The organism is Tepidicella baoligensis, from assembly GCF_013432195.1.
GTDB classification, from domain to species: Bacteria; Pseudomonadota; Gammaproteobacteria; order Burkholderiales; family Burkholderiaceae_C; genus Tepidicella; species Tepidicella baoligensis.
This window is the reverse complement of the sequence record NZ_JACCDB010000001.1, coordinates 449918-506882: the sequence shown is the minus strand read 5'-3', so window position 1 is coordinate 506882 and position 56965 is coordinate 449918. Positions and strand designations below refer to the sequence as shown.

Annotated in this window: 51 protein-coding genes and 1 pseudogene (2 of these 52 cut by a window edge); 32 read left to right on the top strand and 20 right to left on the bottom strand. The window is 66.0% G+C overall.

Features of this window, described 5'->3' with window-relative positions; all coding sequences use genetic code 11:
- From leuC to HZS63_RS02325, 8 genes are all read right to left on the bottom strand, one after another.
- A protein-coding gene (leuC, locus tag HZS63_RS02360) for a 3-isopropylmalate dehydratase large subunit (RefSeq protein ID WP_180682403.1) crosses the window boundary here: on the bottom strand, positions 1 to 315 show its 5' end (the start). The gene continues 1107 nt to the left of window position 1, outside the view; only the first 315 of its 1422 coding nucleotides appear in the window; its start codon is at positions 313 to 315; the stop codon falls past the left edge of the window.
- A gap of 131 nt (positions 316 to 446) precedes the next feature.
- Positions 447 to 1757, bottom strand: coding sequence for a citrate synthase (gltA, locus tag HZS63_RS02355; RefSeq protein ID WP_180682402.1), 1311 nt, complete (start codon positions 1755 to 1757; stop codon positions 447 to 449).
- A gap of 25 nt (positions 1758 to 1782) precedes the next feature.
- Entirely contained in the window at positions 1783 to 2061 is a 279-nt protein-coding gene (locus HZS63_RS02350) for an FAD assembly factor SdhE (RefSeq protein ID WP_180682401.1), read from the bottom strand.
- Between the two features lie 16 nt (positions 2062 to 2077).
- The gene (locus HZS63_RS02345) at positions 2078 to 2782 is read right to left on the bottom strand and encodes a succinate dehydrogenase iron-sulfur subunit (protein WP_180682400.1); all 705 of its coding nucleotides are present in this window, start codon (positions 2780 to 2782) and stop codon (positions 2078 to 2080) included.
- A gap of 24 nt (positions 2783 to 2806) precedes the next feature.
- Complete coding sequence (sdhA, locus tag HZS63_RS02340; protein ID WP_180682399.1) at positions 2807 to 4612, bottom strand: succinate dehydrogenase flavoprotein subunit; 1806 nt, start codon at positions 4610 to 4612, stop codon at positions 2807 to 2809.
- 3 nt (positions 4613 to 4615) lie between these two features.
- Complete coding sequence (sdhD, locus tag HZS63_RS02335; RefSeq protein WP_180682398.1) at positions 4616 to 4981, bottom strand: succinate dehydrogenase, hydrophobic membrane anchor protein; 366 nt, start codon at positions 4979 to 4981, stop codon at positions 4616 to 4618.
- 20 nt (positions 4982 to 5001) lie between these two features.
- Positions 5002 to 5433, bottom strand: coding sequence for a succinate dehydrogenase, cytochrome b556 subunit (sdhC, locus tag HZS63_RS02330; protein WP_180682397.1), 432 nt, complete (start codon positions 5431 to 5433; stop codon positions 5002 to 5004).
- Between the two features lie 146 nt (positions 5434 to 5579).
- Positions 5580 to 6380 carry a GntR family transcriptional regulator gene (locus HZS63_RS02325; RefSeq protein WP_180682396.1) on the bottom strand — a complete coding sequence of 267 codons (801 nt, stop codon included), beginning with the start codon at positions 6378 to 6380 and terminating at the stop codon, positions 5580 to 5582.
- A 116-nt stretch (positions 6381 to 6496) separates the two neighbouring features.
- Here HZS63_RS02325 and HZS63_RS02320 point away from each other — a divergent pair, with 116 nt between their 5' ends.
- The 6 genes from HZS63_RS02320 to trhP all read left to right on the top strand — a co-directional run bounded on the left by HZS63_RS02320 (position 6497) and on the right by trhP (position 13809).
- The gene (locus tag HZS63_RS02320; protein ID WP_180682395.1) at positions 6497 to 7483 is read left to right on the top strand and encodes a malate dehydrogenase; all 987 of its coding nucleotides are present in this window, start codon (positions 6497 to 6499) and stop codon (positions 7481 to 7483) included.
- Positions 7484 to 7501: 18 nt separating this feature from the next.
- Entirely contained in the window at positions 7502 to 8509 is a 1008-nt protein-coding gene (locus tag HZS63_RS02315) for an HpcH/HpaI aldolase/citrate lyase family protein (protein WP_180682394.1), read from the top strand.
- A gap of 23 nt (positions 8510 to 8532) precedes the next feature.
- Positions 8533 to 9021, top strand: coding sequence for a hypothetical protein (locus tag HZS63_RS02310; protein WP_246316084.1), 489 nt, complete (start codon positions 8533 to 8535; stop codon positions 9019 to 9021).
- A gap of 30 nt (positions 9022 to 9051) precedes the next feature.
- A complete protein-coding gene (gene acnB, locus HZS63_RS02305) occupies positions 9052 to 11655 on the top strand; it encodes a bifunctional aconitate hydratase 2/2-methylisocitrate dehydratase (RefSeq protein WP_180682392.1) in 2604 nt (867 codons plus the stop codon).
- Positions 11656 to 11873: 218 nt separating this feature from the next.
- Complete coding sequence (locus HZS63_RS02300) at positions 11874 to 12338, top strand: fasciclin domain-containing protein (protein WP_180682391.1); 465 nt, start codon at positions 11874 to 11876, stop codon at positions 12336 to 12338.
- 88 nt (positions 12339 to 12426) lie between these two features.
- Positions 12427 to 13809 (top strand): prephenate-dependent tRNA uridine(34) hydroxylase TrhP, encoded by a 1383-nt coding sequence (trhP, locus tag HZS63_RS02295; RefSeq protein ID WP_180682390.1) that lies wholly within the window; start codon positions 12427 to 12429, stop codon positions 13807 to 13809.
- 56 nt (positions 13810 to 13865) lie between these two features.
- On the opposite strand, the gene hemL is transcribed toward trhP, so the two are convergent.
- Together hemL and thiD are read right to left on the bottom strand one after the other, a co-directional pair.
- Entirely contained in the window at positions 13866 to 15161 is a 1296-nt protein-coding gene (gene hemL / locus HZS63_RS02290; RefSeq protein ID WP_180682389.1) for a glutamate-1-semialdehyde 2,1-aminomutase, read from the bottom strand.
- Positions 15162 to 15220: 59 nt separating this feature from the next.
- A complete protein-coding gene (thiD, locus tag HZS63_RS02285; protein WP_180682388.1) occupies positions 15221 to 16159 on the bottom strand; it encodes a bifunctional hydroxymethylpyrimidine kinase/phosphomethylpyrimidine kinase in 939 nt (312 codons plus the stop codon).
- Between the two features lie 63 nt (positions 16160 to 16222).
- Here thiD and HZS63_RS02280 point away from each other — a divergent pair, with 63 nt between their 5' ends.
- From HZS63_RS02280 to HZS63_RS02255, 6 genes and pseudogenes are all read left to right on the top strand, one after another.
- Positions 16223 to 16396: a rubredoxin gene (locus HZS63_RS02280; RefSeq protein ID WP_180682387.1), complete on the top strand. Its 174-nt coding sequence runs from the start codon at positions 16223 to 16225 to the stop codon at positions 16394 to 16396.
- Between the two features lie 53 nt (positions 16397 to 16449).
- On the top strand, positions 16450 to 16863 hold the full coding sequence (locus HZS63_RS02275) for a response regulator (protein ID WP_180682386.1): 414 nt from the start codon (positions 16450 to 16452) through the stop codon (positions 16861 to 16863).
- Between the two features lie 16 nt (positions 16864 to 16879).
- The gene (locus HZS63_RS02270) at positions 16880 to 17242 is read left to right on the top strand and encodes a response regulator (RefSeq protein ID WP_180682385.1); all 363 of its coding nucleotides are present in this window, start codon (positions 16880 to 16882) and stop codon (positions 17240 to 17242) included.
- A 10-nt stretch (positions 17243 to 17252) separates the two neighbouring features.
- A complete protein-coding gene (locus HZS63_RS02265) occupies positions 17253 to 17843 on the top strand; it encodes a chemotaxis protein CheW (RefSeq protein WP_180682384.1) in 591 nt (196 codons plus the stop codon).
- Positions 17844 to 18264: 421 nt separating this feature from the next.
- Positions 18265 to 19293 (top strand): annotated as a pseudogene (locus HZS63_RS02260) (methyl-accepting chemotaxis protein); the annotation flags it as partial.
- 10 nt (positions 19294 to 19303) lie between these two features.
- On the top strand, positions 19304 to 24472 hold the full coding sequence (locus HZS63_RS02255) for an Hpt domain-containing protein (RefSeq protein WP_343039937.1): 5169 nt from the start codon (positions 19304 to 19306) through the stop codon (positions 24470 to 24472).
- On the opposite strand, the gene HZS63_RS02250 is transcribed toward HZS63_RS02255, so the two are convergent.
- Positions 24448 to 25947, bottom strand: a complete 1500-nt coding sequence (locus HZS63_RS02250) for a cryptochrome/photolyase family protein (RefSeq protein WP_180682383.1) — start codon at positions 25945 to 25947, stop codon at positions 24448 to 24450. The genes HZS63_RS02255 and HZS63_RS02250 overlap by 25 nt on opposite strands.
- Positions 25948 to 26024: 77 nt before the next feature.
- Here HZS63_RS02250 and HZS63_RS02245 point away from each other — a divergent pair, with 77 nt between their 5' ends.
- The 7 genes from HZS63_RS02245 (at position 26025) to HZS63_RS02215 (ending at position 31457) form a co-directional block, all read left to right on the top strand.
- Positions 26025 to 26750: a YqgE/AlgH family protein gene (locus HZS63_RS02245; RefSeq protein WP_180682382.1), complete on the top strand. Its 726-nt coding sequence runs from the start codon at positions 26025 to 26027 to the stop codon at positions 26748 to 26750.
- Positions 26747 to 27160 (top strand): Holliday junction resolvase RuvX, encoded by a 414-nt coding sequence (gene ruvX, locus HZS63_RS02240; RefSeq protein WP_180682381.1) that lies wholly within the window; start codon positions 26747 to 26749, stop codon positions 27158 to 27160. Before HZS63_RS02245 ends, ruvX begins: the two co-directional genes overlap by 4 nt.
- Positions 27157 to 27669, top strand: coding sequence for a bifunctional pyr operon transcriptional regulator/uracil phosphoribosyltransferase PyrR (gene pyrR, locus HZS63_RS02235; RefSeq protein ID WP_180682380.1), 513 nt, complete (start codon positions 27157 to 27159; stop codon positions 27667 to 27669). Before ruvX ends, pyrR begins: the two co-directional genes overlap by 4 nt.
- A 4-nt stretch (positions 27670 to 27673) precedes the next feature.
- Positions 27674 to 28630 carry an aspartate carbamoyltransferase catalytic subunit gene (locus HZS63_RS02230; RefSeq protein ID WP_180682379.1) on the top strand — a complete coding sequence of 319 codons (957 nt, stop codon included), beginning with the start codon at positions 27674 to 27676 and terminating at the stop codon, positions 28628 to 28630.
- 24 nt (positions 28631 to 28654) lie between these two features.
- A complete protein-coding gene (locus tag HZS63_RS02225; protein ID WP_180682378.1) occupies positions 28655 to 29980 on the top strand; it encodes a dihydroorotase in 1326 nt (441 codons plus the stop codon).
- The gene (locus tag HZS63_RS02220) at positions 29977 to 30747 is read left to right on the top strand and encodes a lysophospholipid acyltransferase family protein (protein ID WP_180682377.1); all 771 of its coding nucleotides are present in this window, start codon (positions 29977 to 29979) and stop codon (positions 30745 to 30747) included. Before HZS63_RS02225 ends, HZS63_RS02220 begins: the two co-directional genes overlap by 4 nt.
- Before the next feature lie 119 nt (positions 30748 to 30866).
- Positions 30867 to 31457, top strand: coding sequence for a DUF2889 domain-containing protein (locus HZS63_RS02215; RefSeq protein WP_246316083.1), 591 nt, complete (start codon positions 30867 to 30869; stop codon positions 31455 to 31457).
- Positions 31458 to 31496: 39 nt separating this feature from the next.
- Here HZS63_RS02215 and HZS63_RS02210 read toward each other — a convergent pair whose 3' ends face one another.
- From HZS63_RS02210 to HZS63_RS02195, 4 genes are all read right to left on the bottom strand, one after another.
- Entirely contained in the window at positions 31497 to 32747 is a 1251-nt protein-coding gene (locus tag HZS63_RS02210; RefSeq protein WP_180682376.1) for a M20 family metallopeptidase, read from the bottom strand.
- Positions 32748 to 32822: 75 nt separating this feature from the next.
- The gene (uraD, locus tag HZS63_RS02205) at positions 32823 to 34601 is read right to left on the bottom strand and encodes a 2-oxo-4-hydroxy-4-carboxy-5-ureidoimidazoline decarboxylase (RefSeq protein WP_180682375.1); all 1779 of its coding nucleotides are present in this window, start codon (positions 34599 to 34601) and stop codon (positions 32823 to 32825) included.
- Positions 34602 to 34612: 11 nt separating this feature from the next.
- Positions 34613 to 35584 carry an allantoinase PuuE gene (puuE, locus tag HZS63_RS02200; RefSeq protein ID WP_180682374.1) on the bottom strand — a complete coding sequence of 324 codons (972 nt, stop codon included), beginning with the start codon at positions 35582 to 35584 and terminating at the stop codon, positions 34613 to 34615.
- A 2-nt stretch (positions 35585 to 35586) separates the two neighbouring features.
- Entirely contained in the window at positions 35587 to 36252 is a 666-nt protein-coding gene (locus HZS63_RS02195; protein WP_180682373.1) for a GntR family transcriptional regulator, read from the bottom strand.
- Positions 36253 to 36333: 81 nt separating this feature from the next.
- Here HZS63_RS02195 and uraH point away from each other — a divergent pair, with 81 nt between their 5' ends.
- The 8 genes from uraH to HZS63_RS02155 all read left to right on the top strand — a co-directional run bounded on the left by uraH (position 36334) and on the right by HZS63_RS02155 (position 44232).
- A complete protein-coding gene (gene uraH / locus HZS63_RS02190; protein ID WP_180682372.1) occupies positions 36334 to 36687 on the top strand; it encodes a hydroxyisourate hydrolase in 354 nt (117 codons plus the stop codon).
- Positions 36677 to 37516, top strand: a complete 840-nt coding sequence (gene xdhC, locus HZS63_RS02185) for a xanthine dehydrogenase accessory protein XdhC (protein WP_425505905.1) — start codon at positions 36677 to 36679, stop codon at positions 37514 to 37516. Before uraH ends, xdhC begins: the two co-directional genes overlap by 11 nt.
- 186 nt (positions 37517 to 37702) lie before the next feature.
- Positions 37703 to 38902 (top strand): urate hydroxylase PuuD, encoded by a 1200-nt coding sequence (locus HZS63_RS02180; RefSeq protein WP_180682371.1) that lies wholly within the window; start codon positions 37703 to 37705, stop codon positions 38900 to 38902.
- A gap of 203 nt (positions 38903 to 39105) precedes the next feature.
- Positions 39106 to 40290: an ABC transporter substrate-binding protein gene (locus tag HZS63_RS02175; RefSeq protein WP_180682370.1), complete on the top strand. Its 1185-nt coding sequence runs from the start codon at positions 39106 to 39108 to the stop codon at positions 40288 to 40290.
- Between the two features lie 99 nt (positions 40291 to 40389).
- The gene (locus HZS63_RS02170; protein WP_180682369.1) at positions 40390 to 41172 is read left to right on the top strand and encodes an ABC transporter ATP-binding protein; all 783 of its coding nucleotides are present in this window, start codon (positions 40390 to 40392) and stop codon (positions 41170 to 41172) included.
- A complete protein-coding gene (locus HZS63_RS02165) occupies positions 41169 to 41873 on the top strand; it encodes an ABC transporter ATP-binding protein (RefSeq protein WP_180682368.1) in 705 nt (234 codons plus the stop codon). Before HZS63_RS02170 ends, HZS63_RS02165 begins: the two co-directional genes overlap by 4 nt.
- A gap of 2 nt (positions 41874 to 41875) precedes the next feature.
- Entirely contained in the window at positions 41876 to 42889 is a 1014-nt protein-coding gene (locus HZS63_RS02160) for a branched-chain amino acid ABC transporter permease (RefSeq protein ID WP_180682367.1), read from the top strand.
- Entirely contained in the window at positions 42886 to 44232 is a 1347-nt protein-coding gene (locus HZS63_RS02155) for a branched-chain amino acid ABC transporter permease (protein WP_180682366.1), read from the top strand. Before HZS63_RS02160 ends, HZS63_RS02155 begins: the two co-directional genes overlap by 4 nt.
- 30 nt (positions 44233 to 44262) lie before the next feature.
- Here the strand turns inward: HZS63_RS02155 and HZS63_RS02150 are convergent, their stop codons facing one another.
- The gene (locus HZS63_RS02150) at positions 44263 to 45477 is read right to left on the bottom strand and encodes a type II secretion system F family protein (protein ID WP_180682365.1); all 1215 of its coding nucleotides are present in this window, start codon (positions 45475 to 45477) and stop codon (positions 44263 to 44265) included.
- Between the two features lie 43 nt (positions 45478 to 45520).
- A complete protein-coding gene (pilB, locus tag HZS63_RS02145; RefSeq protein WP_180682534.1) occupies positions 45521 to 47251 on the bottom strand; it encodes a type IV-A pilus assembly ATPase PilB in 1731 nt (576 codons plus the stop codon).
- A gap of 162 nt (positions 47252 to 47413) precedes the next feature.
- On the opposite strand from pilB, the gene accB reads away from it, so the two are divergent.
- The 5 genes from accB to HZS63_RS02120 are packed head-to-tail and all read left to right on the top strand — an operon-like array spanning position 47414 to position 52021.
- Positions 47414 to 47863 (top strand): acetyl-CoA carboxylase biotin carboxyl carrier protein, encoded by a 450-nt coding sequence (accB, locus tag HZS63_RS02140; RefSeq protein WP_180682364.1) that lies wholly within the window; start codon positions 47414 to 47416, stop codon positions 47861 to 47863.
- 13 nt (positions 47864 to 47876) lie between these two features.
- The gene (accC, locus tag HZS63_RS02135) at positions 47877 to 49226 is read left to right on the top strand and encodes an acetyl-CoA carboxylase biotin carboxylase subunit (RefSeq protein ID WP_180682363.1); all 1350 of its coding nucleotides are present in this window, start codon (positions 47877 to 47879) and stop codon (positions 49224 to 49226) included.
- 19 nt (positions 49227 to 49245) lie between these two features.
- Complete coding sequence (gene prmA / locus HZS63_RS02130; RefSeq protein ID WP_180682533.1) at positions 49246 to 50124, top strand: 50S ribosomal protein L11 methyltransferase; 879 nt, start codon at positions 49246 to 49248, stop codon at positions 50122 to 50124.
- A 7-nt stretch (positions 50125 to 50131) separates the two neighbouring features.
- On the top strand, positions 50132 to 51115 hold the full coding sequence (locus HZS63_RS13965) for a DUF3426 domain-containing protein (RefSeq protein WP_246316082.1): 984 nt from the start codon (positions 50132 to 50134) through the stop codon (positions 51113 to 51115).
- An 18-nt stretch (positions 51116 to 51133) separates the two neighbouring features.
- Positions 51134 to 52021, top strand: coding sequence for a carbohydrate kinase family protein (locus tag HZS63_RS02120; RefSeq protein ID WP_180682362.1), 888 nt, complete (start codon positions 51134 to 51136; stop codon positions 52019 to 52021).
- A gap of 61 nt (positions 52022 to 52082) precedes the next feature.
- Here the strand turns inward: HZS63_RS02120 and HZS63_RS02115 are convergent, their stop codons facing one another.
- From HZS63_RS02115 to HZS63_RS02105, 3 genes are all read right to left on the bottom strand, one after another.
- Positions 52083 to 52973: a hypothetical protein gene (locus tag HZS63_RS02115; protein ID WP_180682361.1), complete on the bottom strand. Its 891-nt coding sequence runs from the start codon at positions 52971 to 52973 to the stop codon at positions 52083 to 52085.
- 207 nt (positions 52974 to 53180) lie between these two features.
- Positions 53181 to 54356 carry a ribonucleotide-diphosphate reductase subunit beta gene (locus HZS63_RS02110; RefSeq protein WP_180682360.1) on the bottom strand — a complete coding sequence of 392 codons (1176 nt, stop codon included), beginning with the start codon at positions 54354 to 54356 and terminating at the stop codon, positions 53181 to 53183.
- 121 nt (positions 54357 to 54477) lie between these two features.
- On the bottom strand, positions 54478 to 56965 hold the 3' portion of the coding sequence (locus HZS63_RS02105) for a ribonucleoside-diphosphate reductase subunit alpha (protein WP_246316108.1). It continues 395 nt past the right edge of the window; only the last 2488 of its 2883 coding nucleotides appear in the window; the start codon falls outside the window, past its right edge — the gene reads right to left on this strand; the stop codon is at positions 54478 to 54480.

Genomic DNA, 56965 nt, shown 5'->3' with positions numbered 1-56965 from the left:
CAGGAAGGGGAAGTAGGCCGCAGCACCGAACTCGGCGATGTTGGCGTCCAGGGTGGCGATCTGTTCCTTGCTGATCGGATCGGCGATGCCGTCATAGCCCCGTTCCCAGCCGGTGGTCGGGGTGTTGTGGTCGGCGGTGGCCACCACGGAACTCACCCGCCAGACCGGACGGCCCGCCGCGCGCAGGCCCTCGAACGCCTGCGGGCTGGTGACTTCGTGCACCAGGTGCCGGTCGATGTAGAGCACGGCGGTGCCGTCTTCTTCGGTGTGGACGACGTGCTCGTCCCAGATCTTGTCGTAAAGGGTGCGTCCCATGGCAGGATGTTCCAGGTCGTGGGGCCGGCATGACCGGCCGATTCCTTGATTCTAGGTCAAGGCCAACAACAAGGCCCGCCTGGGGGCGGGCCTGGGGGCTGTCGCACGCCGCAAAGGCGTGCGGTCACGGATCAGCGCTTGTCGAGCGGCGGGACGTCGCGTCGCGGCGAGCCGGTGAACAGCTGGCGCGGACGGCCGATCTTGTACTCGGGGTCGCTGATCATCTCGTTGAGCTGGGCGATCCAGCCCACGGTGCGCGCCAGCGCGAAGATGCCAGTGAACAGGTTGACCGGGATGCCGATGGCGCGTTGCACGATGCCCGAGTAGAAGTCCACGTTCGGGTAGAGCTTGCGCTGCACGAAATAGTCGTCTTCCAGCGCGATCTGTTCGAGCTTCTTGGCCAAGGCGAACAGCGGGTCGTTCTCCAGGCCCAGCTCGGTCAGCACCTCGTTGCAGGTTTCCTGCATCAGCTTGGCGCGCGGGTCGTAGTTCTTGTAGACGCGGTGACCGAAGCCCATCAGCTTGACGCCGGAGGACTTGTCTTTGACTTTCTCCATGAACTCGCCCACCTTGGCCACGCCGCCGCTGGCCTGGATTTCTTCCAGCATGTTGAGGCAGGCTTCATTGGCGCCGCCGTGCGAGGGGCCCCACAGACAGGCGACGCCGGCCGCGATGGCCGCGAATGGGTTGGTCCCCGACGAGCCGCACAGGCGCACCGTGGAGGTGGAGGCGTTCTGTTCGTGGTCGGCGTGCAGGATGAAGATGCGGTCGAGCGCGCGCTCCAGCACCGGATTGACCTTGTACTCTTCGCAGGGCGTGCCGAACATCATGCGCAGGAAGTTGCCGGCGTACGACAGGTGGTTCTGCGGGTACATGTAGGGCTGGCCGATCTTGTACTTGTAGGCCATGGCCACGAGCGTCGGCATCTTGGCGATCAGGCGGATCGCGGCGATCTCGCGGTGCTCGGGGTTGTTGATGTCGGTGCTGTCATGGTAGAAGGCCGACATGCCCCCGACCAGGCCCGTCAGCACGGCCATGGGGTGGGCGTCGCGGCGGAAACCGCGCAGGAAGAACTGCATTTGCTCGTTGACCATGGTGTGGTTGATCACGAGCTTGTGGAAGTCGTTGCGCTGGCGCTCGTTGGGCAACTCGCCCTTGAGCAGCAGGTAGCACACGTCCAGATAATCGCAGCTGGTGGCCAGTTGCTCGATCGGGTAGCCACGGTAGAGCAGCTCGCCTTTGTCGCCGTCGATGTAGGTGATGGCCGACTGGCAGGAAGCGGTGGACAGGAAGCCGGGATCGTAGGTGAACATGCCGGTCTGCGCGTACAGCTTGCGGATGTCGATCACATCCGGGCCGATGCTGCCGGCATAAATCGGCAGCTCCACGCTGGGAGCGCCGTTGCTGAACGACAGGATGGCTTTGTTGTCAACGAGTTTCATTCGTCTTCCTTGTTGAGGGTGGTCTTCAGTGGGGCTGGGGCGTCCGCAGGAGCCCGAGCAGTTCCACGACTTCATCGCTGGCCAAAGGCCCTTGCGGTTCGGTTCGGCGCAACAACAGATCGAGCAGATCGTTGTCGGACAGGTCCATCAACGCCTGCAGGGCCCTCGCCTGACGCACGGTGATGCCGGCTTCGTGGCGGGCAAAGAAACGCTCGATGAACAGGTCGTTTTCGAGCAGGCCACGGCGACAGCGCCACTTGAGCTTGCTCAGGGTGCGTGCGTCGAGGAGGGTGTGGTCGTCCATGGCCGGGAGGGTGTGCTCAGACCGAGCGCAGCACCATCATTTCCTTGATCTTGCCAATGGCCTTGGTCGGGTTGAGTCCCTTGGGGCAGACATCGACACAGTTCATGATGGTGTGGCAGCGGAACAGGCGGTACGGGTCTTCCAGGTTGTCCAGTCGCTCGGCGGTGGCCTGGTCACGGCTGTCGGCGATGAAGCGGTAGGCTTGCAGCAGGCCGGCCGGGCCGACGAACTTGTCCGGGTTCCACCAGAAGCTGGGGCAGCTGGTGGAGCAGCTCGCGCACAGGATGCACTCGTACAGGCCGTTGAGCTCCTCGCGCTCCTCGGGGCTTTGCAGGCGCTCTTTCTCGGGCGGCAGGGTGTTGTTGATCAGGTAGGGCTTGATGCTGTGATACTGCTTGAAGAACAGCGTCATGTCCACGATCAGGTCGCGCACCACCGGCAGGCCGGGCAGCGGCTTGAGCACGATGTCGCCCTTGAGCGTGTTCATGTTGGTCAGGCAGGCCAGACCGTTCTTGCCGTTGATGTTCATCGCGTCCGAGCCGCACACGCCTTCGCGGCAGGAGCGGCGGAAGGAGATGGAGGGGTCCAGCTCCTTGAGCTTCATCAGCGCGTCGAGCAGCATGCGCTCGGTGCCCGACAGCTCGACCTCCAGGGTCTGCATGTAGGGCTTGGCGTCCTTCTCGGGGTCGTAGCGGTAGATCTTGAATGTGCGTTTGGCCATCGGGTGCTCCAACTCGGTACGCGGTCAGAAGGTACGAACCTTCGGGGGAACGGATTCGACCGTCAGCGGCTTGAGGTTGACGGGCTTGTAGGTCAGCGAGTTGTCGGCGCTGTGCCACAGGGTGTGCTTCATCCACTCCTTGTCGTTGCGACCCAGCGGGCATTCGGGGTCGTCGGCCGGCCGCTCGTAGTCGTTGACGGTGTGCGCACCACGGCACTCCTTGCGGGCGGCGGCCGAAGTCATGGTGGCCTGAGCCGCTTCGATCAGGTTCTCGACTTCCAGCGCCTCGATGCGGGCGGTGTTGAAGACTTTGGAGGTGTCTTTCAGACCGATGGCCGCGACACGCTCGCGCAGGGCGTTGATTTTCTTGACGCCCTCGTCCATGCTGGCCTGGGTGCGGAACACGCCGGCATGCTGCTGCATGGTGGCGCGCATGTCGTTGGCCACATGCTGGGCGTATTCGCCGTTGGGGTTCGACTCCAGCCGAGCCAGGCGGGCCAGGGTGCGGTCGGCGGCATCCTTGGGCAGATCCTTGTGTTCGGCCTTGGGGTTGACGTTGGCCACGATGTGGTTGCCCGCTGCGCGGCCGAAGACCAACAGGTCCAGCAGCGAATTGGTGCCGAGGCGGTTGGCGCCGTGCACCGACACGCAGGAGCATTCGCCGACGGCGTACAAGCCGTTGACGACCTTCTGGCCGCCGTTGCCGTCGGGCACCACGACCTGGCCGTTGATGTTGGTGGGGATGCCGCCCATCTGGTAGTGGATGGTGGGCACCACGGGAATGTCTTCCTTGGTGATGTCCACGTTGGCGAAGTTGACGCCGATCTCGTACACCGAGGGCAGACGCTTGTGAATGGTCTCGGCGCCCAGGTGGCTGAGCTTGAGCATCACGTAGTCCTTGTTGGGGCCGCAGCCGCGGCCTTCCTTGATTTCCTGGTCCATGCAGCGCGAGACGAAGTCGCGCGGGGCCAGGTCTTTCAGCGTGGGGGCGTAGCGCTCCATGAAGCGCTCGCCGTTGCTGTTGAGCAAAATGGCGCCTTCGCCGCGGCAGCCTTCGGTCAGCAACACGCCCGCGCCGGCCACGCCGGTCGGGTGGAACTGCCAGAACTCCATGTCCTGCAGCGGAATGCCGGCGCGCGCGGCCATGCCCAGACCGTCGCCGGTGTTGATGAAGGCGTTGGTGGAGGCGGCGAAGATGCGGCCCGCGCCGCCCGTGGCCAGCAGCGTGGTTTTGGCTTCGAGGATGTAGATGTCGCCGGTTTCCATTTCCAGCGCGGTCACGCCCACCACGTCGCCTTCGCTGTCGCGGATCAGGTCCAGCGCCATCCACTCCACGAAGAAGGTGGTGCGGGCGGCCACGTTCTGCTGGTACAGCGTGTGCAACATGGCGTGGCCGGTGCGGTCGGCCGCCGCGCAGGCGCGCTGCACGGGTTTCTCACCGTAGTTGGCGGTGTGGCCACCGAAGGGGCGCTGATAGATGGTGCCGTCCGGGTTGCGGTCGAACGGCATGCCGAAGTGCTCCAGTTCATACACCACCTTGGGCGCTTCGCGGCACATGAACTCGATGGCGTCCTGGTCGCCGAGCCAGTCCGAGCCCTTGACGGTGTCGTAAAAGTGGTAGTGCCAGTTGTCCTCGGACATGTTGCCCAGCGAAGCACCGATGCCACCCTGGGCCGCCACCGTGTGCGAACGGGTGGGGAAGACCTTGGACAGCACGGCCACGTTGAGGCCGGCGCGGGCCAGTTGCAGCGACGCACGCATGCCGGAGCCGCCGGCACCGACGATCACGACGTCAAAGCGGCGACGGGGCAGGGAAGAAGTGGTCGACATGAATCAGAGCCTCCAGAGCACTTGAAAGGCCCAGCCGGCGCAGCCAACCAGCCAGACGATGGTGAACACATGCAGAGCCAGGCGCAGGCCCACGGGTTTGACGTAATCCATCCAGATGTCGCGCACGCCCACGAAGGCGTGCCACATGAGGGCGATGATGACCGCGAAAGTGAGGAACTTCATCCACTGAGCGGCGAAGATGCCGGCCCAGGTTTCATAGCCGATGGGGCCGCTGGTGAAAATGAGCTGAGCCAACAGCACGATGGTGAACAGGGCCATGAGCGCGGCGGTGACGCGCTGCATCAGCCAGTCGCGGGTGCCGTAGTGGGCGCCAGTGACGACGCGCTTGGAACCGTAATTGACGGACATGGTGTGCTTCTCCGATGGAATCAGTACAGGCCGAACAGCTTGGCGCCCAGCACGACGGTCAGGCCCAGGCTCAGCACCAGGGTGGTGACGGCGGAGGACCTGCCGAATGCCTTGGTCACGTTATGGGTGGCGTCCATATACAGGTGGCGCACACCGGCGATGAAGTGGTGCAGGTAGGCCCAGATCAGCGCCAGTACGACGAGCTTGATGAACCAGCCCGGCACGAAGCCGATGCCAGCCGTGAAGGCCGAGGTGAAAACGCCGAAGGAAATCTCGGAGGACAACGAGGTGTCGAACATCCAGATGATGAAAGGCATCAGCAGGAACATCATGGCGCCACTGATCCGGTGCAGGATGGAGACCCAACCCGCCGCCGGCAGGCGGTAGGTGGTCAGATCCCGGAACGCATGGATGTTGCGGAACTCGGGCCGCTTTTTGCTCAGTTCTGTCATGGAAGGACCTTGGTTGGACGGGTAACGGGTTTGTTGGCCGGCGCGTGAATGTGCAGGAAAACCCTGACGAAAAACTGTCGCATTCTATTGCAACGCCATATTCATGACTGCGATGTTCAGGAATGTCTCTGCCTCGATCGGGTGCATCAGCTCAGTTCGTTGCGGTAGTGGTGGCGGTCGGTTCGGTAGAGGCCGCGCCGCAGTTCCATGGGGGCGTCGTTGTAGGTGAAGGCCACGCGCTCCACACTCAGCAGCGGGGTGCCTTCGGGCACATCGAGCAGCTGGGCCGCCTGGGCATTGGCGCTGACGGCCTTGATCTTTTCCTCGGCGCGCACCATGCGCACGCCGAATTGCGACTCGAACAGCGCGTACATGGGGCCCTGGTGTTGGGCCAGGGTGTCGAGCGTGAGCGCCTTGAATGGCCCGCCAGGCAGCCATAGGTCTTCCAGAATGGTGGGCACGCCGTGGAAGGACAGGACGCGGCTGACCTGGATCAGTGCGTCGCCCGCCCGCAGGCCGAGCGGGGCCGTGATGTCCGCCGGTGCGCGCAGCCGGCGGCAGGCCAGGATCTGGCGCGAGGCAGGCCCTTCGCTGTCGAGCGTGCCCGTGTCCGGGTGCAGGCGCAGGAAGCGGTACTGGATGTGCTGCTCGGCATGGGTGGCCACGAAGGTGCCCTTGCCTTGGCGCCGCACGAGCAGGTTGTCGGCGGCGAGTTCGTCGATCGCCTTGCGCACCGTGCCCTGGCTGACGCGGAAGCGCGCTGCCAGCTCCAGCTCACTGGGAATCAGGTCGCCCGGTTTCCACTCGCCGTTTTGCAGTCCTTGGAGAATGAGGGATTTGATCTGCTGATACAGTGGGCTGAAAGCGGGAGCAGACAGCGCAGGGCCTGCCCCCTCGGGGGAGGAGGGGGCGGAGAGGTGGGGGTCGGAAAGCGGGTGGGTGGTCATGGCTCAGGGGTCAATCATATCTTATATAAGACATAAGACAAATTGACGATTCAGGGTTTACCAGAGTACACTCGACAGGATTTCATTTTCTTCAACCGTTCCTTTTGGAGTGTTTCATGAGCAAGAAGCCCGTTCGCGTGGCCGTCACCGGTGCGGCTGGCCAGATCGGTTATGCCCTGCTGTTCCGCATCGCTTCCGGCGAGATGTTGGGCAAGGACCAGCCCGTCATTCTGCAACTGCTGGAAATTCCGGATGAAAAGGCTCAGAAGGCGCTCAAGGGCGTGATGATGGAACTGGAAGACTGCGCCTTCCCGCTGCTGGCCGGCATGGAGGCCCACAGCGACGCCAAGGCGGCGTTCAAGGACACCGACTATGCCTTGCTGGTGGGCGCGCGTCCGCGCGGCCCCGGCATGGAGCGCGCCGACCTGCTGGCCACCAACGCCCAGATCTTCACCGCTCAGGGCAAGGCGCTGAACGAATCGGCCTCGCGCAACGTCAAGGTGCTGGTGGTGGGCAATCCGGCCAACACCAATGCCTACATCGCGATGAAGTCGGCGCCTGATCTGCCGGCCAAGAACTTCACCGCCATGCTGCGCCTGGACCACAACCGCGCGTTGAGCCAGATCGCGGCCAAGACCGGCAAGCCGGTGGCCTCCATCAAGAAGCTGTGCGTGTGGGGCAACCACTCGCCCACCATGTACGCCGACTACCGTTTTGCCACCATCGACGGCGCTTCGGTCAAGGAGATGATCAACGACCACGCCTGGAACAAGGACGTCTTCCTGCCCACCGTGGGCAAGCGTGGTGCGGCCATCATCGAGGCGCGCGGCCTGTCGTCGGCCGCCTCGGCCGCCAATGCCGCTATCGACCACATGCGCGACTGGGCCCTGGGCACGAACGGCGAGTGGGTGACCATGGGCGTGCCGTCCAACGGCGAATATGGCATCCCCAAGGAAGTCATCTTCGGCTTCCCGGTCACCTGCGAAGGTGGCGAGTACAAGATCGTCGAGGGTTTGGAGATCGATGCCTTCTCGAAGGAGTGCATCGACAAGACCTTGGCGGAACTGCTGGCCGAGCGGGACGGCGTCAAGCACCTGCTGTAATCTCGTCAGAGTGCGCGCATGCATCCTCGCGACGTGTTGTTGGGCGCACAGGCCGGCAGGCAGACGCTGCCGGTGTGTGACCATTACAGCGGCGTCGAGGCCCGCATGCGCAAGAGCCTGGCCCTGCAGGCCGAGTTCATCGAACGCTGTGGCGCGTGTGTCTTCGACGTCACCTTGGACTGCGAGGACGGCGCCCCTGTGGGGGGCGAAGCGGAGCATGCCGCGCTGGTCGTGGAGCTGGTGCGCGGGCTGCCCCAGGCGGGTCCGGTGCGTCAGCGCGTCGGGGTTCGGGTCCACGACGTGCGCCACCCGGCGTTCGAAGACGACGTGGCGACCGTGGTGGGGCGAGCCGGGGATCGGCTGGCCTACCTGATGGTGCCCAAGGTCGAATCCCTCGAAGATGTCGAGCGGGCCGTGAGGGCGGTAGATGCCGCCGGGGCGGCCCAAGTGCCCATTCATGTGCTGATCGAATCGCCCCTGGCGGTGCACCGGGCCTTCGACATCGCGGCGCACCCGCGCGTGCAGTCCATGAGCTTTGGTTTGATGGATTTCGTCTCCGCGCATGCGGGGGCGATTCCCTCGGATGGCATGGGTGTGGCGGGACAGTTCAGCCATCCGCTGGTGCTGCGCGCCAAGATGGAGATTGCCAGCGCCTGCCACGCCCATGGGAAGGTGCCCTCGCACTGTGTGGTCACCGAATTCAAGGATGCGCAGGCGCTGCGCCGTGCAGCGGCACGGGCGAACAGGGAGCTGGGCTACACGCGCATGTGGAGCATACATCCCGATCAGATCGTGCCGATTCTAGAGGCTTTCGCGCCGCCACAGGACGAAGTCCAGCGGGCCGCCGAGATCATTCTGGCGGCGCATGCAGCCGATTGGGCACCGATATCGCATCGGGGGTACTTGCACGATCGGGCCAGTTACCGTTATTTTTGGCAGGTGTTGGAACGTGCGCACCAAACAGGTGTCCAGGTTCCACCAGACATACACGTTTTTTTCACACCGGGCGATGCCCAGAGGAGTTGAATATGCCGAACGGAAATCGCCCCTTGTCTGACGCCTGGTCCCTGGCCCTGTGTGGGGCCTTGCTGGCGGCCTCGTTGCCGCATGCGCATGCGCAATCGGCCAACCGGTCGGTGCCCACGGTGCAGGCCCCGGCGCCGGCCGATGCCCCCTTGACGGACAAGGAGCGGGCAGTCGCGGCCAAGGTGTATGTGGGGGCGGCGCCCTGCGAACTGGGCAAGTCGGTCCAGATCGAACCCGTGGCCGATGAACCCGGTTATTTTGACCTGACCATGGGGGGGCAGCGGTATCGCATGCGCCCCGTCGAAACCACCACGGGAGCCGTGCGCCTGGAAGACCGGACCCTGGGCGCTGTGTGGATTCAGCTTCCCAACAAATCGATGCTGATGAGTCAGCGCCTGGGCCGCCGACTGGCCGATGAGTGCGCCAACGCGGTGCAGCGTGCCGCTGCCGAGGCGATGAAGCTCAACCCACCCCCACATTTGCTGGACGTGGCGCAAGTCCCGTCCCGATGAATTGTTTCTGATTTTTTTCTGGAGCCTAAGATGTTGCAAGCCTATCGTGAACATGCAGCCGAGCGCGCCGCGCTGGGCATTCCCCCGCTGCCGCTGGACGCCAAGCAGGTGGCCGAGCTGATCGAGCTGATCAAGAACCCGCCGGCCGGGGAAGAGCAGTTCCTGATGGACCTCCTGACGCATCGCGTGCCGCCGGGCGTGGATGACGCTGCCAAGGTCAAGGCCAGTTTCCTGGCCGCCGTGGCGCACGGGGACATCACGGTCGGTCTGATCAGCAAGGCCAAGGCCACTGAACTGCTGGGGACCATGGTGGGTGGCTACAACGTCAAGCCCCTGATCGACCTGTTGGATGACCCCGATGTGGCCGATGTGGCCGCTGCCGGCCTGAAAAAGACCCTGCTGATGTTCGACGCCTTCCATGACGTCGCCGACAAGGCCTCTGCCGGCAATGCCAAGGCCAAGGAAGTGATGCAGTCCTGGGCCGACGCGGAGTGGTTCACGAGCCGCCCCGAGGTGCCCCGCAAAATCACCGTCACCGTCTTCAAGGTGCCCGGTGAAACGAACACCGACGACCTGTCGCCAGCGCCGGACGCCTGGAGCCGCCCGGACATCCCGCTGCATGCGTTGGCGATGCTGAAAAACCGCCGGCCCGATGCCGCGTTTGAACCCGAAGAAGATGGCAAGCGCGGTCCGATCCAATTCATCGAGAATCTGAAGAAAAAGGGCCACCTGGTGGCCTATGTCGGCGACGTGGTGGGCACGGGCTCGAGCCGCAAGTCGGCCACCAACAGCGTGATCTGGCACACCGGCGAGGACATTCCCTATGTGCCCAACAAGCGTTTCGGTGGCGTGACCCTGGGCGGCAAGATCGCCCCCATCTTCTTCAACACCCAGGAAGACTCCGGCTCCCTGCCCATCGAGGTGGACGTGAGCAAGCTGGAGATGGGCGATGTGATCGACATCTACCCTTACGACGGCAAGATCGAAAAAGACGGCCAGGTCGTGGCCACTTTCCAGCTCAAGAGTGAGGTGCTGCTCGACGAGGTACGCGCCGGCGGTCGCATCAACCTGATCATCGGCCGCTCGCTGACCGCCAAGGCGCGCGATTTCCTGGGGCTGCCCGCCTCCACGGTGTTCCGCCTGCCCAAAGCGCCGGTGGACACCGGCAAGGGCTACACCCTGGCGCAAAAGATGGTGGGCCGCGCCTGCGGCCTGCCGGTGGTCAAGGGGAACCAGCAAGGCATTCGCCCGGGCACCTACTGCGAGCCCAGGATGACCACGGTGGGCTCTCAGGACACCACCGGCCCCATGACCCGCGACGAGCTCAAGGACCTGGCCTGCCTGGGTTTCTCGGCCGACCTGGTGCTGCAGTCCTTCTGCCACACCGCCGCCTACCCCAAGGCGGTGGACGTGAAGATGCACCGCGAGCTGCCCACTTTCATCAGCAGCCGCGGCGGTGTGTCGCTGCGCCCGGGCGATGGCGTGATCCACTCCTGGCTCAACCGCCTGCTGCTGCCCGACACCGTGGGCACAGGGGGTGATTCGCACACGCGTTTCCCCATCGGCATTTCCTTCCCGGCCGGCTCCGGCCTGGTGGCCTTCGCCGCGGCCACCGGCGTGATGCCACTGGACATGCCCGAATCGGTGCTGGTGCGTTTCAAGGGCCAGATGCAGCCCGGCGTCACCCTGCGTGACCTGGTGCATGCGATCCCGCTGTACGCCATCAAGCAGGGGCTGCTGACGGTGGAGAAGAAGGGCAAGAAGAATGTCTTCTCCGGCCGCATCCTGGAGATCGAAGGTCTGCCCGACCTCAAGGTGGAACAGGCCTTCGAGCTGTCGGACGCCTCGGCCGAACGTTCGGCGGCCGGCTGCACGATCAAGCTCAACAAAGAGCCGATCATCGAGTATTTGCGGTCGAACATCGTGCTGATGAAAAACATGATCGCCGACGGCTACCAGGACCGCCGCACGCTGGAGCGCCGCATCAAGGCCGTCGAGGCCTGGCTGGCCAAGCCCGAACTGCTGGAGGCCGACCCCGATGCCGAATACGCGGCCGTGATCGAGATCGACCTGAACGAGATCAAGGAGCCCATCGTCTGCTGCCCGAACGACCCGGACGATGCCAAGTTCATGTCGGAAGTGGCCGGCACCAAGATCGACGAGGTCTTCATCGGCTCGTGCATGACCAACATCGGGCACTTCCGGGCCGCGGCCAGGCTGCTGGGCGGTGCGCGCGACATCCCCGTGAAACTCTGGGTGGCTCCACCGACCAAGATGGACCAGAACGAGCTCATCAAGGAGGGCCACTATGCCACCTTCGGCACGGCCGGTGCGCGTACCGAGATGCCCGGCTGCTCGCTGTGCATGGGCAACCAGGCGCAGGTGCGCGAGGGCGCCACGGTCATGTCCACCTCGACCCGCAACTTCCCCAATCGCCTGGGCAAGAACACCAACGTGTTCTTGGGCTCGGCGGAGCTGGCGGCCGTATGCTCCAAGCTCGGCCGTATCCCGACCGTGGCCGAGTACCATGAGGCCGTCGGCATCATCAACCAGGATGCGGCCAACATCTACCGCTACATGAACTTCGATCAGATCGAGGAATACGCGGAAACCGCCAAGAGCGTGACCGTCTGACGCCAGCAGGTCTGCAGATCTGCAGCATGCCGAAGCGGGCAGCAACGCCTGGGAGCGATCCCAGGCGTTTTTTTACGATTGGTTGCGAACCCGATGCGGTCGGGCGGGAACTCGTCTGAGACAAGACAAGTCATTCGGGCGTTGCCGATACCGGTAACAGCGTCGCGGCTGGCCAGCCTCTTTTGTGACGGTTTGCTGAAAACTTGAGGAGTTGTGTCATGAAAAAAGCGCTGATTGCGACCGCTTGTGCCGTTGCCCTGGGACTGGGCGCCCTACATGCGAAAGCGTCCACCATCGTCGAGAAGGCGGCGCAGGCCGGGCAGTTCTCCACCCTGGTCAAGGCCATCGAGGCCGCGGGGCTGGTGGATACGCTCAAAGGCGAGGGCCCGTTCACCGTGTTCGCCCCCACCGATGAAGCTTTCGCCAAGGTGCCCGAGGAGAAGTTGAATGCCTTGCTGGCTGACAAGGAGGCCTTGACCAAGGTGTTGACCTATCACATCGTGCCAGGCAAGGTCATGTCGAGCGAGGTGCAACCGGGTGAGGTGCAAACCAAAGCCGGTCAGGCCATCACGCTGCGCACTGAAGGCGGTGTGCAGGTCAACGACGCCCGTGTGGTGAGTGCCGACATCAGCGCCAGCAACGGCGTCATTCACGTGATCGACAGCGTGCTGATGCCGAATTGATCTGGGCGCGTGCCCGGGGTCGGGCATGAGCAGACCGCAGGCCCCGACATGCGGGGCACGTCTGCGAAAAAAGTCCGACAATCTGGGCATGCACAAGGCCCCTGAACTGCTGCTTCCCGCCGGCTCGCTGGACAAGATGCGAGCCGCCTACGACTTTGGCGCTGACGCCGTCTATGCCGGCCAGCCGCGCTATTCCCTGCGCGCGCGCAACAACGAATTTCGCCTGGAGCAACTCGCCCAAGGCATCGGAGAGGCGCACGCGCGTGGCAAGAAATTGTTCGTGACGAGCAACCTGATCGCTCACAACGACAAGGTACGCACCTACCTGCGCGACATCGAGCCCATCGTCGAGCTCGGGCCCGACGCGCTGATCATGGCCGACGCCGGTCTGATCATGCAGGTGCGCGAGAAATGGCCCGAAGTGCCGATCCACCTGTCGGTGCAGGCCAACACCACCAATTGGGCGGCGGTGAAGTTCTGGCAGAAGGTCGGTGTCGCGCGCATCATTCTCTCGCGTGAACTCAGCCTGGACGAGATCGAGGCGATTCGCCACGAATGCCCGGACATCGAATTGGAGGTGTTCGTGCACGGGGCTCTGTGCATCGCCTATTCGGGGCGCTGCCTGCTCAGCGGTTACTTCAACCGGCGCGACCCCAACCAGGGCACCTGCACCAACGCCTGTCGCTGGGAATATGGCACCCAGGCCGCTCAGTTGGACCCGGTGACGGGCGAGGCCATCCCGGTGGCGCAGATGGGGAAGGACTTCCATTTTGGTGAAGCCCTGGCCGAAGCCGAAACCGCCTTCTCCACCTGCGGCGGCGGCCAGCGCCACCCGGCGGCCGACCGGGTGTACCTGATCGAGGAAAAAGGCCGCCCTGGCGAGCTGATGCCGATCATGGAGGACGAGCACGGCACCTACATCCTGAACAGCAAGGACCTGCGTGCCGTGGAGCACGTGGAGCGGCTGTGCAAGATCGGTGTCGATTCGCTCAAGATCGAGGGTCGCACCAAGAGCTTGTACTACGTGGCCCGTACGGCGCAGGTGTATCGCCGTGCAATCGATGATGCCATGGCGGGCCGCCCCTTCAACCCGGAGCTGCTGCTGGAGCTCGAAGGTCTGGCCAACCGCGGTTATACCGGGGGCTTGCTGGAGCGCCGCCCGGCGCAGGATTACCAGAACTACATCAGCGGGCACTCCGAATTGCACCGCAGCCACTTCGTGGGGGAGGTGCGCGGCGTGCGCGCCGACGGCTGGGCCGAGGTGGAAACCAAGAACCGCTTCGCCGTGGGCGACCGCATCGAGGTGATCCACCCCAGCGGCAACCGCATCGTGCGGCTGGACGCCATGCAGAACCTGGACGGGGAGCCGGTGCAGGTGGCGCAGGGCAGTCCGGTGCGGGTGTATGTGCCTCTGGGTGGACCGGTGGAGGGTGCCTTGCTGGCGCGGCTGCTGGAGCCAGTAACTGCTTGAACAAAAAAACGGGCTGTGTATGACAGCCCGTTTTTTTGTTGGCGTTGTGTGCTCGGTCAGAGTGTGGCGAACACCTCGCGCGCGGCGGCCACGGTGGCCTCCACGTCGGCCTCCGTGTGGGCCGCACTCACAAAGCCCGCTTCATACAACGCGGGGGCGAAGTACACGCCACGCTCCAGCATGCCGTGGAAGAACCGATTGAAGCGTGCAGGGTCGGTGCTCATCACCGTGGCGTAGTTCTGTGGCAGCTTGTCCATCAGGAAAAAACCGAACATGCCGCCCTGACTGTCGGTGGCCAACGGCACGCCTGCCGCATCGGCAGCGGCTTGCAGGCCGCGGGTGAGTTGCTGGGTGCGGGCTGACAAGGCTTCGAAGAACCCCGGCTTCTGGATTTCCTTGAGCGTGGCCAGACCGCAGGCGGTGGCCACCGGGTTGCCACTCAGCGTGCCCGCCTGGTAGACGGCACCGAGCGGGGCCAGCTGTTCCATCACGGCGCGCTTGGCGCCGAAGGCCGCCAGCGGCATGCCGCCGCCGATCACCTTGCCCATCACCGTCATGTCCGGCTCAAAGCCTGGAATCAACTGGGCATAGAGGCTTTGGGCGCCGCCCAGGGCCACGCGAAAGCCCGTCATCACCTCGTCAAAGGCCAGCAGGGCGCCGTGCTGGCTGCACAGTTCGCGGCAACGTTTCATGAAGGGTACGCTGGCGCGCACGAAGTTCATGTTGCCGGCGATGGGCTCGATCATCAGGCAGGCGATGTCGTCGCCGTGCTGCTGGAACGCGGCTTCGAGTTGTTCGAGGTTGTTGTATTCCAGCACCAGGGTGTATTGCGCCACCTCGGGAGGGACGCCCGCGCTGGTGGGGTGACCGAAGGTGGCCAGGCCCGAGCCGGCCTTGACCAGCAAGGCGTCGGCATGGCCGTGGTAGCAGCCTTCGAATTTGATGATCTTCTTGCGGCCGGTGGCGCCCCGCGCCAGGCGGATGGTGCTCATGCCTGCTTCGGTGCCGGAGCTGACCAGGCGCACCATGTCGATGCTGGGCACCAGCCTGACGATTTCCTCGGCCAGTTCCACTTCGCGCTCGGTGGGGGCCCCGAAGCTGAAGCCTTCCATGACGGCTTTCTGCACGGCCTCCAGCACGGCGGGGTGCCCATGGCCCAGAATCATGGGCCCCCAGGAGCCGATGTAATCGATGTACTTCTGCCCATTGGCGTCCCAGAAGTAGGCGCCTTGCGCGCGCTGCACGAAGCGCGGAGTGCCGCCCACGGCCTTGAAGGCGCGCACCGGGGAGTTCACGCCGCCGGGAATGCGTTGCTTGGCACGGTCGAACAGGGTTTGATTGCGGTCGGTCATGTGGGGCGTGTGGGTGCAGGAGAACGTGGGGATGATCCGCGGCGCGGTGCCAGCGGGTGTCAGTGGGCGGTGTGGCCGTCCGGGAAGCCCTCGAGCTCGTGGGCCGGAGGGTCGGTTTCGGGGTCGGCGTCCCGGGTGTCGGGGTGTTCGTCGTGGGCCCAGAACAGCCGGTCGGGCACGGCATGGCCCATGCCGGGCTGGAAGCCCGCGTCCAGGCATTGGTCGAGATAGGTCAGGGCTTCGGCGCAGGCCGCCTGCAGGTCGGATTCGTTGGCCAGCAGGGCGCACAGGGCGGCCGAGAGGGTGTCGCCGGCGCCGGTGAAGGTGGCCTCGAAGCGCTCATAGCGGGCCGTGGCCAGCACCGTTTCGGGCGAAGCCAGGTGGCTTTCGAGGAACTGGTCGGGTGCGTTGAAGCCGGTGACCAGGGTGTAGGGGGTGCCGAACTCGGCGGCGGCCTTGGCCAGCTCGCGCGGACCGGGCGGGCGGTCTTCGGTCCAGTCGGGCAGGAGCCAGCGGCACAGGGTGTTGTGGTTGCCCACGAGCACGCTGGTCTGCGGCAGCAGCAGCTCCGCGAAGGCGTCGAGGTAGTTTTCACGCTCCACCTCGTCCCACCAGGCGAGCTCGGGCATGTAGCTGACCACGGGCACGTCGCTGTAGTCGCTGAGCATCTCGGCGATGGTGCTGAGGTTTTCCGCACTGCCGGCGAACCCCACCTTGATGGCCTGGACCGAGACGTCTTCCAGCACGCAGCGGGCCTGGTCCTCGATCGCCTCCTCATCGAAAGGGATGTGGTGGTGCAGCGCACGGGTGTCGCGCACATAGGTGCCGGTAACCACCGGCAGCACATGGCAGGAGGCGCTCGCCATGGCGGTGAGGTCGGCGGCGAGCCCGCCAGCGCCGCTGGGGTCGTTGGCGTTGAAGCTGATCACGCAGGGCAGAGAGGCTTCAGCGGGCGCGGGGGCCGTGGTGGCGCCCGCCGTGTCGTTCGGAAAGGTCATGCGCGGGACGGGCCGTGGTGCCTAGATACAATGAACCCATTCTAAGACAAGCGTTGTTCGACCATGAGTGCTCACAAAACCTGGATGTGCCTGATCTGCGGCTGGATTTACGACGAGGAGGCCGGCGCACCGGATCATGGCATCGCGCCCGGCACCAAGTGGGAGGATGTGCCCATGAACTGGACTTGCCCGGAATGCGGTGCCCGCAAGGAAGATTTCGAAATGGTCCAGATCTGACGTCCGAGTCGGGCTGGAGCTGAGCACCCCACACGCCGCCCAGGAGAACGCCGATGACGCCCAGCGAACCGTTTGCGTGCCGGGTGCTGGTGGTGGATGACAGCCAGACCGTGCGCCGCAGTGCCGAGCGCTTTCTGCGCGACGCTGGCCACGAGGTGTTGCTGGCCGAAGACGGCTACGACGCGCTGGCCCGCATGCACGATTTCGTCCCGGATCTGGTGTTCTGCGACATCCTCATGCCCCGGCTGGATGGTTATCAGACCTGCGCCATCATCAAGCGCAACACCCGTTTTGCCCAGGTGCCGGTGGTGATGCTGTCGTCGAAAGACGGGGTGTTCGACATCGCCCGCGGGCGCATGGTCGGCTCCCAGGAGCACCTGACCAAGCCCTTCACCCGGGAGCAGCTGTTGCAGGCGGTGCAGCGGCACGCCAGCCGGCGCGACCAAGCCGTGACCGCGACCCCATGATGCAGGAGAGCAGGCCATGGTGAGGGATATCCTGGTGATCGACGATTCCCGCACGGAGCTGCTGTTTCTCAGCAAGTTGCTCAGCCGCAATGGCTACCACGTGCGCACGGCTGAAAATGCCGAACAAGCCCTGCGGGAGCTGGCCGAGCAGCTGCCCGACTTGATCCTGATGGATGTGGTGATGCCCGGCATCAACGGCTTTCAACTCACGCGCAACATTGCCCGCCATCCGGCATACGCGAAGGTGCCGGTGTTCATCTGTTCCAGCAAGAACCAGGAAACCGACCGCGTCTGGGGCCTGCGCCAAGGTGCGCGGGAGTACATCACCAAGCCAGTGGACCCTCGCGTGCTGTTGGCCAAGATCGAGGCCATGGCCTGAAGGCAGCCGCATGACCGAACCCACCACCGCTGTGCGTCCGTCCCTGCAGGCCTTTCAGGACGAGCTCGCCCGCAAGCTGGCCGAGTCGGCCGATCGGCCGCTGGCCTCGGGGTGGCTGGGCGTGTCGTGGCAAGGGGTGCGTGCGCTGCTGCCGCTGGCACAGGCAGGCGAGATTTTTCATCCCACGCTCTTGCAGCGTGTGCCCCATACCCAGCCCTGGGTCCTGGGGGTGACCAGCCTGCGCGGCAGCCTCACGCTGGTGGTGGATTGGGTGCGCTATTTGGGCTTGCCCCGGCAGACGTGCTTGCACGATGGGGACGACACGGTTTACTGGATCAGTTTCAGCCCGTCGCTGGGCCTGGGAGCGGCCCTGTGCGTGGACCGGTTGCTGGGGCTGCGCACGTCGGCCGATTTCGTGGTGGATGAGACGGAACAATGCCCGGCCGGTGTGCGCCAGCTGTGCCGCGATGCCCAAGGCCAACGCTGGCTGGAGCTGGATCTGATCGCGTGGGCGCAGTCCCCGGCGTTTCTCGACCCCAGGCTGCCGGCCTTTGCCCGGCCGTCCCCGATGTCCGACGCGGTGAGGAGCCGAGATGCTTGATGCCTTGAAACGGCGCAGCCGTCAGCCCGAGACGGCACCGTCTGTGGTCCCGGGGGCACCCCTCAGCGAGCTCGGCTCCAGCCTCGGGGCATCGGCAAACGGTGCGTCGGACCTGGGGCCCTCCACCCTGTCGCCTGCTGCTGACCAGGCGGCGGGGCACGGTGGGGTGACCACGGCGACGCGTGCCGGGCCAGCAGGCACCGGCAACCCATGGATGTGGTGGGCGGCAGTGCTGGGCGCGGTGTTGCTGATGGTGGCCACCGCGATCTATGGCTGGCAGGTGCCGGCGCTGCCACCGGCCTGGCCGCTGGTGCCGGCACTGTTCGGCCTGCTGGCCGTGGCTGCCGCGCTCGGCATGGTGCAACAGCAGCGTGGCGCGGCGCGCGGCCAGCAGGCCGAAATCGAACGCTCCCGCAGCGAGGCGCTGGCCCAGGAAAGAGAGGCCAAGCGCGTCAATGACGCCACCCAGGCGGCCATCCTGCGCCTCATGAACGAGCTGCAATCGGTGGCGGAGGGCGACCTTACCCAGCAGGCCACGGTCACCGAGGACATCACCGGCGCCATCGCCGATTCGGTGAACTACACGGTCGAGGAGTTGCGCTCGCTCGTCGGCCAGGTCCAGGCGGCGGCACAGCGCGTGACGGAGACCACGGCCCGAGTCGAGAACACCTCGATCGAATTGCTGGCAGCTTCCACCGAGCAGTTGCGCGAGATCCGCGAGACCGGCCAGTCGGTGCTGGACATGTCCACCCGCATCACGCAGGTCTCGTCCCAGGCCCAGGGCACAGCCGATGCCGCCCGGCAAGCGCGCGTGGCGGCAGAAACCGGTGCTCGGGCGGTGCAAGACGCGATCGGCGGCATGAACACCATCCGCGAGCAGATCCAGGAGACCGCCAAGCGCATCAAGCGGCTGGGCGAATCGTCGCAGGAGATTGGTGAGATCACCGAGCTGATCTCCGACATCACCGAGCAGACCAATGTGCTGGCGCTCAACGCGGCCATCCAGGCGGCGGCTGCGGGTGAAGCCGGGCGTGGGTTTTCCGTGGTGGCCGAGGAGGTGCAGCGGCTGGCCGAGCGATCGGCCGATGCGACGCGCCAGATCGCGGCGCTGGTACGGGCCATCCAGGCCGATACGCAGGATGCCGTGCTGGCCATGGAGCGTTCCACCCGCGAGGTGGTGGAGGGCGCCCGTCTGTCGGACAACGCCGGCGCTGCGCTGGCCGATATCGATCGACTGTCGCGCCAAGTGGCGGAATTGATCGAGCAGATTGCGCACTCCGCAACCCGGGAGGCGGAGCTGGCCAGCCAGACCGCCGGCAGCATCCAGCACATTTTTGCCGTGACGGAGCAGACCGGTGAGGGCACACGCTCGACCGTCCAGCAGGTGCGTGAACTGGCGCGCGTGGCCGACGAGTTGCGGCAGTCCGTCTCGCGCTTCAAGATCCAGTGAGGCCTGCCCAGTGAGCACCCGGGAAGCTGCCGCCACGTCATCCGCCGGGCGCGACCTCGGCCCGCTGGCTTGGGTCATGGAGGAGCTCGTTCGCACGCTCGACGAAGTGGACCGGACGGTGACGCAGTTCGTGCAGGACAACATGGCGGCGCGCGCTTCCGACCTGTCGGAGGTGGACGGCACGGGGCTGCGCGTGGTGCGCCAGCACATCCACCAAGCCGTGGGGGCTTTGGAAATGGTGGAGCTGGCCGCGGCGGCACAGACGCTGCGCGCGCTGGAAGCGGCGATACAGCGGCTGCTGCAAAAGCCTGCGCTGGCCACCCCCGAGGCGGCGCAGGTCGTGCGGCAGGGCACCCATGCGGTGCTCGATTATCTGAACCGCCTGATGCGCCAACGGCCACTGCCCGCCCTGGCTTTGTTTCCCACCTACCTGGACTGGCAACAATTGGCTGGCGTGAGCCGCTTCCACCCGGCCGATCTGTGGGACAACGAACCGTGCGATGCGGTCCTTCCTCCTGGCAAGACATACGAGCCTGGTCCGGCTGTCCGTGCCCACCTGGACCGTCTGGTGCTGCTGGTGGTCAAAAGCCTCAGCCCACAGGCGGCCACCCCGTTGGCCCAGCTGGCCGCAGGCCTCGCCCGCGGCGCTGGCGACGCCGAGGTGCGGCGCTTCTGGCTGGCTGCGGCGGCCTATTTCGAAGCGGTGGCCGCTGGCGCCTTGCCCGACAGCGTGTACGTCAAGCGCGCGGCGTCGAGCGTGCTGCTGCAATACGCCCAGCTCAGCCAGGGGGACCGTTCCGGACTGGCCGCCCATACGCATCAGTTGCTGTTCCTGATCGCTCAGGCGCCGCCATCAGACGACGTCGGCGGCCTGGGTTACCGGGAGGCGGTCTGGCAAGCCCAAGGTTGGCCCCGGGCGCCGGTATGGGATTTCGAAGCCCGCACGCTGGGCCGCTACCCACCCGCCGCCCTCGCCGAGCTGCGCCAGCAGGTGATTCGGGCGCAGCAAGCCTGGTCGTCCCTCGGGGCCGAGGGCAACGGCGAGTCCCTGGCGCAGGCCGCAGGGCCTTTGCGTCAACTCGCTGAAGGTCTGGGGACCTTGCTGCCGTCAGAACCTGCCCTGCAAGCCCTCGCCCGGGCCTGGGGGGGCGTGGCCGACGTGTTCGCAGCCACCCCGCCCTCTGCCTGGCCGGGTGGATTGTCGTTGGAGGTCTCCAACGGGCTGTTGTTGCTGGAGGCCGTCCTCGACGAGAGCGACCCCATCGACCCCGAAACGGCGCCGCGGCTCGACGCACTGGCGCGCCGGCTCGACGGGGTGCTGCGCGGCGAGCCTGCTCCCGATCCCGAAACATGGATGTCGGCCGCGTACCGCCGGCTCAGCGAGCGCGAAACCCTGGCCCAGGTGATCGCCCAATGGCAGGCTGAACTGGAGGCGGTCGAACTGGCGCTGGACGCCATGTTTCGGCAGCACGACACGGCTGCGCTCGCTGGCCTGGATGCGGTGATCGAGCGGCTCGACCGCACGCGCGGCATCGCCGCGCTGCTCGAACTGCCTGACGCTCTTCGCACCCTGGAGGTTGTGCGCGACGATGTGCGTGCCTGGGCGGCCCGCACCGACCGCGCGACCGCCGAAACCATGCAACTGACCGCCTCGCGCCTTGGGCCGAACGTGTCGATGCTGGGATGGCTGCTCGACACCTACAACCGACAGCCCGAACTGGCTCGCCAAGCCTATCGTTTCGACGAAGCGGCCGGACTGCTGCGTTCCACGCTACCGGGGGGGGAGACGAGCGCACCCCGACCACTTGCCATGCCGGACACCCCAGCGGCCCCCGCGGCCGAGGCGGCGAACGACGAGGAGGACCTGCGGGCGATTTTTGTGGAAGAGGCCCGGGCCGTGTTTGCCGGCGCTCGGGAAACGCTGCAGATCCTGCGCAGCAACCCCGGCAGCCTGCCGGACCTGACCGCGTTGCGCCGGGGCTTCCATACCCTCAAAGGCAGTGCCCGCATGGTGGAACTGGCCGGGCTGGGCGAAGCCGCTTGGGCCATGGAGCAGCTGCTCAACGCTTGGCTGGCAGAACAGAAGCCGGCTAGTGCGCCGTTGCTGGATTTGAGTGCGCAAGTGCTGACCTACTTGCAGGATTGGGTGGATCGCCTCCAGTCTGGCATGCCCGAGCAGGAAGCGGGTGACGCCGCCGCCGTTCGGGCCAGCGCCGACGCCCTGCGCCTCGAAGGCCGCTACATGCCCCTGCCTGCAGGGGCCACGATCCCGGTGCTGCTCGAAACCGTGGACGCCTCGCTGGCTCCTGTGCCGCCCTCGGCGGCCGATCTTCCTGTGCTCGACGAGCCGGTCAAGGTGATCGGTCCCTTGCGCATCGATCTGGACCTGTACAACGTTTTCCTCAACGAGGCCGACGAGTGGTCGCGTCGGCTCGGGCATGCCTTGTCCGAATGGTGTCTGGTTCCCGGGGAACCCTTGCCCGACGGGCTGTCTGCGCTGGCCCATTCGTTGGCGGGGGGCGCGGCCACGGTGGGGCATCTCGGGCTGTCGCAACTGGCGCGCGCGTTGGAACACGCCCTGGACCGTATCGCTGCCCTGGCCTCCCCCACCGAGGCTGTGTCACCGGCTCAGGCCCGCCAGATCGCCGACGCGGCCGAAGAAGCGCGTCACCTGCTGCACCAGTTCGCCGCTGGCTTTCTGCGTGAGCCACAGCCGCAGACGCTGGCCGTCCTGGCCGCCATTCCTGGCGAGCCTCTTCAGGCGGCGCCGTTGCCCCCGCCTGAAGAGCAAGCCCCCGCTGTCGATGCGGGCGTGGCTGCCCCGGCAGCCCCCGAAGCCCCGGCAGCCGACGTGCCCGACGACCGGCTCGATGCCGACCTGTTTGCCGTGTTCCAGGACGAAGCGCAACAGCTCCTGCCTCGGCTGAGCTCGGCCTTACGTCAATGGGTGGCCCGGCCCGACAACACCGGTGCCCGGGCCGAGGTGTTGCGCAATCTGCATACCTTCAAGGGCAGCGCCCGCCTGGCCGGCGCGTCGCGCCTGGGCGAGATGGCGCACCGGTTGGAAAGCGACGTGCTGGCCTTGCCGGAAGTGCCCGCATCCCAGGCCCTGCGCCCTCTGCAAGTGGCGATGGACGCCATGCAGACCCGGTTCGAACTGTTGTGCCAGGCCTATGCCTCGGCAACCAGTGAGCCGGGCGCGCAGGTTCCCGAAGGGGTCACGCTGCAGGCGCCCGAAGGCCCGACTGCCCCCGATATTGCGGCCCCGCTGGAGCCGCTGCCCAGCACGCAGACCACCGTGCGCATCCGTGCCGACCTGCTCGACCGGCTCATGGTCCAGACGGGTGATGTGATGCTCACCCGCACCCGTCTGGAGGGCGACATGCGGGCTTTGCGCCAGTCGTTCAAGGACATGAGCGGCAACATCGAGCGGCTGCGCAGCCAGTTGCGCGACCTGGAGATGCAAACCGAAACCCAGATGCAGTCGCGCATGGCGCAAAGCCGCGAGGCCGATGCCCGCTTCGACCCGCTGGAATTCGACCGCTACACCCGTGTGCAGGAGCTCACACGGCTGTTGGCCGAATCGGTGAATGACGTGGCGACCGTCCAGCACCACATGCAACGGGCCGTGGAGGCGGCCGAAGGCAATCTGGCTGCCCAGGCCCGCCAGACCCGCGAACTGCAGCGCGACCTTTTGCGAACCCGGCTGGTGGCGTTCGATTCCCTGGCCGATCGCCTGCACCGCGTGGTGCGGCAGGCCGCCGATGCCGAAGGCAAGCTCGTGGAACTGGTGATACACCATGGCGAGGTGGAGGTGGACCGGGGCGTGCTGGACCGCCTGGCGCCTGCGTTGGAGCACCTGCTGCGCAATGCCGTGGTTCATGGCATCGAAGCCGTGGCCCAGCGTGAAAGGTGGGGCAAGCCGGGCACCGGCCGCTTGGAGATCGACCTGCAGGCCAGTGGCAACGACCTGACCCTCACCCTGAGCGACGACGGGGCGGGGCTGGACGTGGAGCGCGTGCGCGAACGCGCCGTCGCTCAGGGCGTGCATCCGGCCGATGCCCCGTTCGGCGAGGCCGATGCCGCACGCTGCATCTTCGCCTCCGGCCTCAGCACGGCCGCGAGCGTGACCGAACGGGCCGGTCGTGGCATCGGGCTGGACGTGGTGCGCAACGAGGTGCTTGCGCTGGGGGGGCGCATCGAGTATTTCAGGCCCGATGCCGGGGGGGCGGCGTTCCGGCTGCTCGTGCCGCTGAGCACGGCCGTGACCCAGGTGGTGATGTTGCGTGTCGGCGACTTCGTGCTGGGTGTGCCGGCCCCGTGGGTGAGGGCGGTGAAGCGGGCCAACGCCTCCGAACTCACCGCGGCCTATCTGAGTGGTCAATGGCGCGACGGCGAGGAGCGCATGCCCTTTTTCTGGGCCGGAGCCCTGCTGGCCCTGTCCACCGAAAGCACCGATCCGCAGGCCCACCAAGCCCGCAGCTGGCCGGTGCTGGAGTTTTACAGCGCCGGCCAGCACGTGGCCTGGCATGTGGACGAGGTGCTCGGGCATCAGGAGGTGGTGGTCAAGCCGCTGGGGCCGCAGCTCGCCCGTCTGCCCGGTCTGGCGGGCGCCACGGTGCTGGCATCGGGTGCGGTGGCTTTGATCTACAACCCCGTCGCCCTGGCCTCCCTGTATGGCGAGGCGGCGCGTGCCTGGGTGCGGGCTCAACGGGCCGAGGGCGCGCAAGGCCGAGCGGCGTCGAGGCCCGACAGCGGCGCGGCCACCCAGGCCCCGCTGGTGCTGGTGGTGGACGACTCCATCACCGTGCGCCGCGTCACCCAGCGCCTGCTCAAACGCGAGGGCTATCGCGTCGTGCAGGCTGCCGACGGTTTGCAGGCCCTGGAGCGGTTGCGCGAGGAGCTGCCGGTGGTCGTGCTGTGCGACATCGAGATGCCGCGCATGGACGGCTTCGAATTCGTGCGCCACCTGCGCGGCGATCCCCGCTGGGCCGATCTGCCGGTGGTGATGATCACCTCACGTCTGGCCGACAAGCACCGCGAGCACGCCCAATCCCTGGGGGTGGACCACTACCTGGGCAAGCCCTATGCGGAAGACGAGCTGCTGGAACTCGTCAAGGCCTACGCCCGCATCGCGCCGCCGCCCGCGTCGGTTCAGACCTTTTTCACCACGGCGTAGCGCGCCAAGGTCCGGGCCCGCGCTTGCGCATGGTCCACGATGGGGAGCGGATAGTCCTTGCCGATCACCAGTCCGGCGGCGTCCTGCTCCTTGGGCTGGGCCAGCCAGGGGGCGTGCAGGGCGTGGGTAGGCAGGCCGGCCAGCGCCGGCAGGTAGCGGCGGATGAACTTGCCGTGCGGGTCGAATTTCTCGCTCTGGCTCACCGGGTTGAAGATGCGGAAGTAGGGCTGCGCGTCACAGCCGCTGGACGCCGCCCACTGCCAGCCGCCGTTGTTGGCGGCCAGGTCGAAGTCGATCAGGTGGTCGGCAAAGTAAGCTTCGCCACGCCGCCAGTCCAGCCCCAAGTCCTTGGTCAGGAAGCTCGCCACCACCATGCGCAGGCGGTTGTGCATGTAGCCGGTCTGGTTGATCTGGTGCATGGCCGCGTCTACCAGCGGGTAGCCGGTGCGGCCCTCGCACCAGGCGGCGAACAGCGCATCGGCCTGCTTGCCGCGCTCCCAGTGGATGGCGTCGTACTCGGGCTTGAAGGCCTTGCCTTCCCCGACGTGGGGGAAGTTGGCCAGGATCTGGTGGTAGAAGTCGCGCCAGATGAGCTCGCTCAGCCAGGTGCTGGCCCCGGCCATGCCCTGCAGGTGCAGGGCATAGGCCACGCTCGCCACCGAGCGGATGCTCAGCGTGCCGAAGCGCAGGTGCACGCTCAGGTAGCTCGGGCCTTTCACGGCTGGGAAGTCGCGTGCCTGGTGGTAGTGCTCGATGCGGGTGAGGAAGTCCTCGAACAGCGCGCGGGCGCCGCGGCTGCCGGTGCGGATTTTCAGCTCGCGCAGGTTGGTGTGGCTGAAGCCCAGGCTTTCCAGCGGCGGCACACCGGGCGGCGTGTGGGTGGGGCAGGGCGCCAGGGCGTCGGCATGGCGCTCCACCGGGTAGGCCTTGAGGTGGAAATCCGTCAGTGCCTTCAGCCAGGCGTTCTTGTAGGGTGTGAACACGGTGAAGGGCCGGGCGTTGCCCGTCAGCACCTCGTGCCGCTCGAAGATCACGTGGTCCTTGTAGGTCTGCAACACCGCCCCGGCGTGGGCCAGCGCCCCCAGTACCTGGGCATCACGCGCTTTGGCGTAGGGTTCGTCGTCGTGGTTGGCAAACACCGCCTGCACCCCCAGTTGCGCGGCCAGGCGGGGAATCTCCTCGGTGGCTGGGCCGTGGCGTACGATCAGCCCCACCCCTTCGACGCCATTGGAGCGGCCGAGCGCGCGCAACTGCTCGTCCAGGTCGATCAGGCTGTCGTGGATGAACTCCACGCGCCGGTCGGCGTGCAAGCCCCGAGCCAGCAAGGGCTGGAGAATGTTCGTGTCGAACACGAACACGCACCACACCTGCCTACAGCGCCTCAGCGCATGGTACAGCGCGGCGTTGTCGTCGGCCCGCAGGTCGCGGCGGAACCACATCAGGCCGGTATCGAATGAAGGGGGTAGCGGTGCCATGGCTGCTAGCTTAGCGGAACCGCGCACGAGGTGTGGGGGTGGCGTAGGGTTGGGTCTGCGCCCACTAAAATCGACCCATGAGCTCGGACACCCCCATCATCAACCTGTCGAACCATTTTCTGATCGCCATGCCGGGGTTGAATGACGAGCTCTTCGGCAAGAGCGTGGTGTACCTGTGCGAACACAGCCCCAAGGGGGCGATCGGGCTCATCATCAACAAGCCCAGCGGCCTTACCGTGGGGGATTTGTTCGAGAAGGTGGACCTGCCGCTGAACCGGCCTGAGCTGGCGCATTTGCCGGTGTTTCATGGCGGGCCTTTGCAGCCCGAGCGCGGCTTCGTGCTCCACGAGGCCATGGGCGACGCCGAGCCCGTGGGGGCCGACGAAACCCCGCCGGCCGTCGCTCGCGCCATTCGCGAGGCCTTGTCTGGCCTGGAGGACGACGAGCCCGCCGCCGAGCCCCAGGCCGCCGCGGGCGAAGCCGCCCAGGACCCACCGCCGTCTCGCCCCTCGGCCTACGCCTCCACCCTGCGCATGGCAGACGGGCTGGAGATGACCACCTCGCGCGACGTACTGGAGGCCCTGTCGTCAGGGGCCGGGCCGCGCAAGGTGCTGATGACTTTGGGCTATGCCTCCTGGGGCGAGGGGCAACTGGAATCCGAAATCTCGGAAAACAGCTGGTTGACGGTCAAGGCCAGCCCGCAACTCATTTTCGACACGCCGGTGGCGCAGCGCTATGAACAAGCCATGGCCTTGCTCGGTCTGCAGCCCTGGATGCTCGCGCCGGGTTCGGGGCACGCATGACCGCCACTCTGCCTGAGGTGCCTGCCGCGCACCAGACCTTTCTGGCCTTCGATTTCGGGCTCAAACGCACCGGGGTGGCCACTGGCAACCGGCTGACGCGCACGGCCACGCCCCAACCCACCATACAGGCCGAGGGGGATGCCCGGTTCGAACGGATTGCGGCCCTTCTGCAAGCATGGCAACCCGACGCGCTGGTGGTGGGTATTCCTACCCACCCGGATGGCGCGGCGCACGACAACACCGGCCGAGCCTTGAAATTCGCCCGCCAGCTTCGCGGGCGTTTCAACAAAACCGTGTATGAAGTGGATGAGCGCTACAGCACCACCGAGGCGCGCAGCCTGGGTGCCAAGGACGCCGATGCGGCGTCCGCCTGCATCATCCTGGAACAGTTTTTGAGGAGTCTGCCTTGAGTCAATTGCAACTGGATGCGGAAGCGCTGTACCTGGAGCTCAAGCGCGGGGTGCAGGGCTTGCTGGGGCTCAGGCCGGCACGCCTGGTGGGGGTGACCAGCGGCGGTGCCTGGCTCGCCGAGCGCCTGCAGCGCGAATTGGGGCTGCCTGGCGAGATCGGGGTCATCTCCTCAGCCATGCACCGGGACGACTTCGCCCAGCGAGGCCTGAGCGCCAGCGCCGAGCAGACGCGCCTGCCGTTCGAGGTCAATGGCGCCCATGTGCTCATCATCGACGACGTGCTCTACACCGGGCGCACGCTGCGGGCGGTCATCAACGAGCTGTTCGACTATGGCCGCCCGGCCAGCGTGCGCCTGGCGGTGCTGGTGGACCGGGGCGGCCGCGAACTGCCCATGGCCGCCGATTTCGCCGCCACCCGCCTGCCATTGCCGCGCCACCAGTCGTTCGAGCTCGCCCGCAGCGAGGCAGGCACCTTCAGCTTCGTCGTCGAAACCCGCCAGGAGGCCTGACACCATGGCCCGCAACCCCCAACTGAACCAGAACGGCGAGCTGATCCACCTGCTCTCCACCGAAGGCCTGCCCAAGGCCATCCTCACGCAGATTCTGGACACGGCCGACAACTTCGTCAGCGTCAGCGACCGCGAGGTGAAAAAGGTGCCGCTGTTGCGCGGCAAGAGCGTGTTCAACCTGTTCTTCGAAAACAGCACCCGCACCCGCACCACCTTCGACATCGCGGCCACCCGACTCAGCGCCGACGTGTACACGCTGGACATTGCCCGCAGCTCGACCGCCAAGGGCGAAAGCCTGCTGGACACGATTGCCAACCTCAGCGCCATGGCGGCCGACATCTTCGTGGTGCGGCACAGCGAGTCCGGCGCGCCGTATCTGATCGCACAGCACGTCGCGCCGCATGTGCATGTGATCAACGCTGGCGACGGACGCCACGCCCACCCCACCCAGGGGCTGCTGGACATGTACACCATCCGCCACTACAAGAAGGATTTCACCAACCTGTCGGTGGCGATCGTGGGCGACGTGCTGCACTCGCGCGTGGCGCGTTCCGACATCCACGCCCTGACCACGCTGGGCTGCCCGGACGTGCGCGTGGTGGGCCCGCGCACGCTGGTGCCTTCCGACCTGTCGCACATGGGGGTGCGCGTGTGCCACACGCTGGAAGAGGGCATCCGGGACTGCGATGTGGTGATCACGCTGCGGCTGCAGAACGAGCGCATGAGCGGCGCGCTGCTGCCCTCCAGCCAGGAGTATTTCAAGAGCTTTGGCGTCACGCCCGAGCGCATGCGCTGGGCCAAGCCGGACGCGATCGTCATGCACCCCGGTCCCATCAACCGCGGGGTGGAAATCGACTCCACCGTGGTGGACGGCCGGCAGAGTGTGGTGCTGCCGCAGGTGACCTTCGGGATTGCCGTGCGCATGGCGGTGATGGGCATCGTCGCGGGTAACGTGGCCTGATATCGGCGCAACCGGGAAGACAACATGAAAATCCTCATTCAAGGTGGCCGCCTGATCGACCCTGCGAGCCAGACCGACACCGTGGCCGACATCGCCATCGCTGCCGGGCGCGTCATCGGCATCGGCAAGCTGCCGGCCGACTTCCACCCCAACCGCACCCTCGACGCGTCGGGCTGCTGGGTGCTGCCCGGCCTGGTGGACCTGTGCATGCGCCTGCGCGAGCCCGGTCAGGAGCATGCGGGCATGCTGGAAAGCGAAATGGCGGCGGCCGTGGCCGGTGGCGTGACCAGCCTGGTCTGCCTGCCGGACACCGATCCGGTGCTGGACGAACCCGGCCTGGTGGACATGCTCAAAGCCCGCGCCGAAAAGCTGCACCAGGCCCGGGTGTTCCCGCTGGGGGCGCTCACCCGTGGCCTCAAGGGCGAGGTGCTGACCGAAATGGTGGAGCTGACCGAGTCCGGCTGCATCGGCTTCGGCCAGGCCGACGTGCCCATCGTCAACACCCAGGTGCTGCAGCGCACCTTGCAATACGCCGCCACCTTTGGCTACAGCGTGTGGCTGCGCCCGCAGGACTTCTGGCTCGGCCAAGGCGTGGTGGCCAGCGGCCCGTTGGCCACCCGCATGGGCCTCAGCGGCGTGCCCGCCGCCGCCGAGGTGATTGCCCTGCACACCCTGTTCGAATTGCTGCGTGGGGTGCATCGGCCCGGCTTGCCGCCCGGTCAGGGCGTGCACCTGCACCTGTGCCGCCTCAGCACCGCAGCCGGGGTGGACCTGGTGCGCCAGGCCAAGGCCGAAGGCCTGCCGGTGACATGCGACGTGAGCGTGCACAACCTGCACCTGACCGACACCGACATCGGCTACTACGACACCCGCCTGCGGCTGCAGCCACCGGTGCGCCAGCAGCGCGACCGCGACGCCCTGCGCGCCGCATTGGCCGACGGCACCATCGACGCGCTCGTGAGCGATCACAATCCGGTGGCTGCGGACGCGAAAACCCTGCCTTTTGCCGAGGCTGAACCGGGCGCCACCGCGGTGGAACTCTTGCTCGGCTTGGCCTTCAAGTGGGCCGAGCAGGACGGCGTGCCGCTGAGCCGCGCCGTGGCGGCGCTCACCCGGGGGCCGGCCAGCGTGATGGGCCGCAACCTGGGCACGTTGCAGGCCAGCGTGGGCCGTGTGGTGGAAGGCGGTGTCGCCGACCTGTGTGTGGTGGACCCACGCCAGCCTTGGCGCGTGGATGCCCGCACGCTGCGCAGTCAGGGCACGCACACCCCTTTCGAAGGACACGAGCTGCCCGTGGCGGTTCGGACCACCCTGGTCAATGGCCAGGTGGCTTTCGACGCCGGACGATGAAACCCTTGCGCGCCACGGTGCGCCTGTGCCGCCTATCGCTGCACCTGCTGCGTGGGTTGCATACGCTGCATAGCCGTTTCCCGAAGCTGGATGCCGCCGGACGCGAGCGGGCCGTGCGCGACTGGTCTCTCGAGGTCTTGCGCATCCTGGGCGCACACCTGCAGGTGCTGGGCGAGCCGCCAACGGCTGGGCCGCTGCTGGTGGTGGCAAACCACCTGTCCTGGCTGGACATCATCGCCCTGAATGCGGTGCGGCCCTGCCGCTTTGTTTCCAAGGCCGACGTGCGGCGCTGGCCCCTCATCGGTCGGCTGGTGGCCGCAGCGGGCACGCTGTTCATCGAACGCGAGAAGCGGCGCGACGCCTTGCGTGTGGTGCACCACATGGCCGAGCGCTTGCGTGCCGCAGACGTGCTGGCCGTGTTTCCCGAAGGCACCACCGGCGAGGGGCAGGGCGTGCTGCCGTTTCATGCCAACTTGTTGCAAGCGGCCTTGGTCACGGACACGCCCATCCAGCCGGTGGGGCTGGCCTATCTGCATGGGACCGGACATGCCTTGCTGGGCGAGGCCCGCCGCCACGATGCTCCCTGTTTTGCCGGCGATACCTCACTTGTCACCTCCCTGTGGCGCACGGCTGGTGCCAGCGATCTTCAAGTCACCGTGCATTGGGGGGAGCCCGACACCGCCCAAGGCCGGGACCGGCGGGCCTGGGCCGAGGCCCTGCGGGCCGAGGTGGCCCGTTTGGCTGACCAGCCCGTGCTGGGGGCTTGATGTCACCGAGGCAACCGGGAGCTGAAAATAGGCGGACAATAATCGGGTCACTGCACGACCGTTCGATTGTTTGAGAGGTGATTCCCTTGCCGCTGTCCACACCTGTGCCCCGCCGTCCCATGCACACCCGTCGCGTCGAGTACCGGGGTTTTCTGCGCGACGACGGTCTGTGGGACATCGAGGGCGAACTGCACGACAGCAAGCCCCACGCCTTCGAGATCCGGGGCGAGGGCCGCTGGGAGGCAGGTCAGCCGGTGCACCACATGCGCATCCGCGTGACGCTGGACCCCACCATGGTGGTTCGCGCCATCGAGGCGGTGATGGACAGTTTCCCGCACGCGCCCTGCCCGCAGGCGCTGGAGCCGATGCAGCGCATGGTGGGCATCCGCATGGGGGGTGGCTGGCGCCAGGCCATCGAGCGGCATCTGGGCCAAGTCCAGGGTTGCACCCATCTGCGCGAACTGCTCTACAACATGGCCACGGCCGCGTTCCAGACCATGGCCGAGGTGTCGTTCGCCACGCCCGGCGACGGTCGCCCGCCCCCGCACCTGGGCAAGTGTCTGGCCTGGGATTTCGATGGCCCGGTCACGGAAAAGGTGTACCCGATGTTCTTCCGCTGGCGGCCAGCGCCCGACGGCCGGCCGCACCGCCCTCAGGAGCAGGCAGCCGATCCAGCCCACGCCGTCCCCGACCCCGATCAGCGGGTGTGAGACGGCACCATTGGCAGGGCGTCGGCCTTGCCGGTGGTCTCAGGCCAGCAGGTCGTGCAGCGTGCGGGCCAGCACCTGGGTGGCGCGCCGCAGGTCTTCCAGTTCGATGTGTTCGTCGGCGCGTTTGGCATTGGATTGGCGCACCGTGCGCGGGCCGGCGCCGTAGATCACGCCGGGGATGCCGCGTTCCACATACAGGCGCGCGTCGGTGTACAGCGGCGTGCCCACGGCGGGGATGGGCTCGCCGAACACGGCTTCCCCATGTTTCTGGATCGCTTCGACCAAGGGCCGGTTGCCGGGCAGGGGCTGCATGGCACGCGCCAGCAGCAGGCGTTTGACATCGACCTGCAACCGCCTGCCGCCGCGCGGCGGGCTGAATGTGGCGGCGGCCTCGGCCAGGGTCTGGCGCAGCGCGGCTTCCACCTGGGCCGGGTCTTCTTCGGGGATCATGCGCCGGTCCACCTTGAACACCACCTTGCCGGGCACCACGTTGGTGTTGGTGCCGCCCTGGATCCATCCGATGTTGAGGTAGGGGTGGGTGATGCCCGCCACCGACGAACGTACCAGCAGGTAGTCGGCATTGAGGCGGTAGAGCGCGTTCATGAGGTGGACGGCCCCTTGCAGCGCGTCGGTGCCGGTGTCGGGGATGGCGGCGTGGGCCATGTCGCCCTGCACCGTGACCTCCAGCTGCAGGCAGCCGTTGTGGGCGGTGACGACCTGGTAGCTGAAGCCGGCCGCGATCAGCAGGTCGGGCTTGGTGAGGCCGCGCGCCAGCAGCCAGCCGGGGCCGAGTTCGCCGCCGAACTCTTCGTCGTAGGTGAAGTGCAGTTCGATGCAACCGCGCGTCGGTCGGGCCACGGCTTCCAGGGCCTTGACGGCATGGGTGAAGCTGGCGAAATCGCTCTTGCTGACGGCGGTGGCGCGACCATACATCTTGCCGTCCACCACCTCGCCGCCATAGGGGTCGTGGGTCCAGCCTTCACCGGGGGGCACCACGTCGCCATGGGCGTTGAGGGCGATGGTGGGGCCGCCATCGCCATAACGGCGCCGCACGATCAGGTTGGTGATGCTTTGCAGACCGGCCGCCTGCACCTCGGCAGCGGGCACGGGGTGGGCTTCCACCTTCCAGCCCCAGCCGCGCAACAGCTCGGCGGTGCGTTCGGCGTGCGGAGCGTTGTCGCCGGGCGGGGTGTCGGTGGGGATGCGCACCAGTTGCTGCAGAAAGGCCACCTCGTCGTCGAAGTGCCGGTTCACCCATTGGTCCAGGGCGGCGTAGGTCGATGGGGTCATGTCAGGGTCCGTTTCAATGGCGGGCTCGAGCGCATGGGATGCCGTGGGGCTTGTCGGCGCGCTGGCGGGGCGGCTTCAGGCTTCGGCAGCCACCTGCTGCAACAGGTGCTGGAAAGCGCGCACGGCCAGTTCCATGTCGTCGCTGGTGGTGGATTCGAGCGGGTTGTGGCTGATGCCGCCGTTTTCCCCGCGCACGAACAGCATGGCCTGGGGCATGAGGTCGTGCAGTTTCATGGCGTCATGACCGGCGCCGCTGGGCAGACGGAAAATGGGCAGGCCCAGCGCCTGCACCGCCCGTTCCCAGCGCGCCTGCCAAGCCGGGTCGCTCGGGGCGGCGCTGGCGCGCATCGTTTCTTCCAGCGTGAAGCGCACGCCACGCCGTGTGGCAATGGCATCGATTTCGGTGCGCACGTCGGCCAGCAGGGCGTCGCGCTGGGCGTTGCTGGGGGCGCGCAGGTCGAGCGTGAAGGCACAGCGCCCGGGCACCACGTTGACCGAGCCGTTGGGCACGCTCAGCTGGCCCACGGTGCCCACCGAATCGCCGTCGCGGCGGGCGCGTTGCTCGACGAAGAGCATCAGCTCGGCCACGGCGCAGGCGGCGTCGGCGCGGCGGTCCATGGGGGTGGTGCCGGCGTGGCTCGCGGTGCCCACCGCTTCACCGACCAGCCGCACGCTGCCGTTGATGGAGGTGACCACCCCCAGCGGCAAGTTCAGTTCGTTGAGCACCGGCCCTTGCTCGATGTGCACTTCCACAAAGCCCAGGTAGCGGGCCGGATCGCGTTTCAGTGCGGCAATGGCCTCCAGCGTGCCGGGCAGGCCGGCGGCTTGCATCGCTTGGCGCATGGTCACCCCGTCGGCATCGGTCTGGTCCAGCCATTCGGGATGGAAGTCGCCGACGAGAGCGCCAGAGGCCAGGAAGGTGGCCCGGTAGCGCTGGCCTTCCTCTTCGGCAAAGGCCACGATCTCGATGCCGAAGGGCAGGCGCTGGCCGGCTTGGTGCAACTCGCGCACGCAGGCCAGGGGCACGTAGATGCCCAGGCGCCCGTCGTACTTGCCGCCGTTGCGCACGGTGTCGTAGTGGCTGCCCGTCAGCAGGTAGCGGGCGCCGGGTGTGGCCGCGTGGTAACGGCCCACCACGTTGCCCACCGCGTCGATGTGGACCTCGTCGCAACCCACCTCGCGCATGGTCTGGGCGATGCTGGCGGCGCAGGCGCGGTGGGCTTCGGTGAGGTAGGTCACGGTCAGCTCGCCGCGTTCGGCGTAGCCGGGTTCGCTGTGCTGCGCCAACTGTTCCTGCCAGTCCCACACCAGGTTGCCCAGCGTGGGTTCGGCGCCGAACTTGTCGTTGAGCCGGATTTCCACGATGCGGTGGATGTTCCTCACGCACTCGGCCAGCTCCACATCCGGATGGGCGTGCAGGCGGCGCTCGAAGGCGGCGATGATCTGCCCCTTGCTCAACCCGGTTCCGCGCGGCCCGCGCACCGCCAGGATGAAGGGCCAGCCGAACTTGGCGTTGTAGTCGGCGTTGAGTTGCTGGATTTTGGCGAATTCTGCGGGCGTGCACTGGGTGAGCCCGGCGGTGTTCTGCTCGTGCGTGGACTCGGCCGTGAGCGTCTTGGCCACCATCGCTTTGCCCGCCAGTTCGGGGTGGGCGCGGATCAACTTCAGCTGTGCCTCGCGCCCGGCGGCTTCCAGCACCCGCACCATGGCCAGTTTGAGGGCGGCCAGGCTGGCGAAAGGGCGCTGGGCCAGCGCCTGCTCGGCGATCCAGGGCGAGTGTTCGTACAGGCCGTCGAGCATCTGCGCGGCTTGCTGCAGCGGCGCGGAGTTGAGTTGTTCCAGGGTGTAGGGCATGGCGCGGTCTTTCAGGCCGGGCAGGGATGGGTGGCGCGCCAGTGGCGGGCGATGTCGATGCGCCGGGCGATCCACACGCCTTCGTGGCGCTGGATGTGATCCAGAAACCGCTGCAGGGCGGTGATGCGGCCAGGCCGCCCCAGCAGCCGGCAGTGCATGCCGATGCTCATCATTTTGGGCCGGTTCAGTCCGGCCGGGTCGCCCTCGGCATACAGCACGTCGAAGGTGTCACGCATGTACTGGAAGAAGGGGTCGGCGTGCGAATAGCCCTGGGGCAGCGCAAAACGCATGTCGTTGCAGTCCAGCGTGTAGGGCACGATGAGCTGATACACGTCGGTGCCGTCGGTCTTGCGCACCTTCATCCAGAAGGGCAGGTCGTCGCCGTAGTAGTCGCTGTCGTAGTCGAAGTGGCCGAAGTCCGCCACCAGGCGACGGGTATTCGGGCTGTCTCGCCCGGTGTACCAGCCGGCGCCATGAAGTTGGCGCGGGCCGTCGAGCCGCTCGCCGGTCAGCTCGGCGATGATCTGCATGGCCTGGGCCATGTGCTCGCGCTCCACGGCTTCAGGCAGGTTCTGGTAATGGATCCACTTCAGGCCATGGCAGGCGATTTCGTGGCCCAGTTCCAGGAATGCCGCCGTCACCTCGGGCGAGCGCTGCAGCGCGGTGGACACGCCGAACACGGTGAGCGGCAGGCCGCGCCGCTCGAATTCGCGCAGCAGCCGCCACACGCCCTGACGCGAGCCGTACTCGTAGATGCCTTCCATGCTCATGTGCCGGGCCGGGAAGGCGGCCGGGTTGAACATTTCACTCAGAAAGGTTTCGCTGGCGGCGTCGCCATGCAGCACGCAGTTCTCACCGCCTTCTTCGTAATTCAGCACGAACTGCACCGCAATGCGCGCGCCGCCCGGCCAGCGGGCGTGCGGGGGCGTGCGACCGTAGCCGGCCAGGTCGCGGGGGTAGGGGGCCGTGCTGTCGTAGATCATGGTCAGGCCAGCGCCATGGCAATGTCGCTGCTGGGCAATGGGCGGTCGAAGGTGAGGCTGGCCATGACATGGCGCAGGTGTTCGTTCATGAGCCGCACGGCCAGGGCCTCGTCCTTGGCGGCCAAGGCCTTGACGATCTCGGCGTGCTCGTCGTTGGAGTGCCCGGCGGCATGCGTGCTCTGGTACATCAGGGTGATGAGGGCGCAGCGCGAGATCAGCTCGCGCAACATGTCGGCCAGCACCCGGTTGCCCATGAGTTCGGCCATGCGCACGTGAAAGTCGCCCAGCAGTTCGGTGCGGCCGGGCACGTCGTTGCGTTCCACGGCCTTGCGTTCCTCGGCCACATGGGCGCGCAGGGTCCGGATCTGTGCCGGCGTCACCTGGCGCACGAAGGCGCGCGTCATTTCTGTTTCGAGCATGCGGCGCACCTCGAACACCTGTTGCGCCTCCTGCACCGACGGCGTGGCCACGAAGGCGCCCCGTGAGGGTTCCATCTTGATGAGCCGGCGCTGCGAGAGCTGGAACAAAGCCTGCCGCACCAGGGTGCGCGAGACGCCGAAATGGTCGGCCAGCTTCTGCTCGGCGAGCTTGGTGCCGGGGTGCAATCGATGCTCCACGATGGCACGGGTGAGCGAATCGACGATGTGCGCGGTGCTCGATGATTCCATGCGGGCATGATATCTGGAAACCGAAAAAGTGTATACACTTTTGGTCGACCAACACCCTTCTTCAACCTTGGGAGTTTGCGCATGGGCCTGAGCACACACGTTCTGGACACGATGCACGGTTGTCCCGCCGCCGGCATGCAGGCAGCGCTCTACACCAGGCAAGGCGAGCAGGCCACCTTGGTCAAGCGCTTTACCCTCAACGCCGATGGCCGCAACCCCGACGGCCCGCTGTACGACCATGCATCCCTGCGGGTGGGCACCTACCGTCTGGTGTTCGATGTGAAATCCTATTTCGCCGCGCGTGGCGTGGTCTTGCCCGAGCCTGCCTTCCTGGACCGGGTGGCGATCGACTTTGGCGTCGCCGACCCGACCCAGCACTACCACGTGCCGCTGCTGGTGAGCCCGTGGAGTTATTCCACTTACCGTGGCAGCTGAACCCTCCCTGATCGGCGGCGATCTGCCGGCCCTGTTGGCCCGTTTGCAGCAGGGCGAGACGGCCGTGCTGGTGGCGGTGGCGCAGACGCAGGGCTCGGTGCCGCGCGAGCCTGGGGCCTGGATGGCCGTGTTCGCTGCGGACGAGCTGGGCACCATCGGCGGCGGGCAGCTGGAGTGGCAAGCCATCGCCCAGGCGCGCGAGATGCTCGCCGACCCGCTGGCGGCCGAGGCTCGATGGCGCCACCCCCTCGGCCCCAGTCTGGGGCAATGCTGTGGTGGCGTGGTGCATCTGCAGGCCCGTCGGCTCAGCGCCGCCGACGTGGCCGATCTGCAAGCCCGCTGGCACCCGGCGCTGACGCCGCTGGCGCTGTTCGGTGGCGGACACGTGGGCCGGGCCCTCGTGCGTGCCCTGGCCCCCTTGCCTTTTGCCGTGCACTGGATCGACAGCCGCGATGGCGTCTTCCCTCCCGATGTGCCCGGGAACGTCCGCACCGAGCATTCCGACCCCGTGCACCGGGCCGTGGCCGACCTGCCGGCGGGCAGCCGCGTGCTGGTGATGAGTTTCAGCCACGCCGAAGATCTGGACATCGTCGCCGCCTGCCTGGAGCGCCAGCGCCGCGAGGCCGATCTGCCGTTTGTCGGACTGATCGGATCGCGCACCAAATGGGCCGCGTTTCGGCGCCGGCTGGAAGCGAGGGGCTACACCCCTGCCGAGCTCGACCGCGTGACCTGCCCGATCGGCCTGCCCGGCATCACCGGCAAGCAGCCGGAGGTGATCGCGGCCAGCGTGGTGGCGCAATTGTTGCTCGAGGTCTCCCGCGCCAGCTGAGGGCAGGCGGCGGGAAGGCACCGAGCTCTCGCGTCGGCTGGTGCAGTCGCCGCAAACTGTATACACTTTGCCCTCCGTGGTCGCAGCGGCGCCGGTGTGTGACGCGACCGTTCAGGGTTCACAGCGCCCGCAGTGGTGAACCCGTGCCTTCCTGGGCCGGCTCGTCCGGTCTCATTGCAAGCCACCATGGAAACGTATCTGCTGGATTGGGCCAACCTGCTGTTGCGCTGGTTGCACGTCATCGTCGCGATTGCATGGATCGGGTCGTCGTTCTACTTCGTGTTTCTCGACAGCAGCCTCACGCCGCCCCAGGACGAGGCGCTCAAGAAAGACGGCGTGAGCGGCGAACTCTGGGCGGTGCATGGCGGGGGGTTCTACCACCCCGTCAAGTACAACGTCGCGCCCCCCAAGCTGCCCGATCACCTGCACTGGTTCTACTGGGAAAGCTATTCCACCTGGCTCAGCGGCTTTGCGCTGTTCCTGGTGTCCTACCTGTGGAGCCCCAGCGTCTACCTCATCGACCCCAACGTCATGGACTGGCCGCCCGCCGCGGCCATCACCGCCGCGCTGGCGTTTCTGGTGGTGTTCTGGTTCCTCTACGACGCCATCTGCCGCACGCTGGGTCAACGCCCCGGGGGTGATGCCCAGGTCGGGCTGCTGGTCCTGCTGCTGGTGTGCGTGGCCTCCTATGCCGCCACGCAGCTGTTCGCGGGCCGGGCCGCCTTCCTGCTCGTGGGGGCCATGCTCGCCACGGCCATGAGCGCCAACGTGTTCTTCTGGATCATTCCCGGCCAGCGCAAGGTGGTGGCGGCGCTCAAGGCCGGCCAGCCGGTGGACCCGCTCCACGGGCAACGCGGCAAGCAGCGCAGCATGCACAACACCTACTTCACGCTGCCGGTGCTGTTTGCCATGCTCAGCAACCACTACAGCTTCGCCTACAGCCACGCCTACAACTGGGTGGTGCTGATCGCCATCATGTTCGCCGGCGCGGCCATCCGCCAGTTCTTCGTCATGCGTCACGGGTACAAGCTGGGCCGCAACGCCCACCCCTGGCCCTATGCGGCGGTGGGCGTCGGGGTGTTGCTGGCGCTCATCGTGTGGATGAAGCCCGCCACCGTGGAGCCGGTTCCAGTGCCCGCCCAGGTCGGCATGGCGCAGGTGCAGCACATCATGGAGCAGCGCTGCGTGATGTGTCACGGAGAGGCCCTGGCTTCGAAGAATGTGCGGCTGGACACCCCGCTCGCCATCAGGCAGCACGCGCAGACGGTGTACCAGCAGACGGTGGTCACGCGCCAGATGCCGCTGAACAACGCCACCGGCATCACCGAGGAGGAGCGGGCGCTGGTGGGGCAGTGGTTCCGCTCCGGGGCGTCGCTGGAGCCTTGAGCCGGGCCTGCCAGCGCAGCTTGCCGGGGCAGCCAGAACCACCCAGGGGAAACGCTGCTGAAGATGCGTTTGAAGCAGTGCCGGGGAAAACCCTGTATGGCAGGGCAATAACGCTTTCCCCGGTGGCTCGCCTGCTAAGATTTGAGTTCCTGAAATGCCGCCCGGTTGTTGGCGCGGCTTCAAACCCATCAAAGGAGTCTGCCTTGAAAAAGATCCTGACCGTCGCCGCCTTGGCCGCCACCCTGGCCCTTGGCGCTCACGCCCAAACCACTGTGAAGATCGGTGTGCTGCTGGGCTACACCGGCCCCATCGAATCCCTCACCCCCGCCATGGCTGCCAGCGCCGAGCTGGCCATGAAGGAGGTCTCCGACAGCGGTCTGCTGCTGGGCGGAGCCAAGGTGCAGCCGGTGCGCGCCGACTCCACCTGTGTCGATGCCGCTGCCGCCACCGCTGCCGCCGAGCGGCTCGTCACCTCCGAGCGCGTGGCTGCCATCGTCGGCGCCGACTGCTCGGGTGTGACCACCGCCGTGGTGCAAAACGTGGCCGTGCCGCGTGGCGTGCTGATGATCTCCCCGTCGGCCACCTCGCCCGCCCTCTCCACTGTGCGCGACAACGGCCTGTTTTTCCGCACCGCGCCTTCCGACGCCCGCCAAGGCGAAGTCATCGCCGAGATGCTGCGTGAAAAAGGCATCCGCCGCGCAGCCCTTACCTTCACCAACAACGACTACGGTCGCGGCTTGGCCAACAGCATCCAAACCCACTTCGAGAAGCTGGGCGGCCGCATCACCATCTCCGCGGCCCACGAAGACGGCAAGGGCGACTACACCGCCGAAGTGGCCGCATTGGCTGCCGCTGGTGGCGACATCCTCGTCGTGGCCGGTTACGTGGACCAGGGCGGCCGCGGCATCATCCGCTCCGCGCTCGACAGCGGCGCTTTCAGCCGCTTCTTCCTGCCCGACGGCATGATCGGCGACAGCCTGCCTCAAGCCATTGGCCGCGGCCTCAATGGCTCCTTCGGCGTGGCCCCCGGCACCGACAGCCCCGGCGGCCAGCGTTTCGAAACCATCGCCAAAGCCGCCAACATCAACATCGGCCCCTATACCCACCAGTCCTATGACGCCGCCGCCCTGATCCTGCTGGGCATGCAGGCCGCCAAGTCCACGGATTCGGCCAAGGTCAAGGAAAAGATCATGGAAATCGCCAACGGCCCGGGCGAAAAAATCTATGCGGGTGAACTGGCCAAAGGCCTGAAAATCCTTGCCGAAGGCGGCAAGATCAACTACGAAGGTGCTTCCGCCGTCCGGTTCATAGAGCCGGGTGAAAGCGCCGGTTCCTACCGCGTGATCGAAGTGCGTAACGGCCGCATGGAAACCGTCGGTTTCCGTTGATGCCGCAGCGGCGGAAGGATCATCGGTCCTCCCGTCCTCATTCGATGTCCACTCCCCAAACGGTCCGGCCCAACAGGCTCGGACCGTTTGCTTTATCCCATGATTGAAGTCAAAAACCTCAGGATGCAGTTCGGCGGCATACGCGCCGTCGACGACGTGTCTCTCACCCTGGAGACCGGACGCATCACCGGGCTGATCGGGCCCAACGGTGCGGGAAAGACCACGCTGTTCAATGTGATCGCCGGGCACTACAAACCCACCGCCGGGCAGGTGTTCCTGGATGGCGAGGACATCACCGGCCTGCCTCCCCACGAACTCTTTGCCAAAGGCCTGCTGCGCACCTTCCAGATTGCGCACGAGTTCCCCACCCTCACCGTGCGCGAAAACCTGATGATGGTGCCGCCGCATCAGACCGGTGAGTCGTTGCTCGGTGCCTGGCTCCAGCCTGCCCGTGTCCGCGAGGAGGAAGAAGCCGTGCGCGCCAAGGCCGACGACGTGATCCGCTTCCTCGAAATCGAGCATGTGGCCGACGAACTGGCCGGCAACCTCTCGGGCGGCCAGAAAAAGCTGCTGGAACTGGGCCGCACCATGATGACCGAGGCCAAGATCGTCTTCCTCGACGAAGTGGGCGCGGGCGTCAACCGTACGCTGCTCAACACCCTGGGGGATGCCATCGTGCGCCTGAACAAGGAGCGTGGCTACACCTTCTGCATGATCGAGCACGACATGGACTTCATCGGCCGCCTGTGCGACCCGGTGATCGTCATGGCCGAAGGCCGTGTGCTGGCCCAAGGGTCGGCGGCGGAGGTCATTGCCAACGAGCAGGTGATCGAAGCCTACCTGGGCCGTGGTTTGAAGAACAAACCGGGAGTGGCAGCATGAGTTTCCTCATCGGTGAACGGATGACCGGCGGCTATGGCGGCGCGGACATCCTCAACGGCTGCACCATCGCGGTGGACAAGGGCGAAATCGCCGTCATCGTCGGGCCCAACGGCGCAGGCAAGTCCACCGCCATGAAGGCCATTTTCGGCATGCTCAAACTGCGCCAAGGCAAGGTCGTGTTCAATGGCGAGGACATCACCGCGCTCAGCCCGCAGGAGCGCGTGCTCAAGGGCATGAGTTTCGTGCCGCAGACGCACAACGTGTTCACCTCCATGACGGTGGAGGAAAACCTCGAAATGGGGGCCTACATCCGGCGCGACGACTTCCGCCAGACCATGGAACAGGTCTATGAGCTGTTTCCCGTGCTCAAGCAGAAGCGCCGTCAGCCCGCGGGGCAGCTCTCGGGAGGGCAGCGCCAGCAGGTGGCGGTGGGGCGTGCGCTCATGACGCAGCCCCAGGTCCTCATGCTCGACGAGCCCACGGCGGGGGTCTCACCCATCGTCATGGACGAACTGTTCGACCGCATCATCGAAATCGCGCGCACCGGCATCGCCATCCTCATGGTGGAGCAGAACGCCCGCCAGGCGCTCAACATCGCGGACAAAGGCTACGTGCTGGTGCAGGGCGCCAACCGCTACACCGACACCGGCGCGGCCCTGATGGCCAACCCCGAGGTCCGCCGCACTTTCCTGGGAGGCTGACCATGGCCGACATCCTCAACGCCTTCGTGCTGTTGCTCAACTTCGTCATCATCCCCGCCGCCGCCTACGGCAGCCAGCTCGCGCTCGGCGCCCTGGGGGTCACGCTGGTGTACGGCATCCTGCGCTTTTCCAACTTTGCGCATGGCGACACCATGGCCTTTGGCACCATGGTCACCATTTTGGTGACGTGGTGGTTGCAGGGGCAGGGCATCGGCCTGGGTTTTCTGCCCACGGCCCTGCTGGCCATCCCGGTGGCCGTGGTCGTCACCGTGCTGTTCGTGTTGCTGACCGATCGTTGGGTCTACCGCTACCACCGCGTTCACAAGGCGCCGTCGGTGGTGTTCCTCATTGCTTCGGTCGGCGTCATGTTCCTCATGAACGGCATCGTGCGCTTCGTCATCGGGCCGGGCGACCAGCGTTTTGAAGACGGTGAACGGTTCATCATCACCGCCAGCGGTTTCCGCGAATTCACCGGTCTGGACGAGGGGCTGGCCTTGCGCACCAGCCAGGGCTTGACCATCGTCACCGCCATCATCGTGGTGGCGGTGCTGTTCTGGTTCCTGGAGCGCACGCGCACCGGCAAGTCCATGCGTGCCTACGCCGACAACGAGAACCTGGCGCTGCTCTCCGGCATCAACCCCGACCGGGTGGTCATGATCACCTGGATCATCGCCGCCACCCTCGCCACCATCGCCGGCGTGCTCTACGGGCTCGACAAGGGCTTCCGCCCCTTCACCTACTTCCAGTTGTTGTTGCCCATCTTCGCGGCCGCCATCGTGGGGGGGCTGGGCAGCCCGCTGGGCGCGATTGCGGGCGGGTTCATCGTCGCGTTTTCGGAAGTGATGCTGACCTACGCCTACCGCAAGTTCTTCGCCTACCTGCTGCCCGAAGCCTGGGAGCCTGAAGGGCTGATGCAACTGCTTTCCACCGACTACAAGTTCGCGGTGTCCTTCGTCATCCTCGTGGTGGTGCTCCTCATCAAGCCCACCGGTCTGTTTGGAGGGAAAACGGCATGAAAACGCTGTTGAACCAGAAAGTCCAGGCACCCATGCTGTTTGCCCTCATGGGGCTGGCACTGGTGCTCGTGGGCACGATGCAGAGCTGGTCGCTGTCGCTGACCATTCTCAACTACTGCGTGATTGCCGCCATCATGGCGCTCGGTCTCAACGTGCAATGGGGCTACGCCGGCCTGTTCAACGTCGGTCTCATGGGCTTTGCGGCCCTGGGGGGGGTCGCCGCCGTGCTGGTGGCCATGCCCCCCACGAAAGAGGCCTGGGAGGTGGGTGGCGCCGGCATCCTCACCGCGCTGCTCATGGCACTGATCACCACCGTCGCCGCCATCGTGGCCTACAAGAAGCTGCCGCCTGGCCGCAAGCGGCGGCTCGTCATGGCCGCCATCCTGGTCACCGGTTATTTCGCTTCGCGGTATTTCTTCGATCCTGCCGTCGAGCTCATCGAAGCCGTCAACCCGGCGCAGACCGGCTATCTCGGCGGGGCGGGCCTGCCCATCCTGCTGTCGTGGATCGTCGGCGGCGTGCTCGCGGCCTGCGCCGCTTGGCTGATCGGCAAGATCACGCTGGGTCTGCGCTCCGACTACCTGGCCATTGCCACCCTGGGCATTTCCGAAATCGTGCTCGCGGTGCTGCGCTATGAGGAATGGCTCACGCGAGGTGTGAACAACGTCAACGGCCTGCCGCGCCCAGTGCCCTTCGAAATCGACCTCATGCAGACCGCCTGGGTGCAGGAATGGGCGGCACGCCTGGGGGTCCATGTCATGGACTTCGCGTCCATCATCGTCAAGCTGAGCTACCTCGGCTTGTCGCTGAGCGTGCTGCTGCTGCTGTTCTGGCTGGCGCAGACGGCCATCCGTTCGCCGTGGGGCCGCATGATGCGCGCCATCCGCGACAACGAAACCGCCGCCGAAGCCATGGGCAAGGACGTGACCGGTCGGCACCTGCAGGTGTTCGTGCTCGGTTCGGCCATCGTGGGCATTGCCGGGGCCATGCTGGTCACGCTCGACGGGCAGTTCACCCCCAACAGCTACAACCCGCTGCGCTTCACCTTCCTGATCTGGGTGATGGTGATCGTGGGCGGCTCGGGCAACAACCTCGGCGCCATCCTCGGTGGCTTTCTGATCTGGTTCTTCTGGGTCCAGGCCGAACCCATTGGCCTGTGGCTGATGAACGTGATCACCGCGGGTATGTCGGCCGAAAGCGCCCTGCGCGCCCATCTGCTCGACAGCGCCGCGCACATGCGCCTCATGGTGATGGGACTCATTCTGCTGCTGACGCTGCGCTTCCGTCCGCGCGGCCTGTTGCCCGAGCGGGAGGAGCGTCCCCACTCGGCCATGCGTCGCTGAAACGAGGCCCTGTGGCAGGCTCGGCGGCGGTCAGACCACCTGGCCCAGTTTGAAGATCGGCAGGTACATCGAGACCACGATGCCGCCGATCACCGTGCCCAGGACCACGATGATGATGGGCTCCATGAGGCTGGAGAGGCCGGCCACCATGTCGTCCACTTCCGCTTCGTAAAAGTCGGCCGCCTTGCCCAGCATGTGGTCGATGGAGCCGGACTCTTCACCAATGGCACACATCTGCAGCACCATGGACGGAAAGATGCGTGCGTTGGCCATGGCCGTGGTCAAGCTGGTGCCGGTCGAGACCTCTCGCTGGATCTGCTTGGTGGCGTCTGCATACAGGCTGTTGCCAGAGGCCCCACCCACCGAATCCAGGGCTTCGACCAGTGGCACGCCCGCGGCGAACATCGTGGCCATGGTGCGCGTCCAGCGCGCCACCACGGACTTTTCCACCAGCTGGCCGAATACGGGTAACTTCAGCAGCAGCCGGTCCATGAAGCGCTGGACCTTTTCGCTGCGCTTCCAGGCTTGGGCAAAAAAGTACAAGCCGCCACCCAGCCCGCCGAAGATCAACCACCAGTAGGCCACGAAGAGTTCGCTCATGGCGATCACCGCGAGCGTCGGGGCGGGCAGGTCGGCGCCGAAGGAGGTGAACACCTCCTTGAACGCGGGAATGACGAAGATCATGATCACCGCCACCACCACGAAAGCCACCACGATCACGGCGGTCGGGTACATCAGCGCCGACCTGACCTTGCTCTTGATCGCCTCGGTCTTCTCCATGTAGGTGGCGAGCCGGTCGAGCAGGTCTTCCAGAATGCCGGCCGTTTCGCCCGCTTCCACCAGGTTGCAGTACAGGCTGTTGAAGTACAGAGGATGCCTGCGGAAGGCCGCGCTCAGGGACGTGCCCGTCTCGACGTCGGTGCGGATGTCGTTGAGCAGCTTGGTCACGCTGGGGTTGGGGTTGCCCCGACCCACGATGTCGAAGGCCTGCAGCAGAGGCACGCCGGCCTTCATCATCGTCGCGAGCTGGCGGGTGAAGATCGCGATGTCCTTCGGTTTGATGCGCTTGGCCGAGGCCATCTTGCGCTTCTTGATCTTCTGCACCAGGATGCCTTGGCGCCGCAGATGGGCCTGGGCCTGATGCTCGCCAGCGGCCCGGATGTCGCCACGGGTCATCTTGCCGTTGCGGTCCTTGCCCTCCCACTCGAACACGAACTCCTTGACGCTTTTGTTAGCCGTGGCCATGTTTTCCCCGCAGTGTGGTTGCTCGGCCTCTGGAGGCCGGGGTTTAGTCGTTGGTGCAGCCCAGCACTTCTTCCAGAGACGTGATGCCCAGTTTAACCTTGCGCAGCCCCGATTCGCGCAAAGTGCGAACACCCTCTGCTTGGGCTTGCGCGGCAATCTCCAGGGCACTGCCGCCGCGCAGGATGATCTGCTGCATCGCTTCCGTGATCGGCATCACTTGATAGATGCCCATGCGGCCCTTGTAGCCGTTGTTGCAGGCGTTGCAACCCACCGGCCGGTAAGGTTGCCAGGAGCCGTCCAGCTCTTCGGGGCGAAACCCGGCGTCGAGCAAGACCTGTTCCGGCAGGTCCTCCATGGGTTCCTTGCACTGCTTGCACAAGCGCCGTACCAGCCGCTGCGCCGTGATCAGGTTGACGCTGGAGGCGATGTTGAACGGCGCAATGCCCATGTTGAGCATGCGGGTGAGGGTGGTGGGCGCGTCGTTGGTGTGCAGGGTGGACAGCACCAGGTGGCCGGTCTGGGCGGCCTTGATGGCGATGTCGGCGGTCTCCAGGTCTCGGATCTCACCGACCATGATGATGTCCGGGTCCTGGCGCAGGAAAGCCTTCAAAGCCGCCGCAAAGGTCAGCCCGGCTTTTTCGTTCACGTTCACCTGGTTCACACCGGGCAGGTTGATCTCTGACGGGTCTTCCGCCGTCGAGATGTTGACCCCAGGCTGGTTCAAGATGTTCAGGCAGGTGTAGAGCGACACCGTCTTGCCCGAGCCGGTGGGGCCTGTCACGAGCACCATGCCATAGGGTCGATGAATGGCTTGCAGCAGCTTTTCCTTTTCATCCGGCTCATAGCCCAGGGCATCGATGCCCATCTGCGCGCTGCTCGGGTCCAGGATGCGGATCACGATCTTTTCGCCGAACAAGGTGGGCAGGGTACTGACCCGGAAGTCGATCACCTTGTCCGGTCCCACCTTCAGCTTCATGCGCCCGTCTTGCGGCACACGCTTTTCGGAAATGTCGAGCCTGGAGATCACCTTGATGCGTGAAGCCAGCTTCTCTTTCACCGCAACCGGCGGTGCAGCGATCTCACGCAGTTCGCCGTCGATGCGAAAGCGCACCCGGTACGTGTGCTCGTAAGGCTCGAAGTGCAGGTCGGATGCGCGCATCGTGTAGGCATCGAGCAGCATCTTCTGCAAAAACCTGACGACCGGGGCATCCTCCACCTCGGCCGATACCTTGTCGGTGGCGTCCGCCGGCGCCATTTCGATGCTGCTTTCGTCGAACTCGAAATCGCCACCCACGATGTGCTCGATCGCTTCGCTGGCGCTGGCCGTGACGCTGTCGATCAGCTTGTTGAGCTTGTCCACCTCGGCGATGACCCAGTCCACACCGAGCTGGGTGGCGAATTTGACCTTTTCGGCTGCCTGCTGGTCGGAGGGATCGGCGGTGGCCACCGTGACGCGGTTGTGGCGCCGGCTCAGCACCACCAGGCGAAACTGCTTGGCCATGCGGGGGTCCAGGATGTCCTTGGGCAGTCGGTGGACGTCCACCGCGTCCAAATCGATCAGCGGCGCTGCAAACGCCGTCGACACGGTGTGGGCCAGATCGCGAGCCGACACCGCCCCGCTGCTGATCACCTCGGCAATGAACCCGGTCTGGCGCGCCTGCGCTTTGGCATAGATCTCCTCGGCCGTTTTCTGGGTCAGGATGCCCGAGGCGATCAAGGCCCTGGCCAGCCCGGGCAGGGCCATGGAGGTCACGCTGATGTCCTCATCCGCCATGGTGTTCAACTGGGGGTGCAGCGAGGTCAATGGGGTGGGCAATGGGGTGGGTCGAAGACGGGCCGGGTTTTTCGGGGTTGCGGGACTTCGTGTATATTCCCGCCTACTTCTGCACTGATGCGGAAATTTTGAAGCATTTTAGGTGCAATTTCTGGAGAAAACATGGATTTGCGCAAACTCAAGACCTTGATCGACCTCGTCTCTGAGTCGAATGTATCCGAACTCGAGATCACCGAAGCCGAAGGCAAGGTTCGCATCGTCAAGAGCGCACCCGTGGCCGCCCCCGCTCCCGCCGTGACCGTGCTCGCCCCCGCCACCCAAGCGGCGGCACCGGCCGCCACCGCAGCCCCGGCTCCTGCTGCCGAGCCCGAAATCAAGGGGCACATCGTCAAATCACCCATGGTTGGCACGTTCTACCGTGCCCCCAGCCCCGGCGCCAAGCCTTTCGTCGAGGTGGGCCAGCAGGTCAAGGAAGGCGATCCGATCTGTATCGTCGAAGCCATGAAGATCCTCAATGAGATCGAAGCCGACAAGTCCGGCGTCATCACTCAGATTCTGGTCGAAAACGGGCAGGCCGTCGAATACGGGCAGCCCCTGTTCGTGATCGAGTGAGGGTTTGTCGCTCATGTTCAAGAAAATCCTGATCGCCAACCGCGGCGAAATCGCACTGCGCGTGCAGCGCGCCTGCCGCGAGATGGGCATCAAGGCGGTCATGGTCTATTCCGAGGCCGACCGCGACGCCAAGTACGTCAAGCTCGCGGACGAAGCGGTGTGCATCGGCCCCGCGCCTTCGGCGCAAAGCTACCTCAGCATGCCGGCCATCATCTCGGCGGCCGAAGTCACCGACGCCGAAGCCATCCATCCCGGGTATGGCTTCCTCTCGGAAAACGCCGACTTTGCCGAGCGCGTGGAAAAAAGCGGCTTCGTCTTCATCGGCCCCACGCCCGAGTCCATCCGCATCATGGGCGACAAGGTCTCGGCCAAGCAGGCCATGATCCGTGCGGGGGTGCCGTGCGTGCCCGGTTCGGAGGGTGCCTTGCCCGACGACCCCGCCACCATCAAACGCATCGCCAAAAGCATCGGCTACCCCGTCATCATCAAAGCGGCGGGTGGCGGCGGTGGCCGCGGCATGCGCGTGGTGCACACCGAAGCGGCGCTGCTGCATGCGGTACAGACCACCAAGGCCGAAGCCGGGGCCGCCTTCGGGAACCCCGAGGTCTACATGGAGAAGTTCCTCCAGAATCCGCGTCACATCGAGATCCAGGTATTGGCCGACAACTACCGCAATGCGGTGTACCTGTACGAGCGCGACTGCTCCATGCAGCGTCGCCACCAGAAAGTGATCGAAGAAGCGCCGGCTCCCGGCATTCCACGCCGCCTGATCGAAAAGATCGGCGAGCGTTGTGCCGCTGCCTGCAAGAAGATCGGTTACCGGGGGGCCGGCACGTTCGAGTTCCTGTATGAAAACGGCGAGTTCTACTTCATCGAGATGAACACCCGCGTGCAGGTCGAGCACCCCGTTACGGAAGCCATCACCGGCATCGACATCGTGCGCACCCAGATCGCGGTGGCCGCCGGGGAGAAGCTGCCCTTCACCCAGCGCCAGATCCAGGTCCGCGGACATGCCATCGAGTGCCGCATCAACGCCGAGGACCCGTACAAGTTCACGCCCTCACCCGGTCGCGTCACCACCTGGCACATGCCGGGTGGGCCGGGCATTCGGGTGGACTCGCACGTCTATGCCAATTACATGGTGCCGCCCAATTACGACTCGATGATCGGCAAGCTCATCGCCCATGGCGATACCCGGGAGCAGGCACTGGCGCGCATGCGCACCGCGCTCGCGGAAACCGCGATCGAGGGCATCAAGACCAACGTGCCCCTGCACCGTGAACTCATGGTGGACGCCAACTTCGAGGCCGGCGGCACCAACATCCACTACCTCGAATCCTGGCTGGAACAACGTGACCGCTGAATCCACGCCTGCGGCGCGCCTGTTCGAGCTGGTGCTTCTGGCGCCGGAGGAAAGCCTCGAGCACCTGACCGATGCGCTCGACGCGCTCGACGCGCTGAGCGTCTCGGTGGAGGATGCCGATGCCGAAACCCCAGCCGAGCAGGCCCTCTTCGGCGAGCCGGGAATGCCGGCTCCCAAGGCCGGCTGGCAACGCTCCCGGGTGGTGGCTTTGTTTTCCGACCAGGCCGGTGCCGACGAAGCGGCGGCCCTGCTGCGACTGCAGGACTTTTTCGACGGTTGCGAGGTCGTGGGCATCCGGGCCGTGGCCGACGAGGACTGGGTGCGTCTGACGCAGTCCCAGTTCGCGCCGGTGGACATCACCCCCGGCTTCTGGATCGTGCCGAGCTGGCACGAGCCCCCGGCCGATGCCCGGCAGGTCATCCGCCTGGACCCGGGCCTGGCCTTCGGCACGGGCACCCATCCGACCACCCGGATGTGCCTGCGCTGGATCGCGCAGCGCGACCTGACCGGCCAACGTGTGCTCGACTACGGTTGCGGCTCCGGCATCCTCGCCATCGGGGCCGCCAAGTTCGGTGCCCAGGAGATCGTGGCGGTGGACATCGACCCTGCGGCCGTGGAGGCCACGCGCATCAACGCCAGCAACAACCACGTCAACCTGGAGGCCGGGCTGCCCGAGCTCGCCACCGGGCGGTATGACGTGGTGCTGGCCAACATCCTGGCCACCCCCCTGAAAGTGCTGGCGCCCTTGCTGTGCAGCCATGTGCGAGCGGGGGGGCACCTGGTGCTGGCCGGCATCCTCGAACGCCAGGCGCAGGAGCTGCAAGAGGCGTATGCGCCCTGGGTGCAGCTGGGCATCGCCGACCAGGAAGACGGCTGGATCCTCATGACCGCGCAATAATCGCGGCATGAGCTTCATCACGCGCTGTCCGGCATGTTCCACCTCGTTCAAGGTGGTGTCCGATCAGCTCAAGATTTCCGATGGTTGGGTGCGTTGCGGGCACTGTCACCACATTTTCGACGCCACACTGGATCTCCAGCCCTGGTGGCCCGGGGTCGAGGAACCCCCGGCCACGACCCCAGCACCCGCACCCGCGCCCACGCCCACGCCCACGCCCACGCCCACGCCCACGCCCACGCCCGCGCCCGCACCCACACCCACACCCGCGCCCGCGCCCACACCCACACCCACACCCACACCCACACCCACACCCGCGCCCGCACCCGCACCCACACCCGCGCCCGCGCCCGCACCCCTTGCCTCTGAGCCGTTTCCCGAGGAGCCGGAGCCGGAGCCCAATCCCGAACCGCCCGTCATCTCGCCCCCGCCTGCCTCCCCAGACCTTCCGCCCCCCGAAGCCGGGCCCCAGCCTGTGCCGTCCTTCGTCCGCCAGGCCCAGCGCCGGGCTTTTTGGCGCCAGCCGTGGGTCAGGGCAGGGCTGCTGCTGCTGGTGCTGCTCTTGCTCGCCTTGCTGGGCGCCCAGGTGGCCCATCACTGGCGGGATCAGCTGGCCAGCCGCGTACCGGCCTCGCGCCCGGTGCTGGAAACGCTGTGCGACTCGCTGGCCTGCGAGGTCGCCTCGCCCCGGCAGCTCGACGAAGTCGTCATCGACAGCTCGGTCCTGTTGCGGCGTGCGCCCGGGCGTTACAGCTTCAATGTGGTGGTGCGCAACAAGTCTGACCTCGAAGTGGCGGCGCCTGCTCTGGAGCTCACGCTCACCGCCCTGAACGACGAAGTCCTCGTGCGCCGGGTGCTGCTGCCGCACGAGTGGCCGCGCCCGGTCGAGACCTTGCCACCCGGCGCGGAATGGCCGGTCCAGTTCGATCTGGCGCTCGACGCGCCGAGCGATCAGGTCATGACCGGCTATCGTGCCATTCTGTTCTACCCCTGAAACCCCTGCAACGGCCCCATGTCCATCCTCATCTGCGGTTCCCTGGCTTTCGACACCATCATGACCTTCGAGGGCCGTTTTGCCGAGCAGATCCTGCCGGATCAACTGCACATCCTCAATGTCTCTTTCCTGGTCCCGGGCTTGCGCCGCGAGTATGGGGGCTGCGCAGGCAACATCGCCTACGGCTTGCGCCAGCTCGGGGCGCCGGCGCGTCCAGTGGCCACGCTCGGGGCCGACGGGCAGGACTACCTCGAACGCCTCACGGTCATGGGGGTGGACACGCGGCACGTCCGCCTCGACGAGGCGCATTACACCGCTCAGGCCATGATCATGACCGACCGCGACAACAACCAGATCACGGCGTTTCACCCTGGTGCCATGGGGCAGGCGCACCTCAACCCCATCGAGGCGGCCGATGGCGCGGTGATCGGCATCATCTCACCCGATGGCCGGGAGGCCATGCTCCAACATGCCGAGCAGCTCAAGGCGCTGGGCGTGCCGTTCGTGTTCGATCCGGGTCAGGGGCTGCCCATGTTCGACGGTGAGGAGCTCCTGCACTTCATCGACCTGGCCGATTGGGCTGCCCTCAACGACTACGAGGCCCGTTTGCTCAGCGATCGCACCGGGCTCGACTACGCCGCGCTGTCGAGCCGTTTGCGCGGGCTCGTCATCACACTGGCCGACCAGGGATGCGAGGTCTGGCAGGACGGGAGCTGTACCCGTGTGCCGGGGGTGCCGGCCACGGCTGTGGTGGACCCGACGGGTTGTGGCGATGCCTTTCGCGCCGCCCTGCTGCACGGGCTGGCCCAGGGCTGGGATCTGACGCGCTGCGTCGCCTTGGGCAACCGCATGGGCGCGACCAAAATTGCCTCCCGTGGGGGGCAGAACTACCGCCTGGAGGTCTGAGCCGGACGCCAAAAAGCCCACGGTTGCCCATGGGCTTGACCAGGCGGCAGAGCCGTGTGGCTCAGGGTTTCTTGGTCGTCGGGAAGGGCCAGGCTGCCTGCGGGTTCAGCTTGGTCTGGGCTGCAGGGGAGGGGGCCGCCTTGGGTTTGGGCGCGGCTTTCTTCTCCACGGCCTTCGTCACTTCGGCCACCTTTTTCGCGACGGCCTTCTTCACGGCCTCGGCTTTCTTCTCCACGGCCTTCGTCACTTCGGCCACCTTTTTCGCGACGGCCTTCTTCACGGCCTCGGCTTTCTTCTCCACGGCCTTCTTGACTTCGGCCACCTTTTTCTCGCCGGCCTTCTTCACGGCCTTGGCGTTCTTCTCCACGGCCTTCTTCACTTCGGCCACCTTTTTCTCGACGGCCTTTTCCTCTTTGGCAATGGCCTTCTTGGCGGTGGTCACTGTCTTTTTCACGGCCTTCTTGACCTCGGCCACAGCCTGGACCACAGGCGCTACCGCTTTCTTGGCTGGTGCAGCCTTCTTCGCGGGCGCAGCCGCTTTTTTCGCCGGGACCGCTTTCTTCGCGGGCGCAGCCTTCTTCGCCGGCGCAGCCGCTTTTTTCGCCGGGACCGCTTTCTTCGCGGGCGCAGCCTTCTTCGCCGGCGCAGCCGCTTTTTTCGCCGGTGCGGCCTTCTTCGCGGGCGCAGCCTTGGCCGGTGCGGCCTTCTTTGCGGGTGCCGCTGCGGCTTGGGCCGGGGCCGCTTTCTTTGCAGGGGCCGCCGCTTTCTTGGCGGGTGCCGCTGCCTTCTTGGCCGGTGCGGCCTTCTTTGCGGGTGCCGCTGCGGCTTGGGCCGGGGCCGCTTTCTTTGCGGGGGCCGCCGCTGTCTTGGCGGGTGCCGCTGCCTTCTTCGCCGGTGCGGCCTTCTTCGCGGGCGCCGCCTTGGCCGGTGCGGCCTTCTTCGCAGTTGCCATGTTGTTCTCCTTGATCAAGTTGCCAAAAGCGCTTGACCTCGGACGATTCCGGGCAAGCGATTCAGCACTCGGACCACCGGCATGCACGACACGCCCGGCCCTCCCGAGTGTTGAATGGGGGAAACCACCCCGGCCACCAGCATGGTGGCCATGTCAACGGGGGGGTTGTGAAAGGACCGCATGAAAGAAGGCTGTACCGGCGGGGCGTCAATCCCAGGACAGCGCGCCTCCCGACTGGTATTCGATCACCCGTGTCTCGAAGAAATTGCGCTCCTTCTTGAGGTCGATCATCTCGCTCATCCAGGGGAAGGGGTTCTCTTCGTTGGGGAACAGGGGGTCCAGGCCGATCTGCGTGGCGCGCCGGTTGGCGATGTAGCGCAGATAGCCCTTGAACATCGAGGCATTGAGCCCCAGCACGCCGCGGGGCATGGTGTCTTCGGCGTAGCGGTATTCGAGTTCCACGGCCTTGAGGAAGAGCTCCTTGATCTCGGCCTTGAACTGCGCCGTCCACAGATGCGGATTTTCCAGCTTGAGCTGGTTGATCAGGTCGATGCCGAAATTGCAGTGCATCGACTCGTCGCGCAGGATGTACTGGTACTGCTCGGCCGCACCCGTCATCTTGTTCTGGCGGCCCAGCGCCAGGATCTGGGTGAAGCCCACGTAGAAGAACAGCCCTTCCATCAGGCAGGCGAACACGATCAGGCTCTTGAGCAGGGTCTGGTCGGCTTGCGGCGTGCCCGTGCGGAAGTTCGGGTCCATGATGGCGTCGATGAACGGCAGCAGGAACTCGTCCTTGTCGCGGATGGCCGGCACCTCATGGTAGGCGTTGAAGATCTCGCCCTCGTCCAGGCCCAGGCTTTCGACGATGTACTGGTAGGCGTGGGTGTGGATGGCTTCCTCGAAGGCCTGGCGCAGCAGGAACTGGCGGCACTCGGGCGCCGTGATGTGGCGGTAGGTGCCCAGCACGATGTTGTTGGCCGCCAGCGAGTCGGCGGTGACGAAGAAGCCGAGGTTGCGTTTGACGATGCGGCGCTCGTCCTCGGTCAGGCCGTTCGGGTCCTTCCAGAGCGCGATGTCGCGGCTCATGTTCACTTCCTGCGGCATCCAGTGGTTGGCGCAGGTGGCGAGGTACTTCTCCCAGGCCCACTTGTACTTGAACGGCACGAGCTGGTTGACGTCGGTCTGGCCGTTGATGATGCGCTTGTCGGCGGCATTGATGCGCTGGGTGGAGGCCGCCTTGACGGAGCTGTGGGGGGTAGCGTTCGGCGAAGGGGTCGATGGGGTGACGGGGGCATGGGCCGTGGCCGCGTTTGAAGGTGCGGTGACGGGCACAGGGCGCACGGGTTGTAGTGCAGGAGTGCTTTGGTCGTCCCAGGTCAGCATGGTGTATTCCGATCCGATGAATTATGAAATTGCGCAGAAGAATTGCAAGCCTTCCGGTGCAACGCACGCACGGCGCGTCGTGCAGTGTTGCGTGGTTGCATCGGAATGTGCGGTGCGCGGGTCACTGGCAGGCTTCGCAGCCCGGGTCGTCGATCGCGCAGAACTTGATGTCGGTGGCCGGCACCTCGGGCATCGCGGCCCCCAACGCGGCACCCAGCGCAGCGGTTGCGCCAGCGCTCTGCAGCCCGCCGCTGGCGGTGGGCACGGCGTTCAACTGGCCAATGCGGCCGGTGGATTTCTCCGCGTGCGTGGCGCTGGTGGTGCGCAGGTAGTAGGTGGTCTTCAGGCCGCGAATCCAGGCCAGCTTGTAGGTCTCGTCGAGCTTCTTGCCCGAGGCGCCGGCCATATAGATGTTGAGGCTTTGCGCCTGATCGATCCACTTCTGGCGCCGCGCCGCGGCTTCGACCAGCCAGACCGGCTCGATCTCGAACGCGGTGCGGTACAGCTCCTTGAGTTCCTGCGGCACGCGGTCGATCGGCCACAGCGAGCCGTCGAAGTGCTTGAGGTCCATGATCATGACCTCGTCCCACAGCCCCAAGCGCTTGAGATCCTTCACGAGGTAGCTGTTGATGACGGTGAACTCGCCCGACAGGTTGGACTTGACCGACAGGTTGCCGAAGCACGGCTCGATCGACGCATCCACGCCGATGATGTTGGAGATGGTGGCCGTCGGCGCGATGGCGATGCAGTTGGAGTTGCGCATGCCGTCGCGCGCGATCTTGGCGCGCAGCGCGTCCCAGTCCAGGCTGCTGGAGCGGTCCACCTCGACGTAGCCACCACGTTCGCGCGCCAACAGGTCCAGGCTGTCCGGCGGCAGGATGCCGCGGTCCCACAGCGAACCCTTGTAGGTGGAATAGCGGCCGCGCTCGGCAGCCAGTTCGGTGGACGCCCAGTAGGCGTAGTAGCACACCGCTTCCATGGAGCGGTCGGCGAATTCGACCGCCGCTTGCGAGGCGTAGGGCGTGCGCAACTGGTACAGCGCGTCCTGGAAGCCCATGATGCCCAGCCCCACGGGGCGGTGCCGCAGGTTGGAGTCCCGCGCCTTTTTGACCGCGTAGTAGTTGATGTCGATCACGTTGTCGAGCATGCGCATCGCCACCGTGATGGTGCGCTTGAGCTTGTCGTGGTCGAGTTCCTTGCCGGCGGGGCCGTCCTTGAGGTGCTGGGCCAGGTTGACCGAGCCGAGGTTGCACACCGCGGTTTCGGTGTCGCTGGTGTTGAGCGTGATTTCGGTGCACAGGTTGGAGGAGTGCACCACGCCGACGTGCTGCTGCGGGCTGCGGATGTTGCAGGGGTCCTTGAAGGTGATCCAGGGGTGGCCGGTCTCGAACAGCATGGTCAGCATCTTGCGCCACAGGTCCACGGCGGGCACCTTCTTGTAGGGCTTGATCTCGCCGCGTGCGGCCTTTTCTTCATAGGCCAGGTAGGCGCGCTCGAAGTCCGCGCCGACCTTGTCGTGCAAATCGGGCACGCTGTTGGGGCTGAACAGGCTCCACTCGCCGTTTTCCATCACCCGCTTCATGAACAGGTCCGGAATCCAGTTGGCGGTGTTCATGTCGTGGGTGCGGCGGCGGTCGTCGCCGGTGTTCTTGCGCAGCTCCAGGAACTCCTCGATGTCCAGGTGCCAGGTTTCCAGGTAGCAGCAGACCGCGCCTTTGCGCTTGCCGCCCTGGTTGACGGCCACGGCCGTGTCGTTGACGACCTTGAGGAAGGGTACGACACCCTGCGACTCGCCGTTGGTGCCCTTGATGTGGCTGCCCAGTGCACGCACGCGCGTCCAGTCGTTGCCCAGGCCGCCGGCAAACTTGGACAGCAGGGCGTTTTCCTTGATGGATTCGTAGATGCCGTCCAGGTCGTCGGGTACGGTGGTCAGGTAGCAGCTGGAGAGCTGCGAGCGCAGCGTGCCGCTGTTGAACAGGGTCGGCGTGGACGACATGAAGTCGAACGAGGACAGCACCTCGTAGAACTCGATGGCGCGCGCCTCGCGGTCGATTTCGTTGAGCGCCAGGCCCATGGCCACGCGCATGAAGAAGGCCTGCGGCAGCTCGATGCGCTGCTTGCGCACGTGCAAGAAATAGCGGTCGTACAGGGTTTGCAGGCCCAGGTAGTCGAACTGCAAATCGCGCTCGGCCTTGAGCGCGGCGCCCAGTCGCTTGAGGTCGAAGTTGAGCAGCTCGGGGTTGAGCAGCTCGGCCTCCACGCCTGTCTTGATGAAGGTGGGGAAGTATTCGGCATAGCGGGTGGCCATGTCGGCCTGGGTCACCTCCTCGCCCAGCACTTCCTTGAGGATGGTGTGCAGCAGCAGGCGTGCGGTGGCGTAGGTGTAGTCGGGGTCGGTCTCGATCTTGGTGCGGGCGGCCAGGATGGCGGCCTTGTACACCTCGGTCATGGGCACGCCGTCGTAGAGGTTGCGCATGGTCTCGGCCACGATGGGCTCGGCCTTGACGTCCGGGCCCAGGTTGGCGCAGGCCGAGGCGATGAGCGCATGCAGGCGCGGCACGTCCAACGCCACGCGCTGGCCGTTGTCGGTCACATGAAGGGTGGGGGTG

Bases quoted from the DNA above. Each gene is read 5' to 3' on its own strand.
- HZS63_RS02215 (WP_246316083.1), top strand. From the start codon at position 30,867: ATGCACACCCGTCGCGTCGAGTACCGGGGTTTTCTGCGCGACGACGGT.
- HZS63_RS02315 (WP_180682394.1), top strand. From the start codon at position 7,502: ATGCATCCTCGCGACGTGTTGTTGGGCGCACAGGCCGGCAGGCAGACG.
- gltA (WP_180682402.1), bottom strand. From the start codon at position 1,757: ATGAAACTCGTTGACAACAAAGCCATCCTGTCGTTCAGCAACGGCGCT.
- HZS63_RS02195 (WP_180682373.1), bottom strand. From the start codon at position 36,252: ATGGAATCATCGAGCACCGCGCACATCGTCGATTCGCTCACCCGTGCC.
- HZS63_RS02170 (WP_180682369.1), top strand. From the start codon at position 40,390: ATGATTGAAGTCAAAAACCTCAGGATGCAGTTCGGCGGCATACGCGCC.
- HZS63_RS02150 (WP_180682365.1), bottom strand. From the start codon at position 45,477: ATGGCCACGGCTAACAAAAGCGTCAAGGAGTTCGTGTTCGAGTGGGAG.
- thiD (WP_180682388.1), bottom strand. From the start codon at position 16,159: ATGACCTTTCCGAACGACACGGCGGGCGCCACCACGGCCCCCGCGCCC.
- HZS63_RS02160 (WP_180682367.1), top strand. From the start codon at position 41,876: ATGGCCGACATCCTCAACGCCTTCGTGCTGTTGCTCAACTTCGTCATC.
- sdhD (WP_180682398.1), bottom strand. From the start codon at position 4,981: ATGTCCGTCAATTACGGTTCCAAGCGCGTCGTCACTGGCGCCCACTAC.
- hemL (WP_180682389.1), bottom strand. From the start codon at position 15,161: ATGACCGACCGCAATCAAACCCTGTTCGACCGTGCCAAGCAACGCATT.
- accC (WP_180682363.1), top strand. From the start codon at position 47,877: ATGTTCAAGAAAATCCTGATCGCCAACCGCGGCGAAATCGCACTGCGC.
- HZS63_RS02280 (WP_180682387.1), top strand. From the start codon at position 16,223: ATGAGTGCTCACAAAACCTGGATGTGCCTGATCTGCGGCTGGATTTAC.
- sdhC (WP_180682397.1), bottom strand. From the start codon at position 5,433: ATGACAGAACTGAGCAAAAAGCGGCCCGAGTTCCGCAACATCCATGCG.
- acnB (WP_180682392.1), top strand. From the start codon at position 9,052: ATGTTGCAAGCCTATCGTGAACATGCAGCCGAGCGCGCCGCGCTGGGC.
- HZS63_RS02250 (WP_180682383.1), bottom strand. From the start codon at position 25,947: ATGGCACCGCTACCCCCTTCATTCGATACCGGCCTGATGTGGTTCCGC.
- sdhA (WP_180682399.1), bottom strand. From the start codon at position 4,612: ATGTCGACCACTTCTTCCCTGCCCCGTCGCCGCTTTGACGTCGTGATC.
- HZS63_RS02325 (WP_180682396.1), bottom strand. From the start codon at position 6,380: ATGACCACCCACCCGCTTTCCGACCCCCACCTCTCCGCCCCCTCCTCC.
- uraD (WP_180682375.1), bottom strand. From the start codon at position 34,601: ATGCCCTACACCCTGGAACAACTCAACTCCGCGCCGCTGCAGCAAGCC.
- HZS63_RS02245 (WP_180682382.1), top strand. From the start codon at position 26,025: ATGAGCTCGGACACCCCCATCATCAACCTGTCGAACCATTTTCTGATC.
- HZS63_RS02225 (WP_180682378.1), top strand. From the start codon at position 28,655: ATGAAAATCCTCATTCAAGGTGGCCGCCTGATCGACCCTGCGAGCCAG.
- HZS63_RS02345 (WP_180682400.1), bottom strand. From the start codon at position 2,782: ATGGCCAAACGCACATTCAAGATCTACCGCTACGACCCCGAGAAGGAC.
- HZS63_RS02265 (WP_180682384.1), top strand. From the start codon at position 17,253: ATGACCGAACCCACCACCGCTGTGCGTCCGTCCCTGCAGGCCTTTCAG.
- HZS63_RS02165 (WP_180682368.1), top strand. From the start codon at position 41,169: ATGAGTTTCCTCATCGGTGAACGGATGACCGGCGGCTATGGCGGCGCG.
- HZS63_RS02155 (WP_180682366.1), top strand. From the start codon at position 42,886: ATGAAAACGCTGTTGAACCAGAAAGTCCAGGCACCCATGCTGTTTGCC.
- HZS63_RS02270 (WP_180682385.1), top strand. From the start codon at position 16,880: ATGGTGAGGGATATCCTGGTGATCGACGATTCCCGCACGGAGCTGCTG.
- HZS63_RS02110 (WP_180682360.1), bottom strand. From the start codon at position 54,356: ATGCTGACCTGGGACGACCAAAGCACTCCTGCACTACAACCCGTGCGC.
- HZS63_RS02115 (WP_180682361.1), bottom strand. From the start codon at position 52,973: ATGGCAACTGCGAAGAAGGCCGCACCGGCCAAGGCGGCGCCCGCGAAG.
- HZS63_RS02220 (WP_180682377.1), top strand. From the start codon at position 29,977: ATGAAACCCTTGCGCGCCACGGTGCGCCTGTGCCGCCTATCGCTGCAC.
- HZS63_RS02300 (WP_180682391.1), top strand. From the start codon at position 11,874: ATGAAAAAAGCGCTGATTGCGACCGCTTGTGCCGTTGCCCTGGGACTG.
- HZS63_RS02350 (WP_180682401.1), bottom strand. From the start codon at position 2,061: ATGGACGACCACACCCTCCTCGACGCACGCACCCTGAGCAAGCTCAAG.
- trhP (WP_180682390.1), top strand. From the start codon at position 12,427: ATGCACAAGGCCCCTGAACTGCTGCTTCCCGCCGGCTCGCTGGACAAG.
- puuE (WP_180682374.1), bottom strand. From the start codon at position 35,584: ATGATCTACGACAGCACGGCCCCCTACCCCCGCGACCTGGCCGGCTAC.
- accB (WP_180682364.1), top strand. From the start codon at position 47,414: ATGGATTTGCGCAAACTCAAGACCTTGATCGACCTCGTCTCTGAGTCG.
- pilB (WP_180682534.1), bottom strand. From the start codon at position 47,251: ATGGCGGATGAGGACATCAGCGTGACCTCCATGGCCCTGCCCGGGCTG.
- HZS63_RS13965 (WP_246316082.1), top strand. From the start codon at position 50,132: ATGAGCTTCATCACGCGCTGTCCGGCATGTTCCACCTCGTTCAAGGTG.
- ruvX (WP_180682381.1), top strand. From the start codon at position 26,747: ATGACCGCCACTCTGCCTGAGGTGCCTGCCGCGCACCAGACCTTTCTG.
- HZS63_RS02320 (WP_180682395.1), top strand. From the start codon at position 6,497: ATGAGCAAGAAGCCCGTTCGCGTGGCCGTCACCGGTGCGGCTGGCCAG.
- HZS63_RS02120 (WP_180682362.1), top strand. From the start codon at position 51,134: ATGTCCATCCTCATCTGCGGTTCCCTGGCTTTCGACACCATCATGACC.
- HZS63_RS02275 (WP_180682386.1), top strand. From the start codon at position 16,450: ATGACGCCCAGCGAACCGTTTGCGTGCCGGGTGCTGGTGGTGGATGAC.
- uraH (WP_180682372.1), top strand. From the start codon at position 36,334: ATGGGCCTGAGCACACACGTTCTGGACACGATGCACGGTTGTCCCGCC.
- HZS63_RS02230 (WP_180682379.1), top strand. From the start codon at position 27,674: ATGGCCCGCAACCCCCAACTGAACCAGAACGGCGAGCTGATCCACCTG.
- HZS63_RS02180 (WP_180682371.1), top strand. From the start codon at position 37,703: ATGGAAACGTATCTGCTGGATTGGGCCAACCTGCTGTTGCGCTGGTTG.
- HZS63_RS02210 (WP_180682376.1), bottom strand. From the start codon at position 32,747: ATGACCCCATCGACCTACGCCGCCCTGGACCAATGGGTGAACCGGCAC.